At 59.8% G+C, this 57,671-nt stretch carries 46 protein-coding genes, 4 tRNA genes and 1 pseudogene; 27 read left to right on the top strand and 24 right to left on the bottom strand.

The genetic code is table 11. The features are described 5' to 3' along the window. The first annotated feature begins 223 nt into the window (after nucleotides 1-223). The 3 genes from ACIOMR_RS23520 (at nucleotide 224) to ACIOMR_RS23510 (ending at nucleotide 3,713) form a co-directional block, all read left to right on the top strand. Nucleotides 224-1,354, top strand: a complete 1,131-nt coding sequence (locus tag ACIOMR_RS23520) for a carbon-nitrogen hydrolase family protein (RefSeq protein WP_008431963.1) — start codon at nucleotides 224-226, stop codon at nucleotides 1,352-1,354. 4 nt (nucleotides 1,355-1,358) lie between these two features. Beyond that, the gene (locus tag ACIOMR_RS23515) at nucleotides 1,359-2,393 is read left to right on the top strand and encodes an AraC family transcriptional regulator (protein WP_008431962.1); all 1,035 of its coding nucleotides are present in this window, start codon (nucleotides 1,359-1,361) and stop codon (nucleotides 2,391-2,393) included. Between the two features lie 300 nt (nucleotides 2,394-2,693). Further along, nucleotides 2,694-3,713, top strand: coding sequence for a transketolase-like TK C-terminal-containing protein (locus ACIOMR_RS23510; RefSeq protein WP_401196642.1), 1,020 nt, complete (start codon nucleotides 2,694-2,696; stop codon nucleotides 3,711-3,713). A gap of 144 nt (nucleotides 3,714-3,857) precedes the next feature. On the opposite strand, the gene ACIOMR_RS23505 is transcribed toward ACIOMR_RS23510, so the two are convergent. Then, nucleotides 3,858-4,328 carry a MarR family winged helix-turn-helix transcriptional regulator gene (locus tag ACIOMR_RS23505; protein ID WP_003207868.1) on the bottom strand — a complete coding sequence of 157 codons (471 nt, stop codon included), beginning with the start codon at nucleotides 4,326-4,328 and terminating at the stop codon, nucleotides 3,858-3,860. A gap of 145 nt (nucleotides 4,329-4,473) precedes the next feature. Here ACIOMR_RS23505 and aceE point away from each other — a divergent pair, with 145 nt between their 5' ends. Next, on the top strand, nucleotides 4,474-7,143 hold the full coding sequence (aceE, locus tag ACIOMR_RS23500; RefSeq protein WP_401196639.1) for a pyruvate dehydrogenase (acetyl-transferring), homodimeric type: 2,670 nt from the start codon (nucleotides 4,474-4,476) through the stop codon (nucleotides 7,141-7,143). On the opposite strand, the gene ACIOMR_RS23495 is transcribed toward aceE, so the two are convergent. Beyond that, the gene (locus ACIOMR_RS23495; RefSeq protein WP_401196636.1) at nucleotides 7,144-8,010 is read right to left on the bottom strand and encodes a DUF2242 domain-containing protein; all 867 of its coding nucleotides are present in this window, start codon (nucleotides 8,008-8,010) and stop codon (nucleotides 7,144-7,146) included. 89 nt (nucleotides 8,011-8,099) lie between these two features. After that, on the bottom strand, nucleotides 8,100-8,999 hold the full coding sequence (locus ACIOMR_RS23490; RefSeq protein ID WP_178911923.1) for a LysR family transcriptional regulator: 900 nt from the start codon (nucleotides 8,997-8,999) through the stop codon (nucleotides 8,100-8,102). A gap of 127 nt (nucleotides 9,000-9,126) precedes the next feature. On the opposite strand from ACIOMR_RS23490, the gene ACIOMR_RS23485 reads away from it, so the two are divergent. Both ACIOMR_RS23485 and nhaA read left to right on the top strand, forming a co-directional pair. Further along, nucleotides 9,127-10,305, top strand: a complete 1,179-nt coding sequence (locus ACIOMR_RS23485; RefSeq protein ID WP_008431952.1) for an MFS transporter — start codon at nucleotides 9,127-9,129, stop codon at nucleotides 10,303-10,305. 115 nt (nucleotides 10,306-10,420) lie between these two features. Then, nucleotides 10,421-11,755, top strand: coding sequence for a Na+/H+ antiporter NhaA (gene nhaA / locus ACIOMR_RS23480; protein WP_177054183.1), 1,335 nt, complete (start codon nucleotides 10,421-10,423; stop codon nucleotides 11,753-11,755). Between the two features lie 89 nt (nucleotides 11,756-11,844). On the opposite strand, the gene ACIOMR_RS23475 is transcribed toward nhaA, so the two are convergent. The 10 genes from ACIOMR_RS23475 to ACIOMR_RS23430 all read right to left on the bottom strand — a co-directional run bounded on the left by ACIOMR_RS23475 (nucleotide 11,845) and on the right by ACIOMR_RS23430 (nucleotide 21,236). Then, the gene (locus ACIOMR_RS23475) at nucleotides 11,845-13,719 is read right to left on the bottom strand and encodes a SurA N-terminal domain-containing protein (RefSeq protein ID WP_401196632.1); all 1,875 of its coding nucleotides are present in this window, start codon (nucleotides 13,717-13,719) and stop codon (nucleotides 11,845-11,847) included. 230 nt (nucleotides 13,720-13,949) lie between these two features. Beyond that, nucleotides 13,950-14,222 (bottom strand): HU family DNA-binding protein, encoded by a 273-nt coding sequence (locus ACIOMR_RS23470; RefSeq protein ID WP_003174819.1) that lies wholly within the window; start codon nucleotides 14,220-14,222, stop codon nucleotides 13,950-13,952. Nucleotides 14,223-14,368: 146 nt separating this feature from the next. Beyond that, the gene (lon, locus tag ACIOMR_RS23465) at nucleotides 14,369-16,765 is read right to left on the bottom strand and encodes an endopeptidase La (RefSeq protein WP_003207858.1); all 2,397 of its coding nucleotides are present in this window, start codon (nucleotides 16,763-16,765) and stop codon (nucleotides 14,369-14,371) included. A 151-nt stretch (nucleotides 16,766-16,916) separates the two neighbouring features. Further along, complete coding sequence (clpX, locus tag ACIOMR_RS23460) at nucleotides 16,917-18,200, bottom strand: ATP-dependent Clp protease ATP-binding subunit ClpX (protein WP_003207856.1); 1,284 nt, start codon at nucleotides 18,198-18,200, stop codon at nucleotides 16,917-16,919. Nucleotides 18,201-18,312: 112 nt separating this feature from the next. Continuing rightward, nucleotides 18,313-18,948 (bottom strand): ATP-dependent Clp endopeptidase proteolytic subunit ClpP, encoded by a 636-nt coding sequence (gene clpP / locus ACIOMR_RS23455; RefSeq protein ID WP_003174822.1) that lies wholly within the window; start codon nucleotides 18,946-18,948, stop codon nucleotides 18,313-18,315. A gap of 92 nt (nucleotides 18,949-19,040) precedes the next feature. Beyond that, on the bottom strand, nucleotides 19,041-20,351 hold the full coding sequence (gene tig, locus ACIOMR_RS23450; protein ID WP_003207855.1) for a trigger factor: 1,311 nt from the start codon (nucleotides 20,349-20,351) through the stop codon (nucleotides 19,041-19,043). A gap of 401 nt (nucleotides 20,352-20,752) precedes the next feature. Beyond that, a tRNA-His gene (locus tag ACIOMR_RS23445) sits at nucleotides 20,753-20,828 on the bottom strand. 82 nt (nucleotides 20,829-20,910) lie between these two features. Next, nucleotides 20,911-20,995: transfer RNA gene (locus ACIOMR_RS23440), tRNA-Leu, on the bottom strand. 56 nt (nucleotides 20,996-21,051) lie between these two features. Continuing rightward, a tRNA-His gene (locus ACIOMR_RS23435) sits at nucleotides 21,052-21,127 on the bottom strand. A 32-nt stretch (nucleotides 21,128-21,159) separates the two neighbouring features. Beyond that, nucleotides 21,160-21,236, bottom strand: a tRNA-Arg gene (locus ACIOMR_RS23430). A gap of 230 nt (nucleotides 21,237-21,466) precedes the next feature. On the opposite strand from ACIOMR_RS23430, the gene folD reads away from it, so the two are divergent. Next, nucleotides 21,467-22,321 (top strand): bifunctional methylenetetrahydrofolate dehydrogenase/methenyltetrahydrofolate cyclohydrolase FolD, encoded by an 855-nt coding sequence (gene folD / locus ACIOMR_RS23425; RefSeq protein ID WP_010166832.1) that lies wholly within the window; start codon nucleotides 21,467-21,469, stop codon nucleotides 22,319-22,321. A gap of 209 nt (nucleotides 22,322-22,530) precedes the next feature. Beyond that, entirely contained in the window at nucleotides 22,531-23,463 is a 933-nt protein-coding gene (gene pbpG / locus ACIOMR_RS23420; RefSeq protein WP_003207851.1) for a D-alanyl-D-alanine endopeptidase, read from the top strand. A gap of 46 nt (nucleotides 23,464-23,509) precedes the next feature. On the opposite strand, the gene ACIOMR_RS23415 is transcribed toward pbpG, so the two are convergent. Further along, entirely contained in the window at nucleotides 23,510-24,139 is a 630-nt protein-coding gene (locus ACIOMR_RS23415) for a peptidase C39 family protein (RefSeq protein WP_050550299.1), read from the bottom strand. 263 nt (nucleotides 24,140-24,402) lie between these two features. On the opposite strand from ACIOMR_RS23415, the gene ACIOMR_RS23410 reads away from it, so the two are divergent. Further along, entirely contained in the window at nucleotides 24,403-24,564 is a 162-nt protein-coding gene (locus tag ACIOMR_RS23410; protein ID WP_003207847.1) for a hypothetical protein, read from the top strand. A 4-nt stretch (nucleotides 24,565-24,568) separates the two neighbouring features. Here ACIOMR_RS23410 and ACIOMR_RS23405 read toward each other — a convergent pair whose 3' ends face one another. Next, nucleotides 24,569-24,979, bottom strand: a complete 411-nt coding sequence (locus tag ACIOMR_RS23405; RefSeq protein WP_003207845.1) for a hypothetical protein — start codon at nucleotides 24,977-24,979, stop codon at nucleotides 24,569-24,571. A gap of 216 nt (nucleotides 24,980-25,195) precedes the next feature. Between ACIOMR_RS23405 and ACIOMR_RS23400 the strand changes: the two genes are divergently transcribed. The 3 genes from ACIOMR_RS23400 to ACIOMR_RS23390 are packed head-to-tail and all read left to right on the top strand — an operon-like array spanning nucleotide 25,196 to nucleotide 30,975. Further along, nucleotides 25,196-28,417, top strand: a complete 3,222-nt coding sequence (locus ACIOMR_RS23400; protein WP_087693205.1) for an efflux RND transporter permease subunit — start codon at nucleotides 25,196-25,198, stop codon at nucleotides 28,415-28,417. Beyond that, nucleotides 28,407-29,573 carry an efflux RND transporter periplasmic adaptor subunit gene (locus ACIOMR_RS23395; RefSeq protein WP_010166819.1) on the top strand — a complete coding sequence of 389 codons (1,167 nt, stop codon included), beginning with the start codon at nucleotides 28,407-28,409 and terminating at the stop codon, nucleotides 29,571-29,573. Before ACIOMR_RS23400 ends, ACIOMR_RS23395 begins: the two co-directional genes overlap by 11 nt. Continuing rightward, entirely contained in the window at nucleotides 29,557-30,975 is a 1,419-nt protein-coding gene (locus ACIOMR_RS23390; protein WP_401196623.1) for an efflux transporter outer membrane subunit, read from the top strand. The genes ACIOMR_RS23395 and ACIOMR_RS23390 overlap by 17 nt, the downstream gene beginning before the upstream one ends. 51 nt (nucleotides 30,976-31,026) lie before the next feature. Here the strand turns inward: ACIOMR_RS23390 and ACIOMR_RS23385 are convergent, their stop codons facing one another. From ACIOMR_RS23385 to ACIOMR_RS23370, 4 genes are all read right to left on the bottom strand, one after another. After that, nucleotides 31,027-32,274: an ATP-grasp domain-containing protein gene (locus tag ACIOMR_RS23385; RefSeq protein ID WP_087693202.1), complete on the bottom strand. Its 1,248-nt coding sequence runs from the start codon at nucleotides 32,272-32,274 to the stop codon at nucleotides 31,027-31,029. Further along, a complete protein-coding gene (locus ACIOMR_RS23380; protein WP_401196620.1) occupies nucleotides 32,271-33,200 on the bottom strand; it encodes an EamA family transporter in 930 nt (309 codons plus the stop codon). Before ACIOMR_RS23380 ends, ACIOMR_RS23385 begins: the two co-directional genes overlap by 4 nt. Before the next feature lie 75 nt (nucleotides 33,201-33,275). Next, a complete protein-coding gene (locus tag ACIOMR_RS23375) occupies nucleotides 33,276-33,839 on the bottom strand; it encodes a phosphoribosyltransferase family protein (RefSeq protein ID WP_177022258.1) in 564 nt (187 codons plus the stop codon). Nucleotides 33,840-33,843: 4 nt separating this feature from the next. Continuing rightward, entirely contained in the window at nucleotides 33,844-34,785 is a 942-nt protein-coding gene (locus ACIOMR_RS23370) for a cysteine synthase family protein (protein ID WP_177022259.1), read from the bottom strand. A gap of 214 nt (nucleotides 34,786-34,999) precedes the next feature. Between ACIOMR_RS23370 and ACIOMR_RS23365 the strand changes: the two are divergent. Together ACIOMR_RS23365 and ACIOMR_RS23360 are read left to right on the top strand one after the other, a co-directional pair. Beyond that, a pseudogene (locus ACIOMR_RS23365) lies at nucleotides 35,000-35,341 on the top strand (RND transporter); the annotation flags it as partial. Between the two features lie 844 nt (nucleotides 35,342-36,185). Beyond that, nucleotides 36,186-36,434 (top strand): DUF6124 family protein, encoded by a 249-nt coding sequence (locus ACIOMR_RS23360; protein ID WP_087693199.1) that lies wholly within the window; start codon nucleotides 36,186-36,188, stop codon nucleotides 36,432-36,434. Between the two features lie 123 nt (nucleotides 36,435-36,557). Here ACIOMR_RS23360 and ACIOMR_RS23355 read toward each other — a convergent pair whose 3' ends face one another. Together ACIOMR_RS23355 and ACIOMR_RS23350 are read right to left on the bottom strand one after the other, a co-directional pair. After that, nucleotides 36,558-37,841 carry a Zn-dependent hydrolase gene (locus tag ACIOMR_RS23355; protein ID WP_401196616.1) on the bottom strand — a complete coding sequence of 428 codons (1,284 nt, stop codon included), beginning with the start codon at nucleotides 37,839-37,841 and terminating at the stop codon, nucleotides 36,558-36,560. Nucleotides 37,842-38,020: 179 nt separating this feature from the next. After that, nucleotides 38,021-39,508, bottom strand: coding sequence for an NCS1 family nucleobase:cation symporter-1 (locus ACIOMR_RS23350; RefSeq protein WP_401196613.1), 1,488 nt, complete (start codon nucleotides 39,506-39,508; stop codon nucleotides 38,021-38,023). A gap of 601 nt (nucleotides 39,509-40,109) precedes the next feature. Here ACIOMR_RS23350 and hydA point away from each other — a divergent pair. The 3 genes from hydA to preA all read left to right on the top strand — a co-directional run bounded on the left by hydA (nucleotide 40,110) and on the right by preA (nucleotide 44,354). Then, nucleotides 40,110-41,549 carry a dihydropyrimidinase gene (gene hydA, locus ACIOMR_RS23345; RefSeq protein WP_401196610.1) on the top strand — a complete coding sequence of 480 codons (1,440 nt, stop codon included), beginning with the start codon at nucleotides 40,110-40,112 and terminating at the stop codon, nucleotides 41,547-41,549. A 163-nt stretch (nucleotides 41,550-41,712) separates the two neighbouring features. Further along, nucleotides 41,713-43,080 (top strand): NAD(P)-dependent oxidoreductase, encoded by a 1,368-nt coding sequence (locus ACIOMR_RS23340; protein WP_087694481.1) that lies wholly within the window; start codon nucleotides 41,713-41,715, stop codon nucleotides 43,078-43,080. Beyond that, complete coding sequence (gene preA / locus ACIOMR_RS23335; RefSeq protein ID WP_003207829.1) at nucleotides 43,080-44,354, top strand: NAD-dependent dihydropyrimidine dehydrogenase subunit PreA; 1,275 nt, start codon at nucleotides 43,080-43,082, stop codon at nucleotides 44,352-44,354. Before ACIOMR_RS23340 ends, preA begins: the two co-directional genes overlap by 1 nt. 119 nt (nucleotides 44,355-44,473) lie before the next feature. On the opposite strand, the gene ACIOMR_RS23330 is transcribed toward preA, so the two are convergent. Next, nucleotides 44,474-45,094 carry a TetR/AcrR family transcriptional regulator gene (locus ACIOMR_RS23330; protein ID WP_003207828.1) on the bottom strand — a complete coding sequence of 207 codons (621 nt, stop codon included), beginning with the start codon at nucleotides 45,092-45,094 and terminating at the stop codon, nucleotides 44,474-44,476. A gap of 144 nt (nucleotides 45,095-45,238) precedes the next feature. Between ACIOMR_RS23330 and ACIOMR_RS23325 the strand changes: the two genes are divergently transcribed. From ACIOMR_RS23325 to ACIOMR_RS23280, 10 genes are all read left to right on the top strand, one after another. After that, the gene (locus ACIOMR_RS23325) at nucleotides 45,239-45,682 is read left to right on the top strand and encodes a GNAT family N-acetyltransferase (RefSeq protein WP_003207827.1); all 444 of its coding nucleotides are present in this window, start codon (nucleotides 45,239-45,241) and stop codon (nucleotides 45,680-45,682) included. Between the two features lie 23 nt (nucleotides 45,683-45,705). Continuing rightward, on the top strand, nucleotides 45,706-46,071 hold the full coding sequence (gene copC / locus ACIOMR_RS23320) for a copper homeostasis periplasmic binding protein CopC (RefSeq protein ID WP_003207825.1): 366 nt from the start codon (nucleotides 45,706-45,708) through the stop codon (nucleotides 46,069-46,071). A gap of 3 nt (nucleotides 46,072-46,074) precedes the next feature. Next, the gene (copD, locus tag ACIOMR_RS23315) at nucleotides 46,075-46,932 is read left to right on the top strand and encodes a copper homeostasis membrane protein CopD (protein WP_177009560.1); all 858 of its coding nucleotides are present in this window, start codon (nucleotides 46,075-46,077) and stop codon (nucleotides 46,930-46,932) included. Nucleotides 46,933-47,080: 148 nt separating this feature from the next. Next, the gene (locus ACIOMR_RS23310) at nucleotides 47,081-48,349 is read left to right on the top strand and encodes an OprD family porin (RefSeq protein ID WP_401196604.1); all 1,269 of its coding nucleotides are present in this window, start codon (nucleotides 47,081-47,083) and stop codon (nucleotides 48,347-48,349) included. A 268-nt stretch (nucleotides 48,350-48,617) separates the two neighbouring features. Then, nucleotides 48,618-49,439 (top strand): NAD(P)-dependent oxidoreductase, encoded by an 822-nt coding sequence (locus ACIOMR_RS23305; protein WP_003207819.1) that lies wholly within the window; start codon nucleotides 48,618-48,620, stop codon nucleotides 49,437-49,439. A 30-nt stretch (nucleotides 49,440-49,469) separates the two neighbouring features. Then, nucleotides 49,470-50,345 carry an SMP-30/gluconolactonase/LRE family protein gene (locus ACIOMR_RS23300; protein WP_401196601.1) on the top strand — a complete coding sequence of 292 codons (876 nt, stop codon included), beginning with the start codon at nucleotides 49,470-49,472 and terminating at the stop codon, nucleotides 50,343-50,345. 51 nt (nucleotides 50,346-50,396) lie between these two features. Beyond that, nucleotides 50,397-51,368 carry a TRAP transporter substrate-binding protein gene (locus tag ACIOMR_RS23295; protein ID WP_102369548.1) on the top strand — a complete coding sequence of 324 codons (972 nt, stop codon included), beginning with the start codon at nucleotides 50,397-50,399 and terminating at the stop codon, nucleotides 51,366-51,368. A 67-nt stretch (nucleotides 51,369-51,435) separates the two neighbouring features. Further along, the gene (locus tag ACIOMR_RS23290) at nucleotides 51,436-51,963 is read left to right on the top strand and encodes a TRAP transporter small permease (RefSeq protein ID WP_003207813.1); all 528 of its coding nucleotides are present in this window, start codon (nucleotides 51,436-51,438) and stop codon (nucleotides 51,961-51,963) included. Beyond that, nucleotides 51,964-53,244, top strand: coding sequence for a TRAP transporter large permease (locus ACIOMR_RS23285; protein WP_003207810.1), 1,281 nt, complete (start codon nucleotides 51,964-51,966; stop codon nucleotides 53,242-53,244). It abuts the gene before it with no gap. A 194-nt stretch (nucleotides 53,245-53,438) separates the two neighbouring features. Next, nucleotides 53,439-54,299, top strand: a complete 861-nt coding sequence (locus tag ACIOMR_RS23280; protein ID WP_401196596.1) for an aldose 1-epimerase — start codon at nucleotides 53,439-53,441, stop codon at nucleotides 54,297-54,299. A gap of 123 nt (nucleotides 54,300-54,422) precedes the next feature. On the opposite strand, the gene ACIOMR_RS23275 is transcribed toward ACIOMR_RS23280, so the two are convergent. Both ACIOMR_RS23275 and ACIOMR_RS23270 read right to left on the bottom strand, forming a co-directional pair. After that, nucleotides 54,423-55,568: an HlyD family secretion protein gene (locus tag ACIOMR_RS23275; protein WP_003207807.1), complete on the bottom strand. Its 1,146-nt coding sequence runs from the start codon at nucleotides 55,566-55,568 to the stop codon at nucleotides 54,423-54,425. Then, on the bottom strand, nucleotides 55,565-57,223 hold the full coding sequence (locus ACIOMR_RS23270; protein WP_401196593.1) for an MFS transporter: 1,659 nt from the start codon (nucleotides 57,221-57,223) through the stop codon (nucleotides 55,565-55,567). Before ACIOMR_RS23270 ends, ACIOMR_RS23275 begins: the two co-directional genes overlap by 4 nt. Nucleotides 57,224-57,671 lie beyond the last annotated feature (448 nt).

The following is a 57,671-nucleotide window of genomic DNA, read 5'->3' as shown; positions in this document are numbered from 1 at the left end:
GCCAGAAGCTGGTGCGCGCACGAGTAACATCCCACGGCATTGACCCGCGCGCGTGCACCTGTGGTCACAACCCGTTACTGTCGACCCTGGAAGATCCGGCCCGCGGCGAAAACACGCACTCAAGGCTTTTGAGATTTTCGTGCCAAACCACGGTTTTTCGTACCCAGCCCAGAAATTTGAGAGAAAATGCAAACCCAGCACACGGTCCGTTGTCATTTGCCCCATGCGTAAACTTCTTGGCTTCACCCTCATCATGGCCCTGGTCGCCGCCGTTTCCGCCTATCTGGTCTGGACCCAGGAGCGCCCCGTGGGCCATTACCTGTCCGACCTGCGGATCAACCTGGCCGTCGACCAGGGCGTGCCCGCCGACCGCGGCAACCTGCTGGGCATCCAGCCGGAACTGTTCCCCGCCGACTACCAGAGCCTGGAACGCCTGCACCTCAAGCTGGCGGCCTATCTGCAAAACGCCCGTGACCAAGGCCTGATCAACGACAAGACCATCGTGGTACTGCCGGAACATATCGGCACCTGGCTGATGGTCAGCGGCGAAAAGAACGAGCTGTACCAGGCCACCAACCTCAAGGAAGCGATGAACTGGTTGTCGGCGAGCAACCCGCTGCTGTTCCTGCGGGCCTTGATCAGCGCCAAGGGTGACGACCGCATCGACGACGCCTACCTGCGTATGAAGGCCCCGGCCATGGCCCGCGACTATCAAGTGCTGTTCGGTGGCCTGGCCAAGGAATTCGGCGTGACCCTGGTGGCCGGCTCCATTGCCCTGCCCAACCCGAGCGTCAACCAGGGCCAGCTGCAGATCGGCCATGGCGCGCTGTACAACACCAGTGTGGTCTTCGACCGCGATGGCTTGCCGCTGGGCCAGCCGCAACGCCAGCTGTATCCGATTTTTGACGAGCGCGGCTTTATTGAGCCGGGCGATGAAAACAGCGTCAGCGTGGTCGACACCCCGGCCGGGCGCCTGGGCATCCTGATCGGCAGCGACAGCTGGTACCCGGACAACTACCGCAAGCTCAACGAGCAAGGCGCCCAGTTGGTGGCGGTGCCGGCCTTCGTGATTGGCCGCGAGACCTGGGACAAGCCGTGGCGCGGCTTCAAAAGCGTGTCGACGCCAGCCGAGATCAGCCTCAAGCCCGAAGAGCTCAGCGAAGGCGAAGCCTGGCACCGCCTGACCCTGATCAGCCAGCAACCCATCAGCCAGGCCACCGCCGGCATGAGCGTGTTCCTGCGCGGGCAGTTCTTTGACATGGGCAGCGCCGGGCAAAGCTTCCTCAGCAGCAACGGCCAGGTGTTCGCCGACGGCAATGCCCGTGGCGCGCGCCTGCTGAACGTGTGGCTGTAACTCAATGAAGCCGGTGCGGCTTGGGGATTTGTCGGTGGGCTTCGTCCACACCTTGGCCGATGCGATCCACAGCCATGGCCTGGACCCGCAACCGTTGCTGCTGCAATACGGCCTTGACCCGGCACGCCTGGCCGAGGCGGGTGCACGCTTGTCGATCCCGCGCTATATGCGCCTGGGCTTTGCGGCCATCCAGTTGACCGGCGACGCCAGCCTGGGCCTGCGCATGGGCCAGCTCAGCCGCCTGAGCCAGGCCGGGCTCGCCGGGGTCACCGCCGCCCAGGCGCCCACCGTGCGCGAAGCCGCCCGTACCCTGACGCGCTTCGAAGCCTTGTACGGCTCCAACTATCGCGGCCAGTCGAGCTTTCACGAGGACACGGATGGCGCCTGGTTGCGCTTCTATTCCATCAGCCCCTACAACGCCTACAACCGCTTTGTGGTGGATTCGATCATCGCCGGGTGGCTGCATCAGTTGTCGAGCCTGAGCCTGCAACCGGTGCAGGCGCAACGCATCGAAATCGAATTCGAAGCACCGGACTACAGCGAGCGCTACAGCGTGCTGGGGGACTGCCCGATCCAGTTTGGCGCCGAGCACAACCAACTGCGCCTCAGCCAGAAAACCCTGGCCCTGCGCAACCCGGAACACTGCCCGAGTACCTGGCAATTACTGGTGCAGTTGTGCGAACGGGAACTGGAGCAGTTGACGCGCACCCGCAGCCTGCGCGAGCGCATTACCCGCTTGCTCGGGCCGATGCTCAATGGTGGCCGGGAACCCGACCTGGAAGAAGTGGCGTCACGCTTGAAACTGCCGACCTGGACCCTGCGGCGCAAGCTGGCGGAAGAAGGGACTCAGTTCCGGGCGATTCTCAACGACACTCGCCGCGACCTGGCCATGACCTACATTCGCGATACCGAACTGGCGTTCGGTGAAATTGCCTATTTGCTCGGTTTTGCTTCAGCGGAAGCCTTTCAACGGGCGTTCAAGCGCTGGAACAGCCAGACCCCAGGGGAATTTCGCCGCAGTCAGCGGCATTCCGCCTGACGTCTGTCTTACAGCTCGGTGGCATCATCGGCCGGATCCAGCGGATCCAGTTCAAAGGCGTGGTACTCGAGCAATTCTTCCTGGTAATCGTCCATGGTTGACTCCTTGTTTTATGAAAAGGGGTTGCTTAGTGACCTGCACAACCAGCCTAAAGTGCCGTCATGACGAAAAAATGTCCGTGGCATGACGTTCCTGCACTTCAGGATTAAACGTAGCAGGATTGCCTTGATTTAGCCGGATGAATTTTAGATGCAACTGCAATCATTGCAATTGCAATCGTAAGCCGAATTCCTTTAGGGTATGGGCACCCGTTGCCAAGCGACCCTGCTCATGACTGCCAGCACCGAACGCTCTGCCCTGATCTGCATCGACGCCCTGAATGCAACGCAGCAGCCCCGCTGCTCGCCCCTGTATAGCGTGATGACCATGGCCAATACCCTGGAGTCCAGCCGGCAGGCGTGGGTGATTCGCGGCCAGTCGCGCTCACGCCGAGTGGTGAGCTGGCCCACCTGGTTCGCGCGCAATACCGGGGAAAAACCCATGCTGTACCTGCACACGGCCGCGTCATCGGCGCAGTTGCGCGCGCTGTCCGGCGAGACCCGTCAGCGGGGCATCCTGTGCAACGACAATGCAACCCAGCCCTCCCCTTCACTGCCCTTATGGCTGGCCAGCAATCCTCACTGCACACCTTATGACCCGGCCTCCGGCGAGGAAGCCCGGGCGATCGTGCTGGCAGGTTTGCAGGCGCTGTATGTCGACGGCGAGCCGGGGTTCTACTACCTGGCACTGCACGATCAACACGAAGGGCCAGGGCTGAGCCCGCAGGATAGTGACCATGCGCTCAGGGGCATGTACCGGGTCCGGCGCTCATACACGAGTGAATTGAGGGTGCGGTTGCTGGGTGCGGGTCGAGCGTTTGAAGAAGTCGTGCACGCCGCGCAGTTGCTCGAGACGGATTGGAACGTCGAGGCGCAACTGTGGAGTTGCCCCAGCTATACACGGCTGGCCCGCGAAGCGGATGCAGCGCAACGCTGGAACCGCCTGCACCCGTTGGCACCGAAGCGCAGTTGTCATCTAAGGGATTGCCTGGCTGGGGATGGCGCGCCGGTGGTCGCAGTCACCGGGTATCCGCAGCCTATCGTCGATCAATTGGCGGGGCATGTGGATGCGCGTTTTGTAGCATTGGGTGCGGGCTCCGTGGAAACGTCAGCACCCAGTCGATATTGGGTAGCGGTGCTGGCATTGAAGGCGTTGGCGGATGACGGCTGGATCGAAGCAGAACAGGTGGAGAACGCCCTGAATCGATATCACCTGAAATGACGATCTGCAATCCATCGCAGATCAAATGTGGGAGCGGGCTTGCTCGCGAAGACGGTGTACCTGTTGATATTACTGTTGCTGACACACCGCTTTCGCGAGCAAGCCCGCTCCCACACGGAATCCGCGTCGCCTGGAGTCTTTGCTTCAGGTCTTACGTCGCCCGCGGGTCTGCACGCCCGCCTCCATCGCCAGCCCCGCGGTACGTTCCAATGCCTCGGCAAAAACCCGGCGTTGCTCGCTGTCGAGCTGCGACAAAAACAATTCATCCACGCTGCTTTCGTAGATTTTCCACATCTTTTTACGCAATACCCGGCCCGCGTCGGTGATCGAGACAAAGGCAGCACGCCCGTCACCGTCGGAGCGCGAACGCACCACCAGGCCGTCCTTTTCCAGGCGGTCGACCAGGCGCGTCAGGTTGTAGCGTTCGATGGCCAGCACATCGGCCAATTCGTGCATGCGCCGGGTGCCATCGGGGCCACTTTCCAGGCCCCACAAAGCGTCGTACCAGGCATACGGCGGCAGACCGGCATCGGCCAGGCGCCGCTCGATTTCACGGATGACCGTCCTGTGGGCCCGAACAAAACGGAACCAGACATCAGGCTCTTTCGACGACATGCAACACCATCCGGGGAATTTCAAGAAGGTTGCAATAGTAGCTCATCCCGCGCTAGATTCAGCCATGTAGTTGCAATTGCAACTACATTCGCAAAGCTCCCACAAGGAGCCCACACGCTGAAACCCGTCCACCCTGGAGCCTGACATGACCCCGAACACTGCAGTACGCCTCGACGACGATCCACAGGAAACCCGCGAATGGCTGGAGTCCATCGAATCGGTGCTGTCCACCGAAGGCCGCCCGCGCGCGCATTACCTGATTGATCAGTTGCTGGATTTCGACGTGGCGCGGCATGGCGACTTCTACGGGCGGGTGACCACCCCGTACGTCAACACCATCCCGGTAGACCGCCAGTTGCCCTACCCCGGCAACCTGGCCACCGAGCGCCGGCTGAATGCGTTTATTCGCTGGAACGCCATGGCCATGGTGCTGCGCGCGGGCAAACATTCCGGCGTGGGCGGGCATATCGCAACCTATGCGTCGGCTGCGGTGCTGTATGACGTAGGCTTCGACCATTTCTTCCGTGGCCGAACTGAAAGCTTCGATGGCGACCTGGTGTACATCCAGGGCCACTCCGCGCCGGGCATTTACGGGCGGGCGTACCTCGAAGGCCGGATCAGCGAAGCGCAGCTGGACAACTTCCGCCGGGAAGCCGGTGGCGACGGTTTGTCATCCTATCCGCACCCTCGCCTGATGCCGGACTTCTGGCAGTTTCCTACGGTTTCCATGGGCCTCGGACCGATTACCGCCGCGTATCAGGCGCGCTTCATGCGCTACCTGGAGTTCCGCGACCTCAATCAGCACCAGGGCCGCAAGGTGTGGGCGTTCCTCGGTGATGGCGAGATGGATCAGCCGGAATCCCTGGCAGCCATTTCCCTGGCCGGGCGCGAGAAGCTCGACAACCTGATCTTCGTGGTCAACTGCAACCTGCAACGCCTGGATGGGCCGGTGCGCGGCAATGCCAAGGTGATCCAGGAATTCGAAAGCCTGTACCGCGCCGCCGGCTGGAACGTGATCAAGGTAATCTGGGGCGGCGGTTGGGATGCGCTGCTGGAAAAGGATAAAAGCGGCTTGCTGCGCCAGCGCATGATGGAGTGCGTGGACGGCGACTATCAAAACTACAAATCACAAAACGGCGCCTACGTGCGGGAACACTTCTTCGGCAAATACCCGGAGTTGCTGGCGCTGGTGGCAGACATGTCCGACGACGACATCTGGAAACTCTCACGGGGCGGCCATGACCCGGACAAGGTCTACAACGCCTATGCCGCCGCCGTGCGTCACAGCGGCCAGCCGACGGTGATCCTGGCGAAAACCGTCAAGGGCTTCGGCATGGGCGAGGCCGGCGAAGGCCAGAACATCAACCACCAGTTGAAAAAGATGGGCGCTGAAGCCGTCAAAGCCTTCCGCGATCGCTTCGGGCTGGAAGTGGCCGACGACCAACTGGCTGAAATCCCGTATCTCAAACCGGCCGCCGACAGCGAAGAGGCCCGCTATTTCGCCGCCCGCCGCCAGTCACTGGGTGGCTACGTGCCGGCTCGCCATAGCGCGGTCGAGTCGCTGAAGATCCCGGAACTGGATGCCTTCGCCACCCAGCTCAAGGACACCGGCGAACGCGCGATCTCCACCACCATGGCCTTTGTGCGCATCCTCGGCACCCTGCTCAAGGACCCGAACCTGGGCAAACTGATCGTGCCCATCGTGCCGGACGAGTCCCGCACCTTTGGCATGGAAAGCCTGTTCCGCCAGATCGGCATTCACTCCGCCGTCGGCCAGCTCTACACCCCACAAGATGCCGGCCAGCTGTCCTACTACAAGGAGAGCAAGGACGGACAGATCATGCAGGAAGGCCTGAATGAATCCGGCGCCATTTCCTCGTGGATCGCAGCAAGTACGTCCTACGCCAACCACGGCTTGATGACCGTACCGTTCTACATTTTCTATTCGATGTTCGGCTTCCAGCGGGTCGGCGACCTGGCCTGGGCCGCAGGTGATGCACGGGCGCGGGGCTTTCTGCTGGGGGCGACGGCCGGGCGCACCACGCTGATGGGCGAAGGCCTGCAGCATGACGATGGCCACAGCCATGTGCTGTCTTCGGTGATCCCGTGCTGCATTTCCTACGACCCGACGTTTGCCTTCGAGCTGGCGGTGATCATTCGCGAAGGCATGCGCCGGATGTACGTCGAGCAAGAGGACATCTACTACTACATCACCCTGCTCAACGAAAACTACCCGCACCCGGCGATGCCCGAAGGCGTCGAGGACGGGATTCTCAAGGGTATGTATCGGTTGAAGGCGGCTGAAGACACCACGCAACCACGGGTACAGCTGATGGGCAGCGGTTCGATCCTGCGGGAAGTCATCGCCGCCGCGGACCTGCTGCGCGATGATTTTGCCGTGGCCAGCGATGTGTGGAGTGTCACCAGCCTGACCGAGCTGCGCCGGGAAGGCCATGCCGTGGAGCGCTGGAACCTGCTGCATCCTGAAAGCGAACCGCGTACCAGCTATGTCGAGCAGTGCCTTGAGGGCCAGCCCGGGCCCGTGGTGGTCGCCACCGACTACATGAAAATCTTTGCCGATCAGATTCGCCCGTTTGTACCGGGCCGGCGCTTTGTGGCGCTGGGCACCGATGGCTTCGGGCAATCGGATACCCGCGAAACCTTGCGCCAGTTCTTCGAGGTGGACCGGTATTTCATTGCCCTGGCGGCCTTGAAGGCGCTGGCGGATGACGGCCTGATCAGCCGCGCCAGGGTGGCGGAGGCGATCAGCCGCTACGGGATCAACGTCGACAAGGCCAACCCCGTAGCGGTGTAGTTACTGTGCAGGCGTCGGCAGAGGCGGAATCGCTTCGGTCGGCGCCGGCAGCGCAGGAGTGGTGGCCTCTGGCGCAGGTGCCGGGGCTTCCTTTGGTGCAATCGGCGCAGGTTCCGCCGGTGGTACCACCGGCTCCGATGCCGCTGGCACTACCGCCGGCGTCACTGGGGCTGCCGGTGTGGCCGGCGCTTCTTTTGGCACTTCTTTCGGCGCTTCAACCTTATCGGCCTTATCGGCCTTATCGGCCTTATCGGCCTTATCGGCCGCCGGAGCTGCCTTAGGTTCCGGGATGCCCAGGTCAGCCTTGGGCTTCTCTGGAATATGCGCTGCCTTTTTCACTTCCTGGGGCAGGAAAACGTCCACCAGGGCGAAATAACGCTCATAAAATTTCGGCGCAGACACCGTCTCGCTGGCCACCTTGACCATGGAGTCGTCGGTGGAGCCAATCGGCATCGACACCGAACCCAACACACCCACACCGAGGCTGGCGGAGTTGTTGACCTTCTTCAAGGCGTAGCGATCCTGCAAGGCGTTGGCGAACATCGTCGAGTGATGATTGCCGCTGCCATCGTCGGCACACACCACGTTGAAGCTGATCTGCAGGTGAGTTTCGCCGGTCTGCTGGAAGCTCTTGTTACCCGCCACCAGCTTTGGATCGCTGCTGGTGATGATGTAACCCTGGCTCAACAGCGCACGCCGCGCCGCTTCGCAGGCCGCCGTGTCACTGACCGGGTAATCACGGGAAAACGTGCCGGAGTCGTCGAAGTTCTCATGTTCATAAATAGCGGTCTTGGGTGACGAGCAGCCCGCAGCGCCCGCCAGCACCAGCGCCAACCCGAGGCTACGCAAGTGAAATGATGTCGACATCGAAAATCCTGAGGAAAACAGTCAGGGCGGTATTGTGCAACAGAACGTGGCCTCGGCGCGCGAATTCCTGTCGGTAAAACGTCACAGCCTTACGGGACGGTGTCCGCAGGAAAAAGCCGCTCGCCCATATGGTCGATAAACACGCGCAATTTCGCCGAGGCATGGCGACTTGATGGCCAGAGCATCCAGAAGCTGCCGCTGTGCTCCAGGTAATAGTCCAGCACCCGTTGCAGCCGGCCCTGCGCCACCGATTCGCGGACCATGAAGTCTGGCAGGCAGGCAATCCCCAGGCCTTCATGGGCCACGTGCATCAGTGATTCGATGGTGGTGGAGACCAGCGGCGCACGCAGGGTCGGCTCCGACAGGCCCGGCTCCGGGCGCAGTGGCCAGGTTTCCAGTTTGCCGGTGGCGCAGAATTTGTGGCGCAGGCAGGCGTGGTCGCTCAAATCCCGGGGCTGGCGCGGCGTACCGTGCAGGCGCAGGTACTCCGGGGACGCCACCAGCACCAGGCGGTAATACCCGAGGTGGCGCGCCATCAAGCGTGAGTCCTCGGGTTTGCCGGTGCGGATCACCGCGTCGAAACCCTCCTCGATCACATCCACCATGCGGTCGGAGAAGTCCACGTCCAGCTCGATCTCGGGATAGGCGCGCATGAAATCCGTCAGTACCGGCATCAACAAGCCGCGCACTTGCGGCAGGCTGACGCGCAACTTGCCTCTGGGGGTGGCGGATGCCTGGCTCAGTTCCTGTTCTGCGGCTTCGACTTCCGCCAGGATGCGCCGGGAGCGTTCGAGAAACAGTGCGCCCTCGCTGGTCAACGTGATACTGCGGGTGCTGCGATGGAACAGCCGCACCCCCAGGCGCTCTTCGATGCGCGCGATGCTTTTGCCAATCGCCGAGGACGACACCCCCAGCATGCGCCCGGCCTCGGTAAAGCTGCGGGTTTCGGCCACCTGCACAAACACTGAAATACTGCCCAGGCTGTCCATCGTCTCGCTCCCGAGGATTGCGGACATTGGCGTCCGATAAGTTCGGAACCTTAGCCTGTTTTTCTCCACCGTGCAGCACCCTACTCTGGCTCCCTGCCCTTTCGTCTGAAAACCGGAGCCAAGAAACATGAGCGACAGCGCCCTATCTTCCACGACCCCCACGGTGAGCCGTGAACGACTGCCTCTGGGCGGCCTGTTGGCATTGGCTACCGCCGGCTTCATCACCATCCTCACCGAAGCCATGCCGGCAGGCTTGCTCCCGCAAATGGGCGCCGGCCTCGGGGTGTCCGAAGCGTTGGTGGGCCAGTTGGTGACCCTGTACGCCCTGGGCTCGCTGTTGGCCGCGATTCCCCTGACCATCGCCACCCGGGGCTGGCGCCGGCGGCCATTGCTGATGATTGCCATCGGCGGGTTTGCCTTGGTCAACAGTGTGACGGCGTTTTCCAGCGATTACCTGCTGACCCTGGTGGCCAGGTTCTTCGCCGGGGTGTTCGCGGGATTGCTCTGGGCGCTGCTGGCCGGTTATGCCAGCCGCATGGTTGCGCCGCATCTGCAAGGCAGGGCCATTGCCGTGGCCATGCTCGGCGCGCCATTGGCGCTGTCACTGGGTGTACCGGCCGGGACATTCCTGGGCACCACGGTGGGCTGGCGCCTGAGCTTCGCGATCATGTCCGGCCTGACGGTTGTGCTGCTGGCCTGGGTGCGCTGGCAGGTCCCGGACTTTGCCGGGCAACAGGCGGAAAAACGCCTGGGGCTGCGCCAGGTGCTGGCACTGCCAGGGATTCGTCCGGTGCTGTTTGTGACTTTCACCTACGTGCTGGCTCATAACATTCTCTACACCTATATCGCGCCGTTCCTGGTACCTGCCGGGATTGCAGCGGACATCGACCAGGTGCTGCTGGTGTTTGGCCTGGCGGCGCTGCTGGGTATCTGGATCGTCGGCGCGCTGATTGATCAGCGGCTGCGCGCGTTATTGGTGATCAGCTGCGCAATGTTCGCGCTGTCGGCCCTGGCGCTGGCGTTCTGGATCACCTCGGCGACGGTGATCTACACCACGGTGGCCTTATGGGGGCTGGCGTTTGGCGGTTTGCCGGCATTGCTGCAAACGGCGCTGGCCAAGTCGGCCGGGGATTCAGCCGATGCCGCACAGTCGATGCTGGTGACGGTGTGGAACCTGGGCATCGCCGGTGGCGGACTACTCGGCGGCATGTTGTTGCAAGGGTGGGGAGTGACATCGTTTCCATGGGCGGTCGCCGCGTTGGTCGTACTGGCACTGATCGCGACGCTGCGTTTAACCGATGTTTAAACGAAACGTGACGTGATGTTTCTTAACTCTTATGATCGCACCGGGTGCGCTGCTGCATACGGCACAGCGCAGGTTAAAGGATAAGCATTGGTCGGGCCGCCAATGGAGACTTGTCGTGCCTGATAAACACCCTGCTATTCCGCGCCCCCAGGTTCTGGTCGAAGGCGCCCTGTCCGCATTGGAGCGGTTTTCAAGGATCGAAGCAGTCAGCGGTATCGTGTTGCTGCTGGCAGCGATCGTCGCGCTGGTCTGGGCCAACAGCCCCGTCGCAGATTCCTACGAACACTTCTGGAACACCCCACTCACTATCGGACTGGGAGACTTCACGGTCTCGCGCTCGTTGCACTTCCTGGTGAACGATGGGCTGATGACCATCTTCTTCCTGGTGGTGGGCGCCGAGATTCGCCAGGAGATCAGGGACGGCGCACTCGCCAACCTGAAACTGGCCACCCTGCCCCTCGGCGCTGCGCTGGGTGGCGTGCTGATGCCGGCACTGATTTACACCCTGCTCAACCATGGCACCGTAGCGGCCAGTGGCTGGGCAGTGCCCACTGCCACCGACATTGCATTTGCCGTGGGTGTGCTGGCGCTGTTGGGTAAATCCATCCCCGCCGGCGTGCGCATCCTGCTGCTGGCGCTGGCGATCATTGATGACATCGTCGCCATCCTGATCATCGCGATTTTCTATACCGCAAGCCTGGACTACATGGGCCTGGTGATCGCGGCCTGCGGGCTGGCGCTGGTGCTGGTTTTTCAGCGGATGGGAATTGGCAAGGCGGTGGTGTACCTGTTGCCGGGGGCGATTGTCTGGTTTGGGCTGCTCAAGACCGGCGTGCATCCGACGCTCGCGGGCGTAATGCTTGGCCTGATAACGCCCGTGACTTCCAGACCGACTCGGGAACGCCCTCTGGACACCATCGGGCGCACATTTAACGAGCTGATGGACCGGCTTTCGCATCCGTCAGAAAGTGCCCATCAGGTCGCCAAACCATTGAAGCAATTGAGACAGGCCCAACGGGAAATGTTGCCGCCGGTGCAGCGGATTCAAGCCGGGTTACACCCATGGGTGGCCTTCGGCGTCATGCCACTGTTTGCCCTGGCCAACGCGGGGGTGAGCCTGCAAGGGTTCAACCTGAACGACCCGCTGCCCCACGGTGTGTTCATGGGGGTCATCCTGGCGTTGGTGCTCGGCAAGCCGCTGGGGGTGATGCTGGCGAGTGTCGTGCTGGTCAAACTGAATATCTGCAAACTGCCGGAGGGCGTGACCTGGAACGGCGTCGCCCTAGTGGGCCTGCTGGCGGGAATTGGTTTCACCATGTCGATTTTCATCTCGTCGCTGGCCTTCTCCGATCCGACGCTGCTGTCGGCTGCCAAGCTGAGTGTGCTGAGCGCTTCGACCCTGGCGGCTGTGATTGGCCTGAGTTGGGGCAAGCTCAAGTTTGCGCGTTGAATCAAGACTGGTTGAGTCAGCTGATTAGTGGATAAAAAAAGACCCCGGCCTCTTCAGGCCGGGGTCTTTTTATTCAGGCTGTTACGAGATCAGAACTTCTTGATCTCAGCCTTGGTTTCCAACTGCTTGCGATAGGCGGCGAAGTCTTGCTGGCCGACACGGGACGCGAGGAAGCGGCGGTACTGAGCCTTCTCGTCATCGGTCGGTGCAGCGGCTTCATTGACCGCGTTCAAGCGCACGATCACCAGGCTACCGTCTGGCAGGGTCACGCTGGTGAAGGTCGGCTTGTCCTTGGCCGCAGGCTTTGGCATGCGGAACAGGGCTTGCAGCACGGCTGGCTCGACGCCTTCCTGGCCCCGGGTGGCCGCTTCGGTGACTTTCCAGGCCTGGCCATCCACCGGCTGGTTCAGCGGGGTCTTGCCATCACGCAGGTTGGCAATCAGCTCGTCCGCGTGAGTCTTCGCCGCAGCGCTCACGCGCTCCTTGGTCAACTGGGCACGGATGGCAGTGGCAACGCTTTCCAGCGGCAGCTGGGTAGGCTTCAGGTGCTCTTTGGCACGCAGTACCACGATGGTTTCCGGGTCCAGCTCGATGGCGGTGCTGTTGGCACCCTCATCCAGTACTTCAGGGCTGAATGCAGCGGTCACCACGGCACGGTTGGCAGCGATGCCTTCGCCACCTTCACGGCCAAACGGCGCGGAGGTGTGCACGGTCAGCTTCAGGTCCGACGCCGGCTGGGCCAGGTCGGAAGCTTCGAATGCAGCGTCTTCCAGTTGCTTGGTCGCATCGACGAAACGCTGTTCAACCTGCTGGGTCTTGAGCTCGCGGGTCAGCTTGTCTTTCAGGCTGGCGAACGATGGCACTTCAGGTGCTTCAACGCCCAACAGCTTGATCAGGTGCCAGCCGAAGCTGGAACGCACCGGTGCCGAGACCTGGTCCTTGTTCAGTGCATACAGCGCTGTTTCGAAGGCAGGGTCGTAGACGCCAGGGCCAGCGAAACCGAGGTCACCGCCGTTGTTCGCAGAACCCGGATCCTGGGAGAACTCCTTGGCCAGGGCTTCGAATTTCTCGCCCTTGGCCAGGCGTGCCTGGATCTCTTCGATCTTGGCCTTGGCCTGCTCGTCGGTGGTCTTGTCGTTGACTTCAATCAGGATGTGCGCCGCGCGACGCTGTTCAGCGAGGTTGGCGGTTTCTTTCTGATAGAGGGCTTGCAGCTCATCGTCCTTGACCGCGACCTGGTCGAAGAAGGAAGCCTTCTTCAGCTCCAGATAGTCGATGACCACCTGGTCCGGGGTCATGAACTCCTTGGCGTGCTGGTCGTAGTAAGCCTTGACCTCGTCGTCAGTGATCTTCACTGCTGCAGGGTCGGCCTTGACGCTGACGGTGGCGAAATCGCGGGTCTGTTTTTCCAGACGGGCGAACGCGAGCACTTCGGCATCAGTCACAAAACCGCTGCCGGCAATGCCTGCACGAACCTGGCCGATCAGCATTTCCTGGCTCAGCATCTGACGGAATTGCATACGGCTGTAGCCCAGCTGACGGATCACCTGGTCGAAACGCTCAGCGTTGAACTGGCCATCCACCTGGAATTCCGGCGTCTGCAGGATCACTTGATCCAGCGCAGCTTCGGAGAAAGCGAATTTCGAATCGGCCGCGCCTTGCAGCAGCAGCTTGCGATCGATCAGGCCCTTGAGGGCGGCGTCGCGCAGCAGCTTTTCGTCCAGCAAGGAAGCATCGAAGTCCTTGCCCAGCTGTTGCATCAGCTGGCGACGTTGCATGTCGACGGCCTGGCCCAGTTCGCTTTGGGTGATTTCTTCACCGTTGACCTTGGCCACGTCCTGCTTGTTGTTGGTCGAAGCTTGAAAAATAGCCTCGATACCGGTGAACGCCATCAATGCGACGATGATCCCGATAATGGTCTTGGCAATCCAGCCTTGTGAATTGTCCCTGATATTCTGCAGCATGCGTCCCCCAGAAACGGTTGAACTTCAAAATTAGGCAACCGTGGAGCGTGGGTAGAGTCCGGATAGAAGAAAGGCGCATCCGAGGATGCGCCTTCTCGTAACTGGCGGAGCGGACGGGGGTTTGAACCCACACCCCCGGCGTGGCGACCCGATGGATACTCGGGTCAGCTGCCGCTCCGCTGCCAGGTCAGACCTGCGTCCGACCCGGATGGGTAAGGCTTGAGCGAAGCTTAGTTAACGGCTTCTTTCAGGGCTTTACCGGCTTTGAAACCTGGTTTTTTGGCAGCGGCGATTTGCAGAGCCTTGCCAGTCTGTGGGTTACGGCCAGTGCGAGCTGGACGATCGGTCACAGAGAAAGTACCGAAACCAACCAGTACCACAGAGTCGCCGGCCTTGAGAGCGCCAGTGACGGATTCGATTACTGCGTCCAGCGCACGGCCAGCAGCGGCTTTCGGGATATCAGCAGATGCAGCGATAGCATCAATCAGTTCCGACTTGTTCACTCTAAGTCCCCTTATATCTATTGAGTATGATTCTAAGTTTTTTGGTGAAAGCAAAAACCAGTGCTGAATGGCCTACAGACACTTAAGAGCCGCTTTATAACAAGGGCTCTAAAAAGCTGTCAAGGAAGCCCCCAGGCTTAAACGTATTAATGCGTGCTAATTCTTTCCTTAGAGTCAGTCTCGCGTTTTTCATCCTTTGCAACTATCTCCGGAGCCACATCCGGCAAGGGCTCCGGCGCGTATTGCAGCGCAATTTGCAGGACCTCGTCAATCCATTTAACCGGTTTAATCTGCAGATCCTGCTTGATGTTGTCAGGAATCTCCTTCAAGTCGCGAACATTCTCTTCAGGAATGATCACGGTCTTGATACCACCGCGGTGTGCAGCCAGCAATTTCTCTTTGAGGCCACCAATGGCCAGTACCTGGCCACGCAGGGTGATTTCCCCGGTCATGGCGACATCGGCGCGCACCGGAATGCCGGTCAGGGCTGATACCAGTGCCGTGCACATGCCTACGCCTGCGCTAGGACCGTCTTTCGGCGTTGCCCCTTCCGGCATGTGGATGTGGGTGTCGTGCTTCTCGTGGAAGTCCAGGGGGATCCCCAGGCTCTTGGCGCGGCTGCGCACCACGGTCTGCGCGGCGGTGATGGATTCAACCATCACGTCACCCAGGGAACCGGTCTTGATCAGTTGCCCTTTGCCCGGGATTACGGCGGCCTCGATGGTCAGCAATTCGCCGCCCACCTGGGTCCACGCCAGGCCAGTGACCTGGCCTACCTGGTCCTGCTGCTCAGCCAGGCCGTAGCGGAATTTGCGCACGCCCAGGAAGTGTTCCAGCAGGTCAGCGGTGACCTTCACCGAGAAGCGTTTTTCCAGCGCATGTTCCTTCACGGCCTTGCGGCAGATCTTCGCCAGTTGACGCTCAAGGCCCCGTACACCGGCCTCGCGGGTGTAGAAACGAATGATGTCGCGGATCGCGTCGGCATCAAATTCGATCTCGCCTTTTTTCAGGCCGTTGGCCGCAATCTGCTTGGGCGAGAGGTATTTGACGGCGATGTTGATCTTCTCGTCTTCGGTGTAACCCGGCAGACGAATCACCTCCATCCGGTCCAGCAAGGCTGGCGGAATATTCATCGAGTTGGAGGTGCACAGGAACATTACGTCGGACAGGTCGTAGTCGACTTCCAGGTAATGGTCGTTGAAATTGTGGTTCTGCTCGGGGTCGAGCACTTCCAGCAAAGCAGACGCCGGGTCGCCACGCATGTCGCTGCCCATCTTGTCGATTTCATCGAGCAGGAACAGCGGGTTGCGCACACCCACCTTTGTCATCTTTTGAATCAATCTTCCTGGCATCGAACCGATGTAAGTCCGGCGATGACCACGGATTTCCGCTTCATCACGCACACCGCCCAGGGCCATGCGCACGAATTTGCGGTTGGTGGCGTGGGCAATCGACTCCGCCAGCGAGGTTTTACCCACACCAGGAGGACCGACCAGGCACAACACCGGACCACGAATCTTCTTCACGCGCTTTTGCACGGCGAGGTATTCGAGGATGCGTTCCTTGACTTCCTCGAGGCCGTAGTGATCGGCATCGAGAATATCTTCGGCGCGGGCCAGGTCCAGGCGCACTTTGGTCTGGGCCTTCCACGGCACCTGCACCAGCCAGTCGATATACGAACGAACCACGGTGGCTTCGGCCGACATCGGCGACATTTGCTTGAGCTTGTTCAGCTCGGCAGTGGCCTTGGTCAACGCGTCTTTCGGCAGGCCGGCGGCATCGATGCGCTTTTTCAGCTCCTCGATTTCGTTGTGGCCTTCCTCGCTGTCGCCCAGCTCTTTCTGAATGGCCTTCATCTGCTCATTCAGGTAGTACTCGCGCTGGCTGCGCTCCATTTGCTTTTTGACACGGCCGCGAATGCGCTTCTCAACCTGCAGCAGGTCGATTTCGGCATCCAGCAGCGCCAGGACGTGTTCGACCCGGGCCGACAAATCGATGATCTCGAGAATGTCCTGCTTCTGCTCGATTTTCAGCGCCATGTGCGCGGCCATGGTGTCGACCAGGCGGCTTGGCTCATCAATGCTGTTGAGGGAAGAGAGGACTTCTGCGGGGACTTTCTTGCCCAGTTGCACGTATTGCTCGAACTGGGACAGCAGGCTGCGAACGAACACTTCGGATTCGCGCTCAGGGGCGTCGACTTCGTCGATCAGCGCCACTTCGGCACGCAGGTGGCCGTCCACTTCCATGAAGCGCTCGACCGCACCGCGCTGCTCGCCTTCCACCAGCACCTTGACGGTGCCATCAGGCAGCTTGAGCAGTTGCAGGACAGTTGCAACGGTACCAACGCGATACAGGGCATCTTCGCCCGGATCATCGTCAGCAGGATTTCTCTGGGCCAGCAGCAGGATCTGCTTGTCGCCCGTCATCGCGGCCTCGAGGGCTTCGATAGACTTCTCGCGCCCCACGAACAGCGGGATAACCATGTGCGGATAGACGACGACATCACGCAACGGCAGGAGAGGCAATTCGATGGTTGTCTTCATGATTTCGCCTCTATGACAGATGAAAGTAAGCTTGAAACCAAGATGGGGGCTGCCTGCAAAAAAAACAAGCGTAATGGCATCAGTTAAACGCAGTAAAAACAAAGGGGCCCCTTAAGGCCCCTTTATTTTGTACAGCTCGGCGGTGCAACGCTTACGCGTCTGGCGCAGCCTTGGCAGCCGGCTCACTGTTTTCGTAGATATACAGTGGCTTGGACTTGCCTTCTATAACGCTTTCGTCGATCACCACTTTACTCACCTCGGACTGCGAGGGGATTTCGTACATGGTGTCGAGCAGTACGCCTTCGAGGATCGAGCGCAAACCACGGGCGCCGGTCTTGCGCTCCAGTGCCCGCTTGGCCACCGATTTGAGCGCGTCAGCACGGAACTCGAGGTCCACACCTTCCATCTCGAACAGCTTGGCGTATTGCTTGGTCAGGGCGTTTTTCGGCTCGGTGAGGATCTGCATCAACGCAGCCTCATCCAGCTCGTCCAGCGTCGCCAGGACCGGCAGACGGCCAACGAATTCCGGGATCAGACCGAACTTGACCAAATCGTCAGGCTCGACTTCACGCAGGGATTCACCGACTTTCTTGCCTTCTTCCTTGCTGCGTACTTCTGCACTGAAGCCAATGCCGCCACGGGTGGAACGGTTTTGAATAACCTTTTCCAGGCCGGAGAACGCACCGCCACAGATGAACAGGATGTTGCGCGTATCAACCTGAAGGAATTCCTGCTGCGGGTGCTTGCGGCCGCCTTGTGGCGGTACGGAAGCAACCGTGCCTTCGATCAGTTTCAACAGCGCTTGCTGCACGCCTTCACCGGAAACGTCCCGGGTGATCGACGGGTTGTCGGATTTGCGCGAAATCTTGTCGATTTCATCGATGTAGACAATGCCCATCTGGGCCTTCTCCACGTCGTAGTCGCATTTCTGCAGCAGCTTCTGAATGATGTTCTCGACGTCTTCACCTACGTAACCGGCCTCGGTAAGAGTGGTTGCGTCGGCGATGGTGAAGGGAACGTTCAGCAGGCGAGCCAGGGTCTCTGCAAGCAGGGTTTTACCCGAGCCTGTAGGGCCGATCAGCAAGATGTTGCTTTTGCCGAGCTCGACGTCGTCACTTTTCTTGTCACGCTGGTTCAGACGCTTGTAGTGGTTGTACACCGCTACGGCCAGAACCTTCTTTGCACGCTCTTGACCAATCACATACTGATCAAGGATGCCGCTGATTTCTTTAGGCGAAGGCAATTTATGCGCGCTGCTTTCGGCCTGGGCTTCCTGCACCTCCTCACGGATGATGTCATTGCACAGGTCGACGCACTCGTCGCAGATAAAGACCGAGGGGCCGGCAATCAACTTGCGTACTTCATGCTGGCTTTTGCCACAGAAGGAGCAATAGAGCAGCTTGCCGTTGTCCTCGCCGTTGCGGGTGTCAGTCATTCGTTCGATCCAAATCCGATAGGCTTGCAACACAAGATGAAGGCTATTGAGGGCTTTTTCAAGTCCACTGGTGGTCGGACCTGCCGACCTGCCCTATTTTGAGCTGCTTATATTAAGCGGGGCGCTTTTCGATCACTGCGTCGATCAACCCGTATTCACGAGCCGCTTCGGCGCTCATGAAATTGTCACGGTTGGTGTCGCGCTCGATCTCTTCCAGGGTATGCCCGCTATGTTTGGCCATCAGCGTGTTGAGACGCTCACGAATGAAGAGGATTTCCTTGGCATGGATTTCGATGTCCGATGCCTGGCCCTGGAAACCGCCCAGTGGCTGGTGAATCATCACGCGTGAGTTCGGCAGGCAGTAACGCTTGCCCTCAGCACCAGCGGTCAGCAGGAACGCACCCATGCTGCACGCCTGACCGATACAGGTGGTCGATACGTTCGGCTTGATGAACTGCATGGTGTCGTAGATCGACATGCCCGCTGTCACCGAACCGCCCGGGGAGTTGATGTAGAGATGGATGTCCTTGTCCGGATTTTCCGCTTCAAGGAACAGCAGCTGCGCACAAATCAGGTTGGCCATGTAGTCCTCTACCGGACCAACCAGAAAGATCACTCGCTCCTTGAGCAGGCGCGAGTAGATGTCATAGGCGCGTTCGCCACGAGCAGATTGCTCGACAACCATCGGGACCAGGCCGCCAGCGGCCTGGATATCAGAGTTCTGCTGAATATACGAATTACGGAACATGCTCTGCAGTTACTCCCAAATAGTCATGTCTTGAATACGCATAAGCCAGCGCGAGGCTGGCTTATGGGTGTATTTTCAAACGAGTTGAGCGATCAGTCGGCTTGTGCTGCTTCAGCCGGCTTGACTGCTTCTTCGTAAGAGACCGCTTTATCGGTCACCTTAGCCTTCTGCAGAACAGTATCCACAACTTGCTCTTCCAGCACAACCGAACGCACTTCGTTCAGCTGCTGGTCGTTCTTGTAGTACCAGGACACAACAGCCTCAGGCTCCTGGTAGGCCGAAGCCATTTCCTGGATCATTTCGCGAACGCGGGTTTCGTCAGGCTTGAGGTCGAATTGCTTGACCACTTCAGCCACGATCAGACCCAGTACAACGCGGCGCTTGGCCTGCTCTTCGAACAGTTCGGCCGGCAGTTGGTCAGGCTTGATGTTGCCGCCGAACTGCTGAACAGCCTGCACGCGCAGACGATCAACTTCGTTGGACAGCAGGGCCTTCGGCACTTCGATCGGGTTGGCAGCCAGCAGACCGTCCATCACCTGGTTCTTGACCTTGGATTTGATGGCCTGGCGCAGTTCACGCTCCATGTTCTTGCGAACTTCGGTGCGGAAACCTTCGATGCCGGTTTCCTTGATGCCGAACTGGTTGAAGAACTCTTCGTTCAGTTCTGGCAGCTTGGGCTCGGAAACGGTGTTGACGGTCACGGTGAACTCGGCGGTTTTGCCAGCCAGGTCCAGGTTCTGATAGTCAGCCGGGAAAGTCAGGTTCAGAACGCGCTCTTCGCCGGCTTTGGCGCCAACCAGGCCGTCTTCGAAACCAGGAATCATGCGGTTGGAACCCAGCACCAGCTGAGTACCCTTGGCGGAGCCGCCAGCGAATGCTTCGCCGTCAACCTTGCCTACGAAATCGATGTTCAGTTGGTCTTCGTTCTGGGCAGCACGATCGGCCACTTCAAAACGGGTGTTCTGCTTGCGCAGGATTTCCAGCATGTTGTCCAGGTCGGAGTCAGCAACATCAGCGCTCAGGCGCTCGATGGCGATCGAATCGAAACCGGCAACTTCGAATTCAGGGAACACTTCGAAGATTGCAACGTATTCCAGATCCTTGCCTGCTTCCAGGGACTTGGGCTCGATGGAGGGCGAGCCAGCCGGGTTCAGCTTTTGCTCGACAACGGCTTCGTAGAAGGAAGCCTGGATCACGTCACCTACAGCTTCCTGACGTGCATCAGCACCGAAGCGGCGCTTGATTTCGCTCATTGGCACTTTGCCTGGACGGAAACCAGCGATCTTGGCCTTTTGGGCAGTCTGCTGCAGACGCTTGTTGACCTGGGTCTCGATGCGCTCGGCCGGCACGGTGATGCTCATGCGGCGCTCAAGAGCAGAAGTATTTTCAACAGAAACTTGCATGGATATTCCTCGTTGCACAGACGTTAGCTGGCCGTTTCCGACCCCAGAATCAAGGGCATGCATTCTAGTGGGTCAAACTCAAGAAGTCACCCTACTGAAAACGGGTAAAAAAACAGCAGGCAATTTATAGGTGCGAATGCACGAGTGCAGCTCGCCCCGGTGGCAAATACATCCCATCATGCCAGGGCTCTGCGCCAACCCTTCTATATATAGAAGCGGTTGCCAATCATCTCCCTGACAACCGACCCTGCGGACAAGGCCGGCAAGCAGTGCGGCATCATCGCGAAACATAAATACGACGAAACGCCCTGCCCTGCAGCCCAACACCTGCGACTGCGTTGAAACTCAAACCGCTGAAACAAAAAAGGCGCCAGACTATTAATCTGGCGCCTTTCGAAATATGGGGTGGACGAAGGGGATCGAACCCTCGACAACGGGAGTCACAATCCCGTGCTCTACCAACTGAGCTACGCCCACCATATTGCGTGACCAAAAAGCCCGTCAAAAAGGCTATTTGTTGAGCTTCGCGCCGACCCGCAGGCCTTCACGAAACTTTATTTGGTGCGGATGAAGAGACTCGAACTCTTACACCTTGCGGCGCTGGAACCTAAATCCAGTGTGTCTACCAATTCCACCACATCCGCGCTTGAAGCTTTTAAAGCAAAGGCGCCAGACTATTAATCTGGCGCCTTTTTAAATATGGGGTGGACGAAGGGGATCGAACCCTCGACAACGGGAGTCACAATCCCGTGCTCTACCAACTGAGCTACGCCCACCATATTGCGCTACTTGTGCCAAAGCTGCCTAATGGCGCACCCGGCAGGACTCGAACCTGCGACCATCCGCTTAGAAGGCGGATGCTCTATCCAGCTGAGCTACGGGCGCCTTATTAATCTGTACTCTTGGAGGATTACAAACTAACCAGTGCTAGGCTGTGCCCGACAAGTGCGACGAATAGTATAGATGGACCCGAAACCCGTCAAATCCTTTTTATAAAAAATTCATTTTATTTAAGGGGTTAGGGGAATTTGCAGACCAAGCGCCTTTGCCCTCACGCCATGGCATGCGAGAATGCGCGCACTTTTCTTCCCCCTCTCGATGGTTAATCACGCGTAATGACTGCACAACTTATCGACGGCAAATCAATCGCCGCCAGCCTGCGCCAGCAGATCGCCAAACGAGTCGCCGAGCGCAGCCAACAAGGCCTGCGCACGCCGGGCCTCGCGGTGATCCTGGTCGGCAGCGATCCTGCCTCTCAGGTTTATGTCTCGCACAAGCGTAAAGACTGTGAAGAGGTCGGCTTTATTTCCAAAGCCTACGACTTGGCTGAAGACACCACCCAACAGGCCCTCACCGACCTGATCGACAGCCTCAACGACGATCCGGCCATCGACGGCATCCTGCTGCAACTGCCATTGCCCGAGCATCTGGACGCGTCGAAATTGCTCGAACGCATCCGCCCGGACAAGGACGTCGACGGTTTCCACCCTTATAACGTCGGCCGCCTGGCCCAGCGTATCCCGCTGCTGCGCCCGTGCACCCCGAAGGGCATCATGACCCTGCTGGAAAGCACCGGCGTCGATCTGTATGGCCTGGATGCCGTCGTCGTCGGCGCCTCGAACATCGTCGGTCGCCCGATGGCCATGGAACTGCTGCTGGCCGGCTGCACCGTGACCGTGACTCATCGCTTCACCAAGGACCTGGCCGGCCACGTTGGCCGCGCCGACCTGGTGGTCGTCGCCGCCGGCAAGCCGGGCCTGGTCAAGGGTGAGTGGATCAAGGAGGGCGCCATCGTCATCGACGTGGGCATCAACCGCCAGGACGATGGTAAGCTCGTGGGCGACGTGGTGTACGAAACCGCCCTGCCCCGTGCCGGCTGGATCACCCCGGTACCCGGTGGTGTCGGCCCGATGACCCGTGCCTGCCTGCTGGAAAATACCCTGTACGCAGCCGAAACCCTGCACAGCTAATAACCAGCCGCTCTGAAAAAGCCCTGCCTTATCGCAGGGCTTTTTATTGGCCGGATAAAAAGTAGTTTTTTCTTTGTTTTTAAGGGGTTTCATCTGTTTTCAGAAGAACATTCGACAGTTTCTGATCCATACTCCTAAAATGTAACGGCATTTATCAGAAAGTCCGTGCAGAACGGTATATCCCTACTTTTTTTAGCGAGTTCATCCGCGTGAAAATTCATCTTTCCATTGTCAGCCTATTTTTTGCATTGACAGGCACCTTCGCGAGCGCAAGCGAAACCACCACCGCTCCCCGCGACATGTCCACCCTGCACATCGCCTCCGGCAGTGCGATGGTGGTAGACCTGCAGACCAACAAAGTCATCTATGCCAGCAACCCGGATGTCATCGTGCCGATCGCCTCGGTGAGCAAACTGATGACCGGCCTGATCGTGCTGGAAGCCAAGCAGAACATGGATGAATACATCGACATCAACATCAAGGACACGCCAGAGATGAAAGGCGTGTTCTCCCGGGTCAAGATCGGCAGCGAGATGCCGCGCAAGGAGATGTTGCTGATTGCCCTGATGTCCTCGGAAAACCGCGCCGCCGCCAGCCTGGCCCACCACTATCCGGGCGGCTACCCGGCCTTCATCGCAGCGATGAACGCCAAGGCCAAGGCACTGGGCATGACCAGTACCCATTATGTGGAACCTACCGGCCTGTCGATCCATAACGTGTCCACCGCCCGCGACCTGAGCAAGCTGCTGGCCGCCGCACGCAAGTACCCGATGCTCAGCCAGTTGAGCACCACCAAGGAAAAGACCGTCTCGTTCCGCAAACCCAACTACACCCTGGGTTTCTCCAACACTGACCACCTGATCAACCGCGCCAACTGGGACATCAAGCTGACCAAGACCGGCTTTACCAACCAGGCCGGCCATTGCCTGGTGCTGGTGACCAGCATGGGTAATCGCCCGGTGTCGCTGGTGATCCTCGATGCCTTCGGCAAATTCACCCACTTTGCCGATGCCGGGCGCATCCGCAGCTGGGTCGAAACCGGCAAGAGCGGCTCGGTGCCAGACGTCGCATTGCGCTACAAGGCTGACAAGAACCTGAAGAACCGCCCACGGGCGAATGTTCAGGTCACCGAGTCCCGCTGATCCGTAAATAGCGACATAAAAAACGGCGCCCTTGAGCGCCGTTTTTTTATTTGGCCTGACTGGCCAGTGCCTTGACTGCCTGGGCCGCCGCCTGTTCCTGGCCAGCCTGGGCTGTGGCGCTGGCAGCCTGCTGCCAGCGCTGGGCGTCGACCTTGACCGGCAACTGGGTGGGCCGCTGAATCAGTACCGCCCACTTGCCGCCGTCTTTCCACGCCGACTCAAACGCGCTGAAATCCATCGGCATGCGCCGCGCCAAGCCTGAACGCAGCAGCACCATGCTCTTCTGCTTGTTGTAACCCACCACCACGACATACCGCGGACCGGCCCAGAAGGTCGAGCCCTGGGTGATACGCGCCATCACCGGGTACCCGGCCGCGACCTGTGCCAGCAGCGCCGGCAGCTGATCTTCCAGCGGGTACACCAACATCCCGTATTCACGGGCCAGCACCTGCATGTTGCGTTCAAGGTCCGCTTCAGCGCCCGGCAAATGCAGTGGCTTATCCAATAGCCCCGGTGTAATCACAATGCCTTGTTGAGACAGCATGCTGGCAAGAGCGGCTGGGCCACCGAGGTAAGTCTCACCGCGAAACGCCGGCACGCCCTTGAGCTCGACACTCTCCGGCAGCCCCGGGATGCTCGTGGGTTTTGGATGCGAGGAACAGGCCGCCAGCCCCATGAAACAGGCGGCGACCCACCAGGAGGTTTTAATGTTCGAGGGAAACCGCAACTTCTTCACTCACTTGATCAACGGTCGACGTGGGCCCTGATCATAGGACGCTCCGGGGCGCGGGTATAGCCTTGCAGCGCAGTAAAAGGCCGGCGATAGAGCAAACAAGTTGGACGCACACGACCATTGGTCAATAGCAGGCAACCTGCGGATAGCTAGACTGTCCATTGAGAAGACAGTGTGTGCCCGGCACCGGGCGAAAGGAGGCACTTATGAGCCTGACAACAACGATTCTGCTTTTGATCTGTGGCTGGCTGGCCGTCGCCGCCGCCATGCTGTGGGGCGTGATGCGCGTGACCCGCAGGCACCATCACCCACACGTAAAACCCGCAGCACCCGGCAAGCTGCACAAACCCGCCGGGCACCACGCCTGACGCCTTAGCCAGGCATGCAACTGAAGTCTTCGGTCTGCGCCAATTCCTTGCCGTGGCTATCCTTCAACTCGGCACGCACCGTCGTACCCAGGCTGGATTCCACCAGGGTGTAATGCTCGCCGGCCTTGAAGTTGCCGTAGGTCACATGCCCGCGACAATCCTGCTGGTTATCATCCCCCGCCTCTTCTTCAAACAAGGTGACGTCCAGGCGATGCGCGCCGGGTTTCACTTCGAAGTAGCGGCCATCATTAATATTTTTACCGTCTACCCGCTCGGCCATCAGGTCGTTGGGTGCCTCCTCTTGCAAGCCGATCCAGGCTTCGCTGGGGTCCGCCTTCGGCATCGGGCCGGCACACGCCGACAACAACAGGACCGCACTCAAGGCCGGGATCAACAACAAGGGTTTAAGAGACATGGCAGAACTCCAAATGGATAAAGAGTGAACAGGCGAAACAGCTCCCGTTCGATCGGTATCCAGCTTGTTACTGTCACCATTGTTGAACAAATGAATACATATGAAAGGATCTTCAGCCGTTAACTAAATCTTCCTTCACCTGGCTGAAAGGTGCGTGTTAGGTGGGTCCGTCAAGACTGCGAGCGTTTGCAATCCAACTCCTTTGGAGGTTACGGCATGCTCGGGCTGGTAAAGACCGCACTGCTCAAGCCCTACACGTTTATCGTGCTGGCAATTTTCATCTGCATCATCGGGCCCATGGCGGCCTTGCGTACCCCCACTGACGTATTTCCCGATATTGGCATCCCCGTCGTTGCGGTGGTTTGGCAGTACAACGGCCTGTCTCCGGACGCCATGGCCGGTCGCGTGATCTACACCTACGAACGCTCCCTGAGTACCACCGTCAACGACATCGAGCACATTGAATCGCAGTCGTTACCCGGCATGGGCATCGTGAAGATTTTCTTCCAGCCCGGCGTGGATATCCGCACCGCCAACGCCCAGGTAACAGCGGTGTCACAAACCGTGCTCAAGCAGATGCCACCGGGCATTACGCCGCCGCTGATCCTCAACTACAGCGCCTCTACGGTGCCGATTCTGCAGATGGCGTTCTCCAGCCCCAGCTTGTCGGAAGCGAAGATCCGCGACCTGGTGCAGAACAACATCCGCTTGCCCCTGAGCGCCCTGCCCGGCCTGGCCATGCCCACGCCAATGGGCGGCAAGCAACGCCAGATCACCCTCGACCTCGACCCACAGGCGCTGGCCGCCAAAGGCCTCTCGGCGCAGGACGTAGGCAACGCCCTGGCCCTGCAGAACCAGATTATCCCGGTGGGTACCGCCAAACTCGGCCCCAACGAATACACGATTTTGCTCAACAACAGCCCGAAGGCGATTGATGAGCTCAACGACTTGCCGATCAAGACAGTCGACGGTGCGATCATCACCATCGGCCAGGTGGCCCACGTGCGTGACGGCTCGCCGCCGCAGACCAACATCGTGCGCGTCGACGGCCACCGTGCGGTGCTGATGCCGGCCCTGAAAAACGGCAGCATCTCCACCCTGTCGATCATCGACGGCATCCGCCAGATGCTGCCGCGCATCAATGAAACCCTGCCGCCGTCGCTGAAGACCTCGCTGCTCGGCGACGCCTCGGTGTTCGTCAAACAGTCGGTGGGCAGCGTGGCCCAGGAAGGCATCATCGCCGCCTTGCTGACCAGTGCGATGATCCTGCTGTTCCTCGGCAGCTGGCGCTCGACCATCATCATCGCCGCGTCGATTCCCCTCGCGGTGCTGTCGGCCATCGCTCTGCTGGCGGCCACCGGGCAAACCCTCAACGTCATGACCCTCGGCGGGCTGGCGTTGGCGGTAGGGATCCTGGTGGACGACGCCACAGTGACCATCGAGAACATCAACTGGCACCTGGAACAAGGCAAGGCGGTGAAGGACGCGATCCTCGACGGCGCCAAGCAAATCGTCGGCCCGGCGTTCGTGTCCCTGCTGTGTATCTGCATCGTGTTTGTGCCGATGTTCATGCTGCAAGGCATCGCCGGCTACCTGTTCCGCCCGATGGCATTGGCGGTGATTTTCGCCATGGCCAGCTCGTTCATTCTGTCGCGAACCCTGGTGCCGACCCTGGCGATGTTCCTGCTCAAGCCGCACGTGCCGGAGCAAGGTGAAGGTCATCACCCGGAAGATGAATTCATCAACCATCACGAGGGCGACCAGCACAAACCGCAGCGCAACGCGGTGCTGCAATCGGTGCTGAATTTCCAGCAGGGTTTTGAGCGTCACTTCTCCAACGTACGGGACGTTTACCACGGCCTGCTGACCCTGGCCCTCGGCGCCCGCAAGCGCTTCATCATCGGCTTCCTGGCGTGCATCCTCGCCTCGTTCCTGCTGCTGCCAAGTCTGGGCCAGGACTTCTTCCCGGCCACCGACGCCGGGGCCATGGCCCTGCACGTGCGCTTGCCGCTGGGCACACGCATCGAAGAGAGCGCGGCGGCCTTTGACCGGATCGAAGCGCGGATTCGCGAGATCGTTCCGGCCGACGAACTGGACACCATCGTCGACAACATCGGCATCCCGCTGAGCGGCATCGACATGGCCTACAGCAGCAGTGGCACCATCGGCCCACAGGACGGCGATATCCAGGTCACCCTGAAAAAGGACCATGCGCCCACCGCCGACTACGTGAAAAAACTGCGTGAAGCGTTGCCCGAAAGCTTCCCCGGCAGCCAGTTCGCATTCCTCCCGGCAGACATCAGCAGCCAGATCCTCAACTTCGGTTCGCCGGCCCCGCTGGACGTGAAAATCTCCGGGCGCAGCGATGAAGAAAACCGCGCCTACGCCATCGAACTGGAACGTCGCCTGAAACACATACCGGGCATTGCCGACCTGCGCATCCAGCAGTCCACCGGCTACCCGTCACTGCAAGTCAACGTGGACCGCATGCGTGCCAACGGCCTGGGCATCACCGAGCGTGACGTAACCAACAGCATGGTTGCGTCCCTGGCCGGCAGCTCGCAAACCGCACCAACGTTCTGGCTCAACCCGGCCAACGGCGTGTCGTATTCGATCGTGGCAGCCACCCCGCAATACCGCCTCGACAGCCTGCCGTCCCTGGAAGCGTTGCCGGTAACCGGTGCCGATGGTCAGTCGCAGATCCTCGGCGGCGTGGCGACCATCTCGCGGGTACAAAGCCCGGCGGTGGTGACCCACTACAACATCGAACCGACCCTGGACCTGTACGCCAACGTGCAAGGCCGCGACCTCGGCGGCGTCGCCAGCGATGTGCAAAAAGTGCTGAACGACATGGCCCCGATGCGCCCCAAAGGCGCGACCATCAGCCTGCACGGGCAGATCGATGCGCTGCATGAAGCGTTCAACGGCTTGAGCTTCGGCCTGCTCGGTGCGGTGGTGCTGATCTACCTGCTGATCGTGGTCAACTTCCAGTCCTGGACCGACCCGTTCGTGATCATCACCGCGCTGCCGGCAGCGCTCGCGGGAATCGTCTGGATGCTGTTCCTCAGCGGCACGTCATTGTCGGTGCCCGCACTCACGGGGGCCATCCTCTGTATGGGCGTGGCCACCGCCAACTCGATCCTGGTGGTGAGCTTCTGCCGAGAGCGCCTGGCCGAACATGGCGATGCACTCAAGGCCGCACTGGAAGCCGGCTACACCCGTTTCCGCCCGGTCTGCATGACCGCCCTGGCGATGATCATCGGCATGTTGCCGCTGGCCTTGTCCGAAGAACAAAACGCGCCGCTGGGACGTGCCGTGATCGGCGGCCTGATCCTCGCCACCACTGCCACTTTGCTGTTTGTACCCGTGGTCTTCAGCCTGGTCCACGGTCGTCACCCTACTCGCGCTGCTGCTGGAGAAACTTCACATGTCGTCTGATCACAAACCCTCGCGCAAGCGTCTGATGCTCATGGGTGTCGGCGGCCTGACACTGGCTGCCCTGTTGGTCGCCAACGGCCTGCACGCCCGTACGATGCATGAAAAATCCGTCACCGCCTGGACCGAAACCGCCGCCGTGCCGCAGGTGCTGGTGTTCCAGCCCAAACAGAACGCGGCCGGCGACACCCTGCGCCTGCCCGCTCATCTGGAAGCCTGGAGCAAGGCACCGATTCATGCGCGGGTCAGCGGTTACCTGAAAGACTGGAAAGTCGACATCGGCAGCCAGGTCAAGGCCGGGCAGATTCTCGCCGAGATCGACAGCCCCGACCTCGACCAGCAAGTGGCGCAAACCCACGCGCGCATGGTGCAGGAACAGGCCAACGCACGACTGGCAGAAACCACTGCCACCCGCTGGAAAAACCTGCTGGACAGCCATTCGGTATCGCGCCAGGAGGCCGATGAAAAAACCTCGAATGCCCTGGCCGCCAAGGCCAACGCCCAGGCCGCCGAGGCTGACTATGCGCGGCTCTCGGCGTTGGAAGACTACAAGACCATTCGCGCGCCATTCGCCGGTGTGATCACCGCGCGCAACACTGACATCGGCCAGTTGATCAAGGCTGACAGCGACAGCGATCCGGAACTGTTCGACATCGCCGACACCCACCAACTGCGCCTCTACGTGCCGGTGCCGCAGAACTACGCCGCGGTGATTCATCCCGGGCTGGCCGCCCAACTGACGGTACCCGAGCACCCCGGCGAACACTTCAGCGCGAAGCTGATGGGCGACTCCACCGCCATCGACCGCCGCTCCGGCACCCTGCTCGCACAGTTCGTGGCCGACAACCCGGACGGCAAGTTGCTGCCCGGCGACTACGCCGAAGCCACCCTGGCGATTCCGGCGGATACCCATGGCGTGAGCATCCCGGCCAGCGCCCTGATCTTCCGCGCCGAAGGCACCCAGGTCGCGGTACTGGACGCCAAGAACCACGTGCACCTGCAAGACATCCACATCGGCCTCGACCTCGGCGAGCGCCTGGTGATTGACCAGGGCCTGAAACCCGCCGATCGCGTAGTCGACAACCCACCCGACGCACTGCGCGAAGGCGACGCCGTGCAAATGGCCGATGCCGGAGGTGCCCATGCGCCCAAGGCTTAAACCCCTCGCGGCCCTGGTATTGGTGGCACTGCACGGTTGCTCGCTGGCGCCCACCTACAAGGCGCCGACCATCGACCTGCCGGCCAAGTACCGCGAACAGACCAGCGACGGCCCGTGGCACAGCGCGCAACCGTCCGACCAACTGGCGCCGAAGTGGTGGCAGCTGTATCAGGACCCGCACCTGAACGACCTGCAGGAACAACTGCTCAAGGCCAACCCGGACCTGGCGGCGGCGCTGGCGCATTTCGATGCGTCCCAGGCGTATGCCAGCCAGTTGCATGCCGGGCTGTTCCCGCAAATAACCGCCAGCGCGCAACCGTTGCGCCAGCGGCAATCGGACAATCGGCCACTGCGGGGTGATACCCAGCCTTCGGTGTACAACAGCAACACGGCGGGGTTCGCGCTGAGCTTCGATCTGGATCTGTGGGGCAAAATCCGCAACCAGGTGGCGGCTGGCGATGCACAGGCCCAAGCCTCCGGGGATGATTTGGCGGTGGCACGCCTGAGCCTGCAGCATCAGTTGGCGACGCTGTACGTGCAGCTCAACGGACTGGATGCCCAGAGCCGGATTCTCAGCAGTTCGCTGGATGATTTTGGCCAGGCGCTGAAACTGACCCGCAGCCGGTACGAGGGGCAGATCGCCTCGGAGCTCGACCTGACCCGGGCGCAGAATCAGCTGGCTGAAGCACAGGCGCAGCTTGACGATGTGCGCGGTCAACGCAATCTCACCGAGCATGCGATTGGTGAATTGGTGGGCGTATCCGCCAGTGAATTCCAGCTGCCGCCGAGCCAGCAATTGATGGCGCTGCCGGGGATTCCGCAACAACTGCCGAGCCACCTGCTGCAACGCCGGCCGGATATCGCGGCAGCCGAGCGACGGGTGTTTGCGGCCAACGCGAATATCGGCGTGGCCAAGGCGGCGTGGTACCCGGATTTCAGTTTGACCGGCTTGATTGGCGGGCAGACCCAAGGTGTGGGCAACTTGTTCTCCGCCGCCAATCGGTATTGGGCGCTGGGGCCGCTGGTGAATCTGCCGATCTTTGATGGCGGCCGGTTGAGCGCCAATGAGCGCCAGGCCAAGGCGGAGTTTGAAGAGGCTTCGGCGCACTATCGCAGCCAGGTGTTAAGAGCCGTGCGTGAGGTGGAAGACAACCTTGGGCAACTGCGCGACTTGCAGCAGGAGGCGATGGACGAACAAGCCGCCGCGAATGCCGCCGAACACACACAGGCACTGGCGATGAACAGTTACCAGGCGGGGGCTGTGAGCTATCTGGATGTGGTGACGGCGCAGACGGCGGCGTTGCAGGCGCAGCGCACGTTGCAGGCGGTGCAGACGCGGCAGTTGCAGGCGAGTGTGGGTTTGGTGACGGCGCTGGGCGGAGGCTGGTTGCCTGGGGCGTGAGGTTGCTTCCTACAACCGGGATCACATACGGGAGTTTTGTTGATCCGGACGTCAGGGCGCCAAGTAGGCTCCCACAGCCTCGAGTGCTCGAAGCTTCAAATAATCCGCCTTGATGACCGCGTTGTCGGCATGCACCAAATAAATGGTACCCGGTTGGCTGAATACGTCTTTGGTCATGCCAATCGGCTGCCCGCTGCCAACGTAGAACACCGAATAAAAATAGGACTCGAGCTTCAGAAGCTCGCTTAAAAACAGCTCTTTGGTGAAACAACCCGGCGAACGATTGATTAGGCAGACGTTATAGCTGTGCAGCAACAATTCATAACCTACCTGGGCGTCAAGCAAGCGCTCAAATTGTTCCGGCTCAACGATGGACATAACCGTGGCGCGAATCTGCCCCAGTCCTGTCGTCTGTTCGGATACTTCAGGACGAAGAATTCCGTCGGTGCGCGCTGCGATCTCCACAAGTCTGGGACCTTTTTCGGTCAGCATAACCTCCGCGTGGCTAGGGCCATTTTCAATGCCCAGGCTTCTGACGACCTTGCGGGTGTAGTCGACCAGCAGCTCACACTCAGGCTCGGCAGGGCTGACCAGTTCATCAATGTCGTAAATGACGCTACCGCTGTCCAGCCGCTCCTTTCGGTATCTCACCACTTCAGTGACCATCTGCCTCGCGCCCAGGGAGACCATATTCACAACATATTCCACACCAACCAAATATTCCTGGATCAGGACCTGAGCGTTCCTAATATTGAGTCGATTGGTCGTTCCCAAAACCTTTCCGAAGGCGACCTCACAATCTTGCAAATCATCGCAAATATAAACCCCATCCGCGCCTGCACTATCCAGAGGTTTCAGCACCACGGGAAACCTGCCATGCCCCAGGATCCAGGCCTTGGCCGCATTCCATGACTCAACGATAGCCTGTTGCGCGGCTGGCAGCCCAGCGTCGGCGACACAACGGATCATTTCAAACTTGTTCCTGCGCGCCTGAGTTCGGTTGAATTGGTTGCGATAAGGAAGATTGAGCTGCTCGTTGAGCCAATCAGACAACAACACACCGGTTTCAGCCCCAGCGATGATGTACTGGGGATCGAACGTCGCAACGCGTTCGACCGTCGCTTCCAACTGCTTATTGACGATCAGACATTCATAAATCGAGGCATCGAAACCCATGTAGTAATAATCATCGAGCGTCGCGGACGACGCCACATGGATCAACGTACAGCCTCGCTCACGCAACGCTTTCGCGACAAACTTACCGGATGAAAAACCATCGACTATCACGACTCTGCTCATCTCAATCCCCGCCTTTCGAGATACAGACTTGCGATTGCTCGTCCAGAGAGTAAAAAAATAATGACGCCAACCGCCGTGACACTGGCTGCCGAAAACTCCACTCGTGTGTCGAGATATTGAAGCAGCAGGACAAACACCGGCAGTGTCAGCAGTAACAGCGAGACATGGATAGCACTGAGATAATGAATGGTTTTTTGAATCAGATAAATCGGCAGCAAATGGCCAATCACCACTAACGTCAGCATCGGCCAGAACAGCTCAGGGCCCAAGGCAAAACCGACACCCGTCGCGGGAATCAAGACGACACAGGCAATGATCATCACCACATTTCGGACCGCCAGAATTTCATAAACAACCCACTGTCGAGCGAATAGCTTTTTCGAGACGATCGTATACATCACGGTGCCCAACGCGCACACCAGAACGCTGACGATGCCAAGCATTCGCTGCCCGGTAGTGGTGGAAGACACACCACTGTCACCCATGAATGACTTGAACAACATGATTCCCACGGAAATCAGTACCAGCCAGGAAATCAATGTATCCGCCAACGCGGTTTTAACTCTGTTTTTATCAAGAGCAGAGAGGATGAGCGTTAGCGCCGGCCCGCATGCCACTGAGGCCACGCCGACAACGGCAGGTTCCAGGTAACGGAGTGCGTAGAACAGGCCGCCCCAGTTCAATAGAACTGCAACATTGACTAAAAAAACTAACAATATGTTTTCGCACAGTTTTATGATAAGTTTTTTGTTACTTCGCAAGAGCGTAAAACTTAGAAAAAACGCTCCTGAAAAACTGAAGCAGTAAAAAATGACTACCAAGGGATTTATCATTTGGGTAACAAAAGCCACATACACGTCAAATGCAGCACTGATAAAGCAAAAAATCAGCCCAAGCACCATTCCGCGCCGCATCAAGCTACTCATTTAAATCACCAGATGGTGTGCAACCTTGACGGGCTTCGAATTGCTTCATCGTCTTGATGCCATCTAAAATCCGCATCAGTCAATCACCTCAACACCTCCAGCCCTCACATTGATTTTTATTATAGTTTTTACCAAAATCCCAGTTTTCTCAAACACTTCCCCGATTCCTCCGCTGCCTACTTTTTCTACTGCACAGATAACACCTAAAACTTCCCCGCCACTTGCTCTAACGGCGTCAACCAATGAAACAATCGTCCCCCCGGTACTCAACGTATCATCAACGATGACAACTCGATCATCGCGACCTATTCCGTTGAGATATAGTTTCCCGTCAAAGTATTCTGAACTAATATCCACAACCTGCTCATTTAGACAACCCAGGCTATAGGGATACCAGCGCGCCATCGCAAGAGGAATGCCAGTCAATAACGAAACCGCTGTGGCGAGAGGTGCCCCTTTATCCTCCTCAGTAACAATTTTAGTAGCAGTCAGATCCATAAGCCTAATTGACCTCTGAGCGACTTCCATCAAAACTTGTGGCCGCAGCGCGGGAATCTGATCCGCAAATTCATTAACCGTAGTCAATGCTTTTCCAGAATTCACAACATCGGCGTTCCTATAAACATCTTCAAGTAACATTTTTTCAATCCTCCCTGTATTCTGGATAAATACCATCCCAGCGACTTCTATATTTCCACGCACTATCAAAAAATAGAGTCACGATATTTTGATTGTTACACTCCCGAATAATCTCGTCACAGACCAATAAATTTGCGCCGCAAGTTGGTCCAATCTGGATACCCGAATCAACGATAAATTGCTTCATGCGCTGCCAAGACCGGGCGCCATCAACTAACCTCACCTCATCTACAAGTTCAGGTATCGTATTAATGGATAATACTCCAGCCCCCAGCCCCATAAGATTATGAGGACGATGCTTAAAAGCCGTATTTTTCTTCATCGCGTAGAGAGGTGCCGAACTTTTGACCTCTATACCTATAGCTTTAATTTCTTTGTATTCTCGTTTCAACACTTCTGCAATACCGGAAAACGTTCCCCCTGTACCGATGGAGCATATGAAAAAGTCAGGTATGACATTCATCTTTTTTAGTGCATTGACGATTTCTTCGCCACAGCCGTGCCATGCCTCTTTATTTAGTAGCGTATTGGACTGATCCAGAAAGTAGGTATTTCCTTCTAGTGCTTCTGAGGAAAACTTTTTGGCCATCGTAGCCGCTCCAGCTAAAAACTCTTCCTTTGGAGTTTCGGTTATTTGTGCCCCATAAGATAAAATTTGTGCTTTGCGTTCCTGCGTCATGCCCTCTGGCATAAAAACTCTTATTGAATAACCTTTTTCTCTGCCTATCCATGCGAGCGCGGCACCTCCGTTCCCTGTGGAACTATCCACCAGTATCATGCCAGGTTGAATAACCCCCGATGCCTCTAGCTTGGTAATGATACTCAAGTAGGTTCTATCCTTATGACTGCCCGACGGGTTCATAAACTCGCACTTTGAAAACACCCGATTTCCGCTGTCGCTTTTAACCTCCACAAGTGGCGTATCTCCTATATCACCTAGCTTCATTATTCCTCCTTTAACCCAAGCATTTATTCCGATGCATTTGACCCTATCAAAACATTGCAAAAGTAAATAGCTAGCAAAACGGTTAGGTGCTTGCAAAAAAACTAACACCTTCAGGTAGCACCGATAACGGAAAAATGAAAAAGGGAACTTTCACACAAGCTGCTCGGATGTGACCTTCATACTATTTAACCCATTATCTGCAGTTACCAGTATCCACTGGGCTCTGGGGTCCTTGGTAAACCTGCCGATCTTCGACGGCGGGCGCCTGAGTGCCAAGCCAAGGCCGAGTTTGAAGAGGCCTCGGCCCACTACCTCAGCCAGGTTTTACGCGCCGTGCGCAAGGTTAAAGATAACTAGGGGCAACTGCCGGATTTGCAGCAGAAAGCGCTGGATGAACAGTTATCTGGCGGGGGCTCTGAGTTATCTGGATGTGGTGACGGCGCAGACCGCAGCGTTGCAGGCGCAGCGCACGTTGCAAGCGGTGCAAACGCGGCAGTTGCAGGCAAGTGTAGGCTTGGTGACGGCGCTGGGCGGCGGTTGGAAGCCTGACGCCTGATACAAATCTCGAGCCCACCCTGGATCAAATGTGGGAGCTGGCTTGCCTGCGATAGCGGAGTGTCAGGCACTGCAACTGTGTCTGAAACACCGCTATCGCGGGCAAGCCCGGCTCCCACATTTGAGAGGAGTGAAGCCTGACGACTCAGGCCCCCAGTTTGCCGCTGGCAATCACCACCGACGTGCGTCACGTCAAACATCTCTAGACTGACCCACCGCCAATTTCAATCCTCCGGCCGACTATTCAGAAAAACACTCACCGCTGTGTAATCGCTGCCATCGGCATGTCGATACAGCGAACTGCTGTGATAGTCGGATACATCCCCCGCCACCGACACATTGATCGTACGGCCCTGAACATCAACTTTTGCCGATGCGTCACGCGTAATTAGAAATGGACTGGCATCCCTCAATGCAGCCAATACTTCACTGTCGTCCTCCAAGGCGCGGTAAACGTAATATCGATAGCTGAGATGATGAGAGGCCGATGAACAAAGGAGACTTCGTACAAAGGAGCAGGACATGCCTTACAACCCATCCTCGAAGCGACATATTTCCTACGCTTCTTTCGGGTTGCTGGTCGGAACGGGCACCACTAGTCTTCGCCAGTCGCTGCCAATTCAGCGACCGGACGTGAGAAATCCGAACGACTCCATTGGCGCAAAAGCGCCCGCCGTATACAGTGCAGGCGCTTTTTCTGTGCTCGCTGTTATGGCGGCTGTGCGCGGGCACGCTTCGGCGTGGCCAAGCTCCTGGGGTCTTGGTTTTCTCACTCCGCGTACAGCTGCCACCTTCGTTCGTGAGAAAACCCTGGTGGTAGTCTCTAACTCTCCAGGAACTGCATCATGATCAAAGACAGTCCAAATCCTCTTTCCGATTCAAACCTGCTCTTCACCCTCCGCCCTGGTCTCGATACCGAAACCCTGCTGCTTAATGCCTCTCAGGATCTGGAATCTATCAATGCCATCGCCGCGCACTTGGCCTTTGAGGTTGATGGTTCACAGCGCAGCGTGATGCTGGGGATGTGTCGGATGCTGGAGGGCGTGCAGTTGCTTGTAGATCGGGTGGTGGATGCGAGGGTAGCCGTGAGCTGACCTATAAATGTGGGAGCTGGCTTGCCTGCGATAGCGGAGTGTCAGGCACTGCAACTGTGTCTGAAACACCGCTATCGCGGGCAAGCCCGGCTCCCACATTTGAGAGGAGTGAAGCCTGTCGACTCAGGCAGCCAGTTTGCCGCTGGCGATTGCCACCGAAGCTGCCACCATCGCCCTCAGCAACACCGCACACCCCGCCGCCAAATCATCCGGCGCCGCGTTCTCGATTTCGTTATGGCTGATGCCACCTTCACACGGCACAAAGATCATCCCCGCGGGCCCCAGTTCCGCGACGAAAATCGCGTCATGCCCTGCCCCGCTCACGATATCCATGTTGGACAACCCCAACCCATTGGCCGCATCACGCACGGCATCCACGCAGCCTTTGTCGAAGTACAGCGGCGGGAAGTCAGCGGTGGGTGTCATCTCGAATGTGAGGCCGTGCTTGGCGCAGGTCTCGTCGATCGCCTTGCGCACCTGGGCAATCATCGAATCCAGCCGCGACGGTTCCAGATGGCGGAAGTCCAGGGTCATGCGCACTTCGCCAGGAATGACGTTGCGTGAGCCCGGATACGCTTGCAGGCAGCCGACGGTGCCGCAGGCGTGAGGCTGATGACCCAACGCCGCCGCGTTAACTGCAGCCACCACGGCCGCGGCACCGACCAGGGCATCCTTGCGCAGGTGCATCGGGGTCGGCCCCGCATGCGCCTCGACACCCCGCAGTTTCAGGTCGAACCATTTCTGGCCAAGGGCGCCCAGCACCACACCGATGGTTTTCTTTTCATCCTCAAGAATCGGACCTTGCTCGATATGTGCTTCGAAATATGCGCCCACCTTGTGCCCGCTCACCGGGCGTGATCCGGCATACCCAATGGCATTCAGCGCATCGCCCACGGTCACGCCGTCGGCATCCGTCTTGGCCAGCGTGTCGGCCAGGGTGAATTTCTCGGCAAACACCCCGGAGCCCATCATGCATGGAGGAAAGCGCGAGCCTTCTTCGTTGGTCCACACCACCACTTCCAGCGGCGCTTCGGTTTCCACCTTCAGGTCATTGAGGGTGCGCAATACCTCAACGCCCGCCAGCACGCCAAAACAGCCATCAAACTTGCCGCCGGTGGGCTGGGTGTCGATATGGCTGCCGGTCATCACCGGCGGCAACTGGGGATTGCGCCCCGGCCGGCGGGCAAAGATATTGCCGACGCCATCGATGGTCACGGTACAGCCCGCTTCTTCGCACCACTTCACAAACAGGTCGCGGGCCTGGCGATCGAGGTCGGTCAGGGCCAGGCGGCACACACCGCCCTTGGGGGTGGCGCCGAGCTTGGCGAGTTCCATCAGGGACAGCCACAGACGATCGCGGTTGATGTGCTGATGGGTGGATTGCAGAACGTCTATGGCAGCGTTCATGGGGATCTCCTCAGGCAGTAGTTCTTATAAATTTGACCAGACTCTCACTGGAGGACTGCGATCAAAAATGTGGGAGCGGGCTTGCTCGCGAAGGCGGTGATTCAGCTAACACATCTGGCGACTGGCACACCGTATTCGCGAGCAAGCCCGCTCCCACATTTGATTGCATTCCACATCGATTAAAGCGGTGTTTTCACGGCGACCACACGAGCCCCGCGTTTCATGCAGAGGGCGTAATACAACAGGCCACCGAGCGCCGAGCCGGTGAACCAGCCATAGCTGTAGAACCAGCTGAACGCATCGCTGCCCAGGGACAGCAACGTCAACACCACCGGCACGCCAAACGCCAGGAAGCCATGCCAGTTCCACGCCGGGTACACGTCATCGCGATACAAACCGGCGAGGTCCAGTTGCTGTTTCTTGATGATGAAATAGTCCACCACCATGATCCCGGCGATCGGCCCCAAGAGGCTTGAGTAACCCAGCAACCAGTTGGAATAGACGGTTTCCAGGCTCACGTCGGAGATGATCAGCCCGAGCTTTTTCAGCAGCTCATGGGCCATCAACGCCAGGCCCACCAGGCCGGTGAGCACCACCGCCGTGGTGCGGTTGATCAGCTTGGGGGCGATGTTCTGGAAGTCGTTGGTGGGCGAGACGATGTTCGCCGCGGTGTTGGTGGACAAGGTGGCGATGATGATCAGCGCCATCGCCACGGCCACCCACACCGGGCGCTGGATATGGCCGATCAGGGTGACCGGGTCGGAGACGCTGACGCCCACCAGTTTCACCGAGGCGGCGGTCATGATTACGCCGAGGGCGGCGAACAGGAACATGGTCAGCGGCAGGCCGAAAATCTGCCCGAGGATCTGGTCTTTCTGGCTTTTGGCGTAGCGGCTGAAGTCGGGAATGTTCAACGACAAGGTGGCCCAGAAACCCACCATCGCCGTCAGGCCCGCCATGAAGTAGCCGGTGAGGCTGGCGCCTTCGGGACGTTTGGGCGGGATGGCCATCAGCTCGGTCAGCGACACATTCGGCAGCGCCCACACCAGCAGCCCGATACCCACCGCCACCAGCAGCGGTGCCGACAGGGTTTCCAGCCATTTGATCGACTCGGCGCCACGCAATACCACCCACAGGTTCAGGGTCCAGAAGATCATGAAGCCGATCGCTTCACCGGTGCCGCCAAGGGATTTCCAACCCTCGAAAATCGACCCCAGGAACAGGTGGATCGCCAGGCCGCCAAACATCGTCTGGATACCGAACCAGCCACACGCCACCAGCGCGCGGATCAGGCACGGCACGTTGGAGCCGAGCACGCCGAAGGACGAGCGCAGCAACACCGGAAACGGGATGCCGTACTTGGTACCGGGGAAGGCGTTGAGTGTCAGCGGGATCAGCACCACGATATTGGCCAGCAGGATCGCCATCAGCGCCTCGCCCACCGACAACCCGAAGTACGCGGTGAGCACGCCGCCCAGGGTGTAGGTCGGCACACACACCGACATGCCGATCCACAGCGCGGTGATATGCCACTTGTTCCAGGTGCGTTCGCGCACCTTGGTCGGTGCCATGTCGTGGTTGTAGCGGGGGCTGTCGAGGACGTCGGGGCCGGCGTCGAGTTCGTACAGGCCGTTGCGCTCAATGACTTGCGATCTGTTCTGTTGCATGGCCGCTCCACGGTTTTTTCGAATTATTTTTGCTCATCCCGTGACGTGCACGGGATGGCCGGAGTACCTCGTTGACAACATGACATCCGGGACCCGGCCAACCGCCACCGCACTCAATAACCGTGCCGTAAACCGTCAACCTGCCCGCACCGCTTGTATAACTTGCTGATGTTTATCAGCTTTATTGTCTCGACCGAAGAGCCCCTCGTTACTTTCAGCGTTACTCAGGCCAAATAACGCAGAAGTTGTCCGAACCATCAGGACTCAATCTGGTGCAACACAATTATTTTTATTTACCGGCCCCGTCAAGAGGCATGTCTCAAGCGTCTGATTTGCAATAGGAAATGTTGCTCATATTGGGAACCTGTCAAGTGCGTCAAAATGGTGAGAGGCCGCTACATTTTGGTGATTTTGATTTTTTATCGTTAAAATTCAATTACTTAATAAAGATATAAGCTTATAAAAAATATTCTTGCTCATTCGAAAAACTCGGGCTAGTTTCTATTCCTGTCACCGCTGACAGGAATTAACTTTCCAGCGGCGCGATGCATGACAACACTTAGAACTGGCACAAGCCGGTCAAGCCTGTGAGGAACTCGACATGTCGCTGTTGATCCGTGGCGCTACCGTTATTACCCATGATGAAAGTTACCGAGCCGATGTTTTATGCGCAGACGGTCTAATCCGCGCCATTGGCACTGATCTGGATATTCCCGCCGGCACCGAGATACTCGACGGCAGCGGTCAATACCTGATGCCCGGCGGCATCGACCCCCACACCCATATGCAGTTGCCCTTCATGGGCACCGTGGCCAGTGAAGATTTTTTCAGTGGCACGGCCGCCGGGTTGGCGGGCGGCACCACGTCGATCATCGACTTCGTGATTCCCAACCCGCAGCAATCCCTGCTGGAAGCCTTCCATCAGTGGCGCGGCTGGGCCGAGAAGTCGGCGTCCGACTACGGCTTTCACGTCGCGATTACCTGGTGGAGCGAGCAGGTCCGCGAGGAAATGGCCGAGCTGGTGAGCCAACACGGCATCAACAGCTTCAAGCATTTCATGGCGTACAAGAACGCAATCATGGCCGCCGACGACACCTTGGTGGCGAGCTTCGAACGCTGCCTGGAACTGGGTGCGGTACCGACGGTGCATGCCGAAAACGGCGAGCTGGTGTATCACCTGCAACGCAAGCTGATGGCCCAGGGCATTACCGGGCCTGAAGCGCATCCGTTGTCGCGGCCTTCGCAGGTGGAAGGTGAAGCCGCCAGCCGGGCGATCAGGATTGCCGAAACCATCGGCACGCCGCTGTACCTGGTGCACGTGTCCACCAAGGAAGCGCTGGATGAAATCACCTACGCCCGCAGCAAGGGCCAGCCGGTGTACGGCGAAGTATTGGCCGGGCATCTGCTGCTGGACGACAGCGTGTATCAACACCCCGACTGGCAGACCGCCGCCGGCTATGTGATGAGCCCGCCCTTCCGCCCGCGCGGGCATCAGGAGGCACTGTGGCATGGCTTGCAATCGGGCAACCTGCACACCACCGCCACCGACCATTGCTGCTTCTGCGCCGAGCAAAAAGCCGCCGGGCGGGATGACTTCAGCAAAATTCCCAATGGCACTGCCGGTATCGAAGACCGCATGGCGCTGTTGTGGGATGAGGGCGTGAACACTGGGCGCTTGTCGATGCAGGAATTCGTCGCGCTGACGTCTACCAACACGGCGAAGATCTTCAACCTGTACCCGCGTAAAGGTGCGATCGGCGTGGGGGCCGATGCTGACCTGGTGCTGTGGGACCCGCAAGGCACACGGACCATTTCCGCGAAGACTCACCACCAGAAAGTCGACTTCAACATCTTCGAAGGCAAGACCGTGCGCGGCGTGCCGAGCCATACCATCAGCCAGGGCAAGCTGGTCTGGGCGGATGGGGATTTGCGCGCCGAACGGGGTGCGGGTCGGTATATCGAACGGCCGACGTATCCGCCGGTGTTTGAGCAGTTGAGCAAGCGGGCGGAGCGTTCCAGGCCGGTTGCTGTGAAACGCTGAGGCCGCCATTCGCGAGCAAGCCCGCTCCCACATTCGCCCCCATTCCAACAGGATAAATGCAGTCGAATGTGGGAGCGGGCTTGCTCGCGAAGAGGCCGGTACAGGCAACAAAAAAACCACTGCCCACCAGAGGCAGCACCTCAAAAACCGTGAGGCCAATACCGTGATCCAGACCCTGAACCATCTTCCCCACCCCCATGAAGATGCGGCGGCCCTCGCCGCGCATTTCACCGACCTGGCGCCGCCGCTCAATGCCCGGCAAGCCCAACTGGAAGCGTCGCGCTGCCTCTACTGCTACGACGCGCCGTGCGTCAACGCGTGCCCCAGCGAGATCGATATCCCGTCGTTCATCCGCAATATCCACACGGAGAACGTCCAGGGCGCCGCGCAGAAGATTCTCTCGGCGAATATCCTCGGCGGCAGTTGCGCCCGGGTCTGCCCGACGGAAATCCTCTGCCAGCAAGCCTGCGTGCGCAACAATGCCGAGGAATGCGCCCCGGTGCTGATCGGCCTGTTGCAGCGTTACGCGGTGGACAACGCGCACTTCAGCGAACACCCGTTCCAGCGCGCCGCGCCCACCGGCAAGCGCATCGCGGTGGTCGGCGCCGGGCCTGCGGGTTTGTCCTGCGCCCATCGCAGCGCCCTGCACGGCCATGACGTGGTGATTTTCGAAGCCCGGGAAAAAGCCGGCGGCCTGAATGAATACGGGATCGCCAAGTACAAGCTGGTGGATGACTTCGCGCAAAAGGAACTGGATTTCCTCCTGCAAATTGGCGGCATCGAGATCCGTCACGGCCAGCGCCTGGGCGACAACCTGACCTTGAGCGAACTGCACCAGCAGTTCGATGCAGTGTTCCTCGGCCTTGGCCTGGCTGCCAGCAAACAGCTCGGCCTGCCACACGAAGACGCCCCCGGCCTGCTCGCCGCCACCGACTACATCCGTGAACTGCGCCAGGCCGACGACCTCAGTCAACTGCCCCTGGCCGACCGTTGCATCGTGCTCGGCGCCGGCAACACGGCCATCGACATGGCGGTGCAAATGGCCCGCCTCGGTGCCCGTGACGTCAACCTGGTGTATCGCCGTGGCCTGGCTGAAATGGGCGCCACCGGCCATGAGCAGGACATCGCCAAGGCCAACCAGGTACGCCTGCTGACCTGGGCCCAGCCCGAAGAAGTGTTGCTCGACGACCAGGGCCATGTGCGCGGCATGCGTTTCGCCCGCACCCGCATGGTCGATGGCCGCCTGCAAGCCACCGGCGAGACCTTCGAACTGGCCGCCGACGCGATCTTCAAGGCCATCGGCCAAGGCTTCGACGACGAGGCGCTGCACGACCCGCTGGCCCACCAACTGCAACGCCAGGGCGATCGGATCTTCGTCAACGAACAGCTGCGCACCAGCATCCCCGGTGTGTACGCCGGCGGCGATTGCGTCAGCCTCGGCCAGGACCTCACCGTCCAGGCCGTGCAACACGGCAAGCTGGCCGCGCAAGCCATGCACGCTCAACTCATGCTGAATGTGGAGGCTGCGTAATGGCCGATCTCTCGATTGTATTCGCCGGCATCAAAGCCCCCAATCCGTTCTGGCTGGCCTCCGCGCCGCCTACCGACAAGGCCTACAACGTGGTCCGCGCCTTTGAAGCAGGCTGGGGCGGCGTGGTCTGGAAAACCCTCGGCGAAGACCCGGCCGCGGTCAACGTCTCATCGCGCTACTCGGCGCACTTTGGCGCCAACCGTGAAGTGCTCGGCATCAACAATATCGAGCTGATTACCGATAGGTCCCTGGAGATCAACCTGCGGGAAATCACCCAGGTGAAAAAAGACTGGCCCGACCGCGCACTGATCGTGTCGCTGATGGTGCCGTGTGTTGAAGAATCCTGGAAACACATCCTGCCGCTGGTGGAAGCCACAGGCTGCGACGGCATCGAGCTCAACTTCGGCTGCCCCCACGGCATGCCGGAACGCGGCATGGGCGCGGCGGTGGGCCAGGTGCCGGAGTATGTGGAACAGGTGACGCGCTGGTGCAAGACCTATTGCTCGCTGCCGGTGATCGTCAAGCTCACGCCGAACATCACCGACATACGCGTGGCGGCGCGGGCAGCGTATCGCGGGGGCGCGGATGCGGTGTCGCTGATCAACACCATCAACTCCATCACCAGTGTCGACCTGGAGCGCATGGTCGCCCTGCCGATGGTCGGCACCCAAAGCACCCACGGGGGTTACTGCGGCTCGGCGGTGAAACCCATCGCACTGAACATGGTGGCGGAGATTGCCCGGGACCCACAGACACAAGGCTTGCCGATCTGCGGGATTGGCGGGATTGGCAACTGGCGCGATGCAGCGGAATTCGTCGCGCTGGGCTGCGGCGCGGTGCAGGTGTGCACGGCGGCGATGCTGCATGGGTTTCGGATTGTCGAAGAAATGAAGGACGGGCTGTCGCGGTGGATGGACAGCCAGGGTTACAGCAGCCTGCAGGAATTTTCCGGGCGGGCCGTGGGCAATACGACGGATTGGAAGTACCTGGATATCAATTACCAGGTGATCGCCAAAATTGACCAGGCGGCGTGTATTGGCTGTGGGCGTTGCCATATTGCCTGTGAAGACACGTCGCACCAGGCGATTGCCAGCTTGAAGCAGGCGGATGGGACACATAAATACGAGGTGATCGATGATGAGTGCGTGGGGTGCAACCTGTGCCAGATCACCTGCCCGGTGGCGGACTGTATCGAGATGGTGCCGGTGGATACCGGAAAGCCGTTTTTGAACTGGACGCAGGACCCGAGGAACCCCTACCGCGAGGCGGTGTAGCCTGAATGATCGTTCCCACGCTCCGCGTGGGAATGCATCCGTTGACGCTCCGCGTCACGACCTTAAGAGCGGACGCAGAGCGTCCAGGGCGGCACTCCCACGCGGAGCGTGGGAACGATCTAGGGCTCCAACCCGATCCCCCGCAGGATCACACTCGTCACCGTCTGCACCGCCCGCTCAAACTGCATGTCCGACAACGGCTGATGGTCATTCAGGATCTTCACCTGATGATCAAAGTCGGCATAGTGCTGGGTCGACGCCCAGATCATATACAGCAGGCTCGACGGCTCCACCGGCAAAATCCGCTTGTCCTCCACCCACTGGCGAATCTTCGCTTCCTTCATCTTGGCCCAGTCATACAGGCTCACATCCAGCGCCTCCCCCAGGGTTGGCGCGCCGTGGATGATTTCATTCGCCCAGACTTTCGAACCATAAGGCCGGCTGCGGGAATGTTGCATCTTGGCGCGGATGTAGCTACTGAGCACCACCCGCGGGTCGTCGAACATCTCGAAGCACAAGGCGTCCTGCTTCCACACCTCCAGCAGGTCGAACAACACCGCGCTGTACAGCTCGCTCTTGGTACTGAAGTAGTAATGCAGGTTGGAGCGCGGCAGTTGCACTTCTTCAGCGATGTCGGCCATGGCGGTGCTGCCATAGCCCTTCTCGGCGAAGACCTTTTCAGCCGCCAGCAGAATCTTTTCGACGTTGACCCGACGAATACCGATCTTGTGATTGCCCATAAGGGCTCCCTGACAACAACATGGCTTCAAGACTACCATCCGCTCTAGATCGCGGCGACACGCCACTGTGAAACTTCGTACAAGAACCTTCCCCGCCGATAGCGGATTGGTTAGCATCGCCATCCCCTCGAAGGATCATCCCCCATGACTATTCGACAGCGAAGCGCGTGCGACGACCCGGTGCTGGGTGCACTGTGGGAACGCTCGGTGCGCGCCACCCATGACTTTCTCAGCGAAGACGACATCCAGCGCCTGCTGCCCCTGGTACGCGACTGCTACCTGCCGATGCCCGCACTTGAAGTGTGGGTGTACGAAGATACCCAAGGCATTGGCGGCTTCGTCGGCACCGGCGGCAATAATGTCGAGATGCTGTTTATCGACCCGAACCGACGCGGCCAGGGCATCGGTCGCCAGTTGCTGGACTTCGTACGCGCCCGCCACGACACCCTGCGGGTCGACGTGAACGAGCAGAATCCACAGGCCGTGGGTTTCTACCTGCACTATGGTTTTATCCAGACCGGCCGCTCGCCCGTCGATGGCGAAGGCAAGCCCTTCCCCTTGTTGCACATGGCACTACCGAACGACTGACTCTCACCTGAAGGTATTGAACAATGTTGATCAAGAAGACCCTCACCACCGTTGCCCTGCTCGCTTCCCTGCTGGGCGCCTCGGCCGCGTTTGCCCACGCCCACCTGAAAAGCTCGGAGCCTGCCGCCGACAGCAGCGTCGCCGCGCCCAAGGACCTGCGCCTGACGTTCAGCGAAGGCGTTGAAGCGACCTTCACCAAGGTATCCCTGAGCAAGGACGGCACCGAAGTCGCGATCAAGGGCCTGGAAACCCCGGACGCCGACAAGAAAGTATTGGTGGTGACACCGGCCGCACCCTTGGCCGCCGGCACCTACAAAGTGGTGTGGAACGCGGTCTCGGTGGATACCCACAAGAGCAACGGTGAATACAGCTTCAAGGTCGGCCAATAATTCATGGCCTCCCTGCTGGTGCTGTGCCGCTTCCTGCATTTCATCGTGGTGTTGTTGATGTTCGGGGCCTGTGTATTCAGGCCCTGGCTGCTGGGCGCGGGACCGCAACCGGTGCTGGACCGCCAACTGTCGCGCATCACCCAAGGGTTGGCGTGGCTGGCATTGGTGTCGGGGGTGGCGTGGCTGCTGTTGATCAGCGCGAGCATGGCCGGTGTCGGGCTGGGCGCGCTGGAATGGTCGACCGTGCAGTTGGTGCTGGGCAAAACCTTCTTCGGCCAGGTCTGGACCTGGCACTTGCTACTAAACGTGCTGCTGGTGCTGGGCCTGATGACGCCGTGGAAGGCGTTGCGCCTGCCGCTCTGTGCATTGCTGCTGGCGACACTGGCACCGGTGGGCCATGGCGCCATGCTCAATGGCATGGCCGGACAGTTGCTGATCCTCAATCAGGTGGTGCACCTGGTGTGTGTCGGTGCCTGGCTGGGCGGCCTGCTCCTGCTGGTGTTGATCCTCAGGCAATCGCCCCGCTATCCGTTGGAACCGATCCTCAAGCGCTTCAGTGGCATCGGTTATGGCCTGGTGACAGGGCTGCTGGTGACCGGATTGATCAACGTGCGGGTGCTCACCGGGCAGTTCTGGCCGACGCCCTTGTTCACAGGGTTCGCCCTGATCCTGTTGATCAAGGTGCTGCTGGTGTTCGGCATGCTCGCCCTGGCGCTGCTGAACCGCCTGCGGATTCACAACTGTGAGCAGCGGCTGCCTGCCTTGAAGGCCAGCGTGATGATTGAATGGTTACTAGGTGTTTCAGCGGTAGCCGCCGTTTCGCTGCTTGGCACCTTGCCGCCCATGGTTGCAGCGGGATAACTCCTTCCCCACTGACTCCCTTCACGCAGGGAGTCATCGTATAACTTTCGATTGACAACCCCCTGAAACCTCGCAAATATCGTCCTCAATGTTGTACGACAACGTATAACAAAAAATAAAAACAACAAAAAGACAAGGGAGCGTCACTGTGAGCCAACACGTCCGCCATTTCTCCGGCACCACCCGTTTTGCCGCCATCGGTTTGAGCAGCCTGGCCTTTACCCTCCCCGCCACCGCCTCGGCAGAAGGCTTCATCGATGACGCCACCGCCACGCTCAACCTGCGCAACGCCTACTTCAACCGCAACTTCACCAACCCCGCCTACCCCCAGGGCAAGGCCGAGGAGTGGACGCAAAACTTCATTCTCGACGCCAGGTCCGGCTTCACCCAAGGCACCGTCGGTTTCGGCCTGGACGTGCTGGGCCTGTACTCGCAGAAACTCGACGGCGGCAAAGGTACCGCCGGCACCCAACTGCTGCCGACCCGCAGCGATGGCCGCCCTGCCGATAACTTCGGGCGCCTGGGCGTGGCGCTGAAAACCAAGCTGTCGAACACCGAATTGAAAGTCGGCGAATGGATGCCGGTACTGCCGATCCTGCGCTCGGATGACGGCCGCTCACTGCCGCAAACGTTCCGCGGCGGCCAGGTAACGTCCAGGGAAATCGCCGGCCTGACTTTGTATGGCGGCCAGTTCCGCGGCAACAGCCCGCGCAACGACGCGAGCATGGATGACATGTTCCTCAACGGCAAAGCCGCATTCACCTCGGACCGCTTCAACTTCGGCGGCGGCGAATACACCTTCAACGACAAGCGCACCCAGGTTGGCGTGTGGTACGCCGAACTCAGTGACATCTACCAGCAACAGTATTTCAACCTCACCCACAGCCAGCCCGTGGGCGACTGGACCCTGGGCGCCAACCTCGGGTTCTTCACCGGCAAGGAAGACGGCAAGGCCCTGGCCGGCGACCTCGACAACAAAACCGCGTTCGCCCTGCTCTCGGCCAAATACAAAGGCAACAGCTTCTATATCGGCCTGCAGAAACTCAGCGGCGACAGCGCCTGGATGCGGGTCAACGGCACCAGCGGCGGCACCCTGGCCAACGACAGCTACAACGCCAGCTACGACAACGCCAAGGAAAAATCCTGGCAGGTGCGGCACGACTTCAACTTCGTGGTACTGGGCATTCCCGGGTTGACCATGATGAACCGCTACATCAGTGGCGATAACGTGCACACCGGGGCGATCACCAATGGCAAGGAGTGGGGCCGTGAGTCGGAGCTGGCCTACACGGTACAAAGCGGTCCACTGCGGGACCTGAATGTGCGCTGGCGCAACGCAACGATGCGCCGGGATTTCAGTACCAACGAGTTTGATGAAAACCGGATATTCATCAGTTACCCGCTGTCGTTGTTATAGCGGTTTACAAACAACCGGAAAGGCTTTTGTGGGGAGGGAGCTTGCTGTGGGGGGAGCTTGCTGTGGCGAGGGAGCTTGCTCCCGCTGGAGTGCGAAGCGCTCCCAAGATTTTGGGGCCGCTGCGCAGCCCAGCGGGAGCAAGCTCCCTCGCCACAGGACAGCGATGAGCCTCTATCAACTTCGACCAATAGTGCGTTGACAAGTGTAGGAAACCCTAAGGATACTTCGGATCAGTCATACGACAACCTACAACAATAACGGGATCACCATGACCACCACAACCGCGCCTACCCCGTTCAACCGCTTGCTGCTCACCGGTGCCGCCGGTGGCCTGGGCAAAGTCTTGCGCGAACGCCTGCGTCCTTACGCCAAGGTACTGCGCCTGTCGGATATCGCCGACATGGCCCCGGCCGCTGACGACAGCGAAGAAGTATTGCCTTGCGATCTTTCCGACAAACAAGCCGTGCACCAACTGGTGGAAGGCGTCGATGCGATCCTGCATTTCGGCGGCGTATCGGTGGAACGCTCGTTCGAGGAAGTGCTGGGCGCGAACATCTGCGGGATCTTCCACATCTATGAAGCGGCGCGCCGCCATGGGGTCAAGCGCGTCATCTTCGCCAGCTCCAACCACGTGATCGGCTTCTACAAGCAGGACGAAGCCCTCGACGCCCACTCCCCGCGCCGCCCCGACAGTTACTACGGGCTGTCCAAATCCTACGGCGAGGACATGGCCAGTTTCTACTTCGATCGCTATGGCATCGAGACCGTCAGCATCCGCATCGGCTCCTCGTTCCCGGAACCCCAGAACCGCCGGATGATGCACACCTGGCTGAGCTTCGACGACCTCACCCAACTGCTCGAACGCTCGCTGTACACACCGAATGTCGGGCATACCGTGGTCTACGGAATGTCGGATAACCTCGATGTGTGGTGGGACAACCGCTTCGCCGCGCACCTGGGCTTCACCCCGCGGGATTCTTCCGAAGTATTCCGCAAACAGGTTGAAGCCCAGCCGATGCCCGCTGCCGACGACCCGGCGCGGGTGTACCAGGGGGGCGCGTTTTGCGCCGCCGGCCCGTTCGGTGACTGACCACAGACCAACCCAAGGGAATGAGTGGCCATGCAAGCAGAACTGATTGTCGACTCCCGCAACGCCGTGGGTGAATGCCCGGTGTGGGTACCCGGGGAAAACGCCCTGTACTGGGTGGATATTCCCACAGGCGAACTGCAACGCTGGAACGCCACCAGCGGCCAGGCGCAGGCCTGGAAAGCTCCGCAGATGCTTGCCTGCATCGCCCGCACCTCAGCGGGCGATTGGGTCGCGGGCATGCAAACCGGGTTTTTCCGGCTGACGCCCCACAACGATGGCAGGCTCGACACTGCGCCCCTGGCCAGCGTCGAGCACGCCCGCCCGGACATGCGCCTGAACGATGGCCGCTGTGATCGCCAGGGCCGGTTCTGGGCCGGCAGCATGGTGCTGAACATGGCCGAGAATGCGGCCGACGGTGCACTGTACCGCTACGAAACAGGCCGGGCGGTTCACACCGCACTCAACGGTTTCATCACCCCCAACGGCCTGGCCTTCAGCCCGGACGGGCGCACGATGTACCTCTCGGATTCGCACCCGTTGGTCCAGCAGGTCTGGGCCTTCGACTACGACATCGACAGCGGCACGCCGTCCAATCGGCGGCTGTTTGTGGATATGCACCAGTTCCTCGGCCGCCCCGACGGAGCCGCCGTGGATGCCGAAGGTTGCTACTGGATCTGCGCCAACGATGCCGGGCTGGTCCACCGCTTTACCCCCGACGGCCGTCTCGACCGCTCACTGGCCGTGCCGGTGAAAAAACCCACCATGTGCGCCTTCGGTGGCAGCCGCCTGGACACCCTGTTCGTCACCTCGATCCGCGACGACCACAGTGCCCAGTCGCTGGCCGGCGGCGTGTTTGCCCTCAACCCCGGGGTCACCGGATTGCCGGAGCCCACCTTCATCCTCTAGCTGCATCGCTGTGCCTTGAATAAAACAATAACAAGACTGGAGAGACACCCCATGGACTTCAAACGCACTTTGCTCCTCGCCGCACTCCCCTTCACCTTCGTCTTCGCCGGTGCCGCCCACGCGCTGGAAATCAAATTCGCCGACATCCACCCCGCCGGCTACCCCACCGTCGTCGCCGAAGAACAGCTGGGTAAAACCCTGGTGGCCGAAAGCAACGGCGGCCTGACCTTCAAGATGTTCCCCGGCGGCGTGCTGGGCTCGGAAAAGGAAGTGGTGGAACAGGCCCAGGTCGGCGCGATCCAGATGGCCCGGGTCAGCCTCGGCATCGTCGGCCCGGTGGTGCCGGACGTGAACGTGTTCAACATGCCGTTCGTATTCCGCGACCAGGTGCATATGCGCAAGGTCATCGACGGCGAGATCGGCGATGAAATCCTCGCCAAGATCACCGACTCCGAATTCAACCTGGTGGCGCTGGCCTGGATGGACGGCGGCACGCGCAACCTCTACACCAAGAAACCGGTGCGCAAGATCGAAGACCTCAAGGGCATGAAGATCCGCGTGCAGGGCAACCCGATCTTCATCGAAACCATCAACGCCATGGGCGGCAACGGCATTGCCATGGACACCGGCGAGATCTTCAGCGCCCTGCAGACCGGCGTGATTGACGGCGCGGAAAACAACCCGCCCACCCTGCTGGAACACAACCACTACCAGAACGCCAAGTTCTACAGCCTGACCGGCCACCTGATTCTGCCCGAGCCCATCGTGATGTCGAAAATCACCTGGAACAAGCTCACCCCCGAGCAACAGGTGCTGGTGAAGAACACCGCCAAAGCCGCGCAGATCCAGGAGCGCGAGCTGTGGGACGCCAAGTCTGCCAGCAGTGAAGCCAAGCTCAAGGCCGCCGGTGTGGAGTTCATCGACATCGACAAGAAACCGTTCTATGAGGCCACCGCTTCGATCCGCGACAAGTACGGCGCGCCCTACGCCGAACTGATCAAGCGCATCGAAGCCGTCGAGTAACCCTCCTTCCCCTCATAGATAAGGCCCGGCGCGGTCGGCATCGACGCGCCCGGTTACGGTGAACGCCATGAAGAATTTACTGCTGCGCATCAACGACCGCATTTACATGAGCTGCATCTGGATCGCCGGCCTCGCCGTTCTTGGCGTCGCGCTGATCATTCCCTGGGGCATCTTCGCCCGCTACGTGCTCGGCACCGGCTCCAGCTGGCCGGAGCCCACCGCTATCCTGCTGATGCTGGTGTTCACCTTTGTCGGCGCCGCCGCCAGCTACCGCGCCGGGGCGCACATGTCGGTGGCCATGGTCACCGACCGCCTGCCGCCCGGCCAACGCCGAATCGTCGGCATCGTCTCACAATTGCTGATGGCAACCATCTGCCTGTTCATGACGATCTGGGGCAGCAAATTGTGCCTGTCGACCTGGAACCAGTTCATGAGCGCCATGCCGACCTTGCGGGTGGGCATCACCTATATGCCGATCCCGATCGGTGGCTTGCTGACCCTGGTTTTTGTGCTGGAAAAACTCCTGCTGGGTGACCAGAGTAACCGTCGGGTCGTGCGCTTCGACCTAGTTGAAGAAAGTGAAGGGGCTGCCTGAATGGACGCATTGATTCTGTTGGGCAGCTTTATCGCCCTGATCCTGATTGGCATGCCGGTGGCCTACGCCCTGGGGCTTTCTGCGCTGATCGGCGCGTGGTGGATCGACATTCCGTTCCAGGCCCTGATGATTCAGGTGGCCGGCGGGGTGAACAAGTTTTCGCTGATGGCGATTCCGTTCTTCGTGCTGGCCGGGGCGATCATGGCCGAGGGCGGCATGTCGCGCCGGCTGGTGGCGTTTGCCGGGGTGCTGGTGGGCTTTGTGCGCGGCGGCCTGTCCCTGGTGAACATCATGGCCTCGACGTTTTTTGGCGCGATCTCCGGCTCGTCGGTGGCCGATACGGCGTCTGTCGGTTCGGTGCTGATTCCGGAAATGGAACGCCAGGGCTATCCCCGTGAATTCGCCACCGCCGTCACCGTGAGCGGCTCGGTACAAGCCTTGCTGACGCCTCCCAGCCACAACTCGGTGCTCTACTCCCTGGCGGCGGGCGGCACCGTGTCCATCGCCTCGCTGTTCATGGCCGGCGTGGTCCCGGGCCTGCTGATGAGCGCCTGCCTGATGGTGCTGTGCCTGATCTTCGCGAAAAAGCGCAACTACCCCAAAGGCGAAGTGATCCCCCTGAAACAGGCACTGAAAATCTGCGCCGACGCATTGTGGGGCCTGATGGCCATGGTGATCATTCTTGGCGGGATTCTGTCGGGCATCTTCACCGCCACCGAGTCGGCGGCGATTGCGGTGTTGTGGGCGTTCTTCGTGACCATGTTCATCTACCGCGACTACAAATGGAGCGAGCTGCCCAAGCTGATGCACCGCACGGTGCGCACGATCTCCATCGTGATGATCCTGATCGCGTTCGCCGCCAGCTTCGGCTACATCATGACCCTGATGCAGATCCCGGCGAAGATAACCACGATGTTCCTGACCCTGTCGGACAACCGCTACGTGATCCTGATGTGCATCAACGCCATGCTGCTGTTGCTGGGTACGGTGATGGACATGGCGCCGCTGATTTTGATCCTCACGCCGATTTTGCTGCCGGTGATCCTGGGGATTGGCGTCGACCCGGTGCACTTCGGCATGATCATGCTGGTGAACCTGGGGATCGGCCTGATCACCCCGCCGGTGGGTGCGGTGTTGTTTGTGGGGGCGGCGGTGGGCAAAGTCAGCATCGAGAAGACCGTGAAGGCGTTGCTGCCGTTTTATGGCGTGCTGTTTTTGGTGCTGATGGCCGTGACCTACATTCCGGCGTTGTCGTTGTGGTTGCCGGGGTTGGTGTTATAAGCCCCACACTGCGTGTAGCGAGGGAGCTATTGTGGAGAGGGAGCTGCTGTGGCAAGGGAGCTTTCTGTGGCGAGGGAGCTTGCTCCCGCTGGAGTGCGAAGCGCTCCCGCTTTTTTGGGGCCGCTCCGCAGCCCATCGGGAGCAAGCTCCCTCGCCACACAAGCATTCATCATTCAATAGGTCTGCTGACACTCATGATGCTTGAACTCGAAGACAACCTGACCCACCTGACGCTGGCGCCAGCGTTGGGCGGGAGTATCGTCAACTGGACAGTACGCAGCAGCGGCCAGCCGTTGCTACGCCACACCGATCGACAGGCGCTGGCCAGCGGCCTGCCGGGGAAGCTTGCGTGCTTCCCGCTGGCGCCCTGGTCGAACCGGGTTGCCGAAGGTGGCTTTGATAACCCATCAGGGTGGTTGGGACTTGAGCCCAACAGCCCGCTGGACCCGCTGCCAATTCATGGCAGTGCCTGGCAACAGGTGTGGCAGGTGGTCAGCCAGACGTCAGACGAAGTGGTGTTGCAACTGGACAGCAGCACACCCTTTGCGTATCGCGCCGAGCAGCGGGTTCAGTTGAAGGGCGGCAAGTTGAGCATCACCTTGCGCGTCACGCACCTGGCGGAAACGGCGACGTGGCATGGGCTGGGATTGCATCCGTATCTGCCCCGCAGGCCGGGCACGCAATTGCAGGCAAAGGCTTCGCAGGTATGGATGAGTGATGCGGCGAAATTGCCGACAGGGCTGGCTGCCGTACCCGCCGAGTGGGATTTTCAACACCCAGAATCGTTGCCCGAGACACTGGTGGACAACGGTTTTTGCCAGTGGGACGGGCGCTGCGTCATCCAGCAGCCAGACCTGGGTTACACCCTGGAATGCCAGGCCACCGGCAGCGACTATTACCTGCTGTATTGCCCGCCGGGGCTGGATTTTTTCTGCTTCGAGCCGGTGAGCCATCCAGTGAATGCCCATCACCTGCCGGGCAGGCCGGGGTTGAAGCTGTTGGAACAAGGCCAGTTGGCAGAACTCAGTTTCAGCCTGCAATACAAAACCCTCTAACAACACAAAACCCATGTGGGAGCGGGCTTGCTCGCGAATGCGGTGGATCAGTCAACACATCTGCGACTGACACTCCGCATTCGCGAGCAAGCCCGCTCCCACATTTTTGATCTCCATTGTGTCTTAGGGAGGGGTGTTTTTCAGGCGCCCCGCCGTGTCGATACTCACCACCACCGATAACCCCGGTCGCAGCCGTTCACTCTGCTCCTGCCCCGGATCCACGGTAATCCGCACCGGCACCCGCTGGGCGATCTTGACGAAGTTGCCGGTAGCATTGTCCGCCTGCAACAGGCTGAACTCCGACCCGGTCGCCGGGGAAATGCGCTGCACCGTGCCGTGAAACTTGCGGTGGTCCAGGGCATCCACGGTAAAGGTCACCGGCTGGCCAACCTGCACGTTGTCCATCTGGGTTTCTTTCATGTTGGCGATCACCCACAGCTGGTTCGGCACCAGCGCCATCAACTGCGCGCCGCTGTTGACGTAGGCCCCGAGGCGCACGCCAATCTGGCCCAGTTGCCCGTCACGCGGGGCGATGATCCGGGTGTTCGACAGGTCGATACGCGCCAGCTCCACTGCCGCATCGGCACTGGCCACCGCCGCCTCCAGCGAACCGCGATTGACGATCACTGTCTGCAAATCCTGCCGGGCGATTTCCAGGTTGGCCTGGGCCTGGGCCACGGCCGCGATGGTTTGCGCATTGGCGGCGCGGGTCACGTCCAGCTCGCGTTTGGACACCGACCCATCGCTGATCAACTCCTCATTGCGGCGCAAATCCGCGGTGCTTTTGCGGGCCTGGGCCTGGCTGTCCATCAAGGCCGCCTGACGCAGCTTGATGGTCGCCTCGGCGCTGTTGCGTTGCTGCACCACATTGGCCAGGGACGCCTGCTGCACCGCCAGTTGCGCCTGGGCCTGATCAAGGCGCTGCTTGTAGATACGGTCATCGAGGCGCACCAGCAAATCCCCGGCCTTGACGTACTGGAAGTCCGTCACCGGCACTTCATAGACGTAGCCGCTGAGCTGCGGCCCGATGATCGTCACCTGGCCGCGCACCAGGGCGTTTTCGGTGGTTTCCACGGCGCTGCTGAAGGGCGGCAACTGCCAGGCGTAGAGCACGATCAGCACGCCGATAATCGCAATCGCGGCAAAGCCCATGGAAGAGATGATGCGCACCCGCAAGGAGCGCGGTTCGGTGGCCGGCATGCTCGGCGGCGCGGTGCCTTCCGGCGTGGAAGCGATGGCGTTGGTGGTGGTCGTCGTCGGTTCGGTCATGAAGAAAGTGCGCCGCTGGGTTGAACGGGAGGCGCTGCACTGGCGGCAGCTTTAGTGGTACTCATCAGCCAGAGGCTGCGGATAAAGATCCAGATCATGGTGAGTATGGCGATGATCGCGATCAGCATGAACACATCGTTGTAGGCCATCACATTCGCCTCGCGGGTGGCGGCCGTGGCCAGGCTGCGAATGCCCATGAGGTTGCGCAGCTCGGGGTCGGCGATCACCCCGCCATAGGCCGAGCTGCCACTGGCCACACGCGCCGCCACACGCGGGTCGAGCAAGGTCAGGTGTTCGACGATCATGCTGGAATGGAATTTCTCCCGCACGATCTGGAACGTACCGAGCAATGCCGCACCGATGAGGCCGCCGAGGTTCTGGCAAATCCCGAACAGCACCGAGAAACTCACCAGGTTCCTGGGGTTGGTCAGTACGTTCTTCGTGCCCAGGACCATGGTCGGCCCGAGGAAGAACGTGCCGCCAAAGCCTAGCAGGAACTGGCTGATGTACATGTTTTGCGGACGCGTGAGGTTGCTGGAGAAACTGTCCATCACCGAGCCCACGGCCATGAAGGCCAGGGAGATGATCAGCGGCATCAGCAAATGCGCGGGGTTGATGGTCAGCGCGCTCACGGCCAGGCCGGCAATCGCCCCCGCCAGCATCACCCAATACAGCGTGCGCATCTGCTCGTTGCTCATGTTCAGCATCTGCATGAAGCCCACGGCACCGGTGGACTGCTCCGAAAGCACCATGCGAATCAGCACCACCGCCAGCGCCAGGCGAATCATCGCCCCGCTGCCCAGCCAACGGGTCATCAGCAACGGGTTGGAGCGGTTATGTTCGATGGCCAGGCCGGCCATGATCAGCACCAGCGAGCAGGCCGAGGCGATACCGATCCACGGCGCTTCCAGCCACCAGTCGATACGGCCCAGGGACAGCACCGCGCAGAGCAAGGCAACGCCGGTGGCGAGGATGGCGAAGGTCAGGAAGTCGAGTTTTTCGAAGGTCTTGAAGCGGTCGCCCGGTGGCAGCTTGAGCAGGAACACACAGCCCAGGCAGGTCAGGGCCATACCCAGCTCGAACAGGTACAGGCCGCGCCATTCGGCGATTTGCAGCAGGTCTTCGGAGAACAGTCGGGCCAGGGGCAACGCCAATTGCGCGGTGCCCAGGCCGAGTACCAGGGCCTTCATCCGCCACTTTGCGGGAAAGGCCTGGATCATGTAGTACAGGCCCAGGGAACTGAGGGCGGCGCCGACCATGCCGTGGGCCGCGCGTACGGCGATGGCCGAGCTGAGGTCGTTGACGAACAGGTGGCCGAAGGTGACCAAGGCGTAGAGCACCAGGAACACTTCGGTGAACGCACGCAGGCCGAATTGCTGGCGGAATTTCACCAGCAGCAGGTTCATGGAGACGTTGGTCATGACGTAGGCGGCGGGGAGCCAGGCCATCTCGGCCGTCGTCGCGCCCAGGGCGCCCTGGAGGTACACAAGGTTGGCGATCACCAGCGAGTTGCCGAGGCCACCGGTGATTGCCACGAGTACGCCGACGAGGGCGTAGGCCCAGCGCTTGCGGGTGGAATGCAGCGGCGTCGACGGCGAGCCCGGCAGGCTCGGGCGCTCGTGGGGCTCCCAGGTGTGGGGGGTGTATTTGTCCATTCGGTGGCCTTGATGACCGGCGTTTGGGGCCGGTGGAACGGTTACTCAGGGAGTAGTAAACCTGAGTGGAGTTCAACTTGCCATCTTGGGAGGGATTTGGGCGGTTGGGGTGCATATCCGTTGCTGCGGTAACGGCTGCTTATGGTTCCGCTCTTACATCGGCTCACTTCTTAACAGCGCAAAAGTAAGCAAAACGCTCTTGCCCCACCACTCGGCACCTCGCTAATGCTCGGTGTGCCCGTACTCCGGCCAGCGTGGTTAACGGGGCCCTAAGATCAAGATCAAAAGCAAGAGCACAGCGGCCTCCCGGCCGGCTTGAGTGTTGTAAATCAACAGCTAAAGCGGGCACGGTCAAATGTGGGAGCGGGCTTGCTCGCGAAGGTCGTTAACGATGACGCGGGCATCCTGAATGAACGCGGCGCTCTCAGGTTCTTCGCGAGCAAGCCCG

Source organism: Pseudomonas sp. NPDC087814, assembly GCF_044742865.1.
Taxonomy (GTDB): domain Bacteria; phylum Pseudomonadota; class Gammaproteobacteria; order Pseudomonadales; family Pseudomonadaceae; genus Aquipseudomonas.
The sequence above is the reverse complement of the archived record's forward strand: the minus strand, read 5'-3'. Positions and strand labels throughout refer to the sequence as shown.

Coding starts and splice junctions, on each gene's coding strand:
- ACIOMR_RS23350 (WP_401196613.1), bottom strand. CDS start 39,508: ATGCAACAGAACAGATCGCAAGTCATTGAGCGCAACGGCCTGTACGAA.
- ACIOMR_RS23390 (WP_401196623.1), top strand. CDS start 29,557: ATGCGCCCAAGGCTTAAACCCCTCGCGGCCCTGGTATTGGTGGCACTG.
- ACIOMR_RS23305 (WP_003207819.1), top strand. CDS start 48,618: ATGACCACCACAACCGCGCCTACCCCGTTCAACCGCTTGCTGCTCACC.
- aceE (WP_401196639.1), top strand. CDS start 4,474: ATGACCCCGAACACTGCAGTACGCCTCGACGACGATCCACAGGAAACC.
- preA (WP_003207829.1), top strand. CDS start 43,080: ATGGCCGATCTCTCGATTGTATTCGCCGGCATCAAAGCCCCCAATCCG.
- hydA (WP_401196610.1), top strand. CDS start 40,110: ATGTCGCTGTTGATCCGTGGCGCTACCGTTATTACCCATGATGAAAGT.
- ACIOMR_RS23405 (WP_003207845.1), bottom strand. CDS start 24,979: ATGTCTCTTAAACCCTTGTTGTTGATCCCGGCCTTGAGTGCGGTCCTG.
- ACIOMR_RS23325 (WP_003207827.1), top strand. CDS start 45,239: ATGACTATTCGACAGCGAAGCGCGTGCGACGACCCGGTGCTGGGTGCA.
- ACIOMR_RS23360 (WP_087693199.1), top strand. CDS start 36,186: ATGATCAAAGACAGTCCAAATCCTCTTTCCGATTCAAACCTGCTCTTC.
- ACIOMR_RS23270 (WP_401196593.1), bottom strand. CDS start 57,223: ATGGACAAATACACCCCCCACACCTGGGAGCCCCACGAGCGCCCGAGC.
- ACIOMR_RS23290 (WP_003207813.1), top strand. CDS start 51,436: ATGAAGAATTTACTGCTGCGCATCAACGACCGCATTTACATGAGCTGC.
- ACIOMR_RS23400 (WP_087693205.1), top strand. CDS start 25,196: ATGCTCGGGCTGGTAAAGACCGCACTGCTCAAGCCCTACACGTTTATC.
- clpX (WP_003207856.1), bottom strand. CDS start 18,200: ATGACTGACACCCGCAACGGCGAGGACAACGGCAAGCTGCTCTATTGC.
- ACIOMR_RS23415 (WP_050550299.1), bottom strand. CDS start 24,139: ATGGGGCTGGCGGCCTGTTCCTCGCATCCAAAACCCACGAGCATCCCG.
- ACIOMR_RS23485 (WP_008431952.1), top strand. CDS start 9,127: ATGAGCGACAGCGCCCTATCTTCCACGACCCCCACGGTGAGCCGTGAA.
- ACIOMR_RS23505 (WP_003207868.1), bottom strand. CDS start 4,328: ATGTCGTCGAAAGAGCCTGATGTCTGGTTCCGTTTTGTTCGGGCCCAC.
- ACIOMR_RS23380 (WP_401196620.1), bottom strand. CDS start 33,200: ATGAGTAGCTTGATGCGGCGCGGAATGGTGCTTGGGCTGATTTTTTGC.
- ACIOMR_RS23330 (WP_003207828.1), bottom strand. CDS start 45,094: ATGGGCAATCACAAGATCGGTATTCGTCGGGTCAACGTCGAAAAGATT.
- lon (WP_003207858.1), bottom strand. CDS start 16,765: ATGAAGACAACCATCGAATTGCCTCTCCTGCCGTTGCGTGATGTCGTC.
- ACIOMR_RS23475 (WP_401196632.1), bottom strand. CDS start 13,719: ATGCTGCAGAATATCAGGGACAATTCACAAGGCTGGATTGCCAAGACC.
- ACIOMR_RS23410 (WP_003207847.1), top strand. CDS start 24,403: ATGAGCCTGACAACAACGATTCTGCTTTTGATCTGTGGCTGGCTGGCC.
- copD (WP_177009560.1), top strand. CDS start 46,075: ATGGCCTCCCTGCTGGTGCTGTGCCGCTTCCTGCATTTCATCGTGGTG.
- ACIOMR_RS23295 (WP_102369548.1), top strand. CDS start 50,397: ATGGACTTCAAACGCACTTTGCTCCTCGCCGCACTCCCCTTCACCTTC.
- ACIOMR_RS23520 (WP_008431963.1), top strand. CDS start 224: ATGCGTAAACTTCTTGGCTTCACCCTCATCATGGCCCTGGTCGCCGCC.
- clpP (WP_003174822.1), bottom strand. CDS start 18,948: ATGTTCCGTAATTCGTATATTCAGCAGAACTCTGATATCCAGGCCGCT.
- ACIOMR_RS23355 (WP_401196616.1), bottom strand. CDS start 37,841: ATGAACGCTGCCATAGACGTTCTGCAATCCACCCATCAGCACATCAAC.
- copC (WP_003207825.1), top strand. CDS start 45,706: ATGTTGATCAAGAAGACCCTCACCACCGTTGCCCTGCTCGCTTCCCTG.
- ACIOMR_RS23515 (WP_008431962.1), top strand. CDS start 1,359: ATGAAGCCGGTGCGGCTTGGGGATTTGTCGGTGGGCTTCGTCCACACC.
- folD (WP_010166832.1), top strand. CDS start 21,467: ATGACTGCACAACTTATCGACGGCAAATCAATCGCCGCCAGCCTGCGC.
- ACIOMR_RS23490 (WP_178911923.1), bottom strand. CDS start 8,999: ATGGACAGCCTGGGCAGTATTTCAGTGTTTGTGCAGGTGGCCGAAACC.
- ACIOMR_RS23285 (WP_003207810.1), top strand. CDS start 51,964: ATGGACGCATTGATTCTGTTGGGCAGCTTTATCGCCCTGATCCTGATT.
- ACIOMR_RS23275 (WP_003207807.1), bottom strand. CDS start 55,568: ATGACCGAACCGACGACGACCACCACCAACGCCATCGCTTCCACGCCG.
- ACIOMR_RS23495 (WP_401196636.1), bottom strand. CDS start 8,010: ATGTCGACATCATTTCACTTGCGTAGCCTCGGGTTGGCGCTGGTGCTG.
- tig (WP_003207855.1), bottom strand. CDS start 20,351: ATGCAAGTTTCTGTTGAAAATACTTCTGCTCTTGAGCGCCGCATGAGC.
- ACIOMR_RS23385 (WP_087693202.1), bottom strand. CDS start 32,274: ATGAGCAGAGTCGTGATAGTCGATGGTTTTTCATCCGGTAAGTTTGTC.
- ACIOMR_RS23370 (WP_177022259.1), bottom strand. CDS start 34,785: ATGAAGCTAGGTGATATAGGAGATACGCCACTTGTGGAGGTTAAAAGC.
- ACIOMR_RS23300 (WP_401196601.1), top strand. CDS start 49,470: ATGCAAGCAGAACTGATTGTCGACTCCCGCAACGCCGTGGGTGAATGC.
- ACIOMR_RS23395 (WP_010166819.1), top strand. CDS start 28,407: ATGTCGTCTGATCACAAACCCTCGCGCAAGCGTCTGATGCTCATGGGT.
- ACIOMR_RS23280 (WP_401196596.1), top strand. CDS start 53,439: ATGATGCTTGAACTCGAAGACAACCTGACCCACCTGACGCTGGCGCCA.
- ACIOMR_RS23375 (WP_177022258.1), bottom strand. CDS start 33,839: ATGTTACTTGAAGATGTTTATAGGAACGCCGATGTTGTGAATTCTGGA.
- ACIOMR_RS23510 (WP_401196642.1), top strand. CDS start 2,694: ATGGGCACCCGTTGCCAAGCGACCCTGCTCATGACTGCCAGCACCGAA.